This is a genomic window from Streptomyces gamaensis (assembly GCF_042656465.1).
Classification (GTDB): Bacteria; Actinomycetota; Actinomycetes; order Streptomycetales; family Streptomycetaceae; genus Streptomyces; species Streptomyces gamaensis.
The window spans coordinates 1-54,064 of sequence record NZ_JBHSPB010000004.1 but is presented as its reverse complement, the minus strand read 5'-3'; the positions used below and the strand labels follow the sequence as shown (position 1 = coordinate 54,064).

Sequence of the window (54,064 nt, the reverse complement as noted above, 5' to 3'; positions counted from 1 at the left end):
GCCTTGTAACCGGTCCAGGCCACGACCGCGACGCGGGCCCCGGGCCGGGTCCGCAGACACTGCTTGTACAAGTCACGTGCCTGACCGGTCAGTTCGCCGAGCGACTCCAGCGAACTGCCCATGCCGGGAACGAGTACCGCGACGTACTCGGCCGTCTCCAACGGTCCCACGGCCACGGCCGCACGCCCGCGCCCCTCCTCGAACCCCGGCTCGTAGACCAGCAGCGAGCAGTCCTTGCGGCCCGCCAACGCCGCCTCCGTCACCAGGGCGGCGTTGCTCCGCGGCGTGCCGGTTTCCGACTCCAGGTCCTTCATGCACCGCAGGTAGTTCCGGTCGGAGTCGCCCTTGAACCGGTCCTCCAGGGAGACCGAGGCAGGGACGGTGGGGTCCAGCTCCAGCTTCTCGCGCTCACGGCTGACGATGTCCTCGTCGAGCTCCGCCACGAGCAGGTTCGCCGCGTGCACCAGCGCCGGGACCAGGGGGAGGCGCATGTCCGTCCGCTCCGACCACTTGTCCAGCGCGCGGCGGGCCGCGGCGTCGGCGCGCTCGGCGTACTCCTGGTTCTGGCGCAGCTCCTGCGGGTCGAGGGTGAGCTTCACCTTCTGGTTCCAGAAGTCCATGTCCGACAAGTATGTGTCCTTGCCGTCACCGGTCCGCCGGGGCCCGGCCTGAACTCGTCTCGTGCTGCTGCCGGGCTGGTTCTGCGACTGCGGCGCAGGAACGTACTTACCGTTGGGCATGTCGTTGTTCACGTCCTGTGGCTCGAACGTCGGGTTCCTCAATCGGCCCCCGCCCACGCGCACCTGGACTCTTGCTGCCAACGGCTCGCGACAACCGGAACGGAGATCACCGGACAACGGTAACGACGGGGCCTGGGCAAGTCCGTGTCCGATCGGGGACATTCACGTGCCAAAGGTCCACACTTCGTGCGGCGGCCCGTGTGGGGGCTCGCGTCGGCCCGGGCGCTTCGGGGGCGGTACCCCTACGGGCGCCCTCGGGCGCCGGCCCCGGTGCCAGGAACCCGAGCGGCGGAGCCGAGCTCACGCCCGTGGAATTCCGGCGTACGGTAAGGCCGAGAACACCCCACTCCTCCGGCAGGGCAGGCGGGACATGGAGACGACGCTCGGGGACCGGATCGGCGAGCTGCGCGTACGGCGCGGGCTGACTCAGGAAAGGCTCGCCGAGAAGGCGCGGCTGTGCGTGGACACGATCCGGAAGCTGGAGCAGAACCAGCGCCTCACCGCCCGGATGGCCACGCTCAACAGTCTGGCGCGGGCGTTGGACGTCGAGACATCCGTACTGCTCGGTGCGCCCACCGTACTGGGGCCTGCCAACGGCTCGGAACCGGCCAGCATCCTCGCGCTGCGACAGGCGGTCACCCCAGTGTGGGAATTCCCGGGTCTCGGGGAACCCGAGGACGTACCGCCACCGTCCGTGGCGGAGCTGCGCAACAGCATCCGCAGTACGGAGGACGTCCGGCGACGTGGCGAACTCACCAAAATCACCGCACTGTTGCCGACACTCCTGGCTGATGCCCGCGCCGCCGTTCACACGTATTCAGGCACTGACCGCGCCGCCGCTTGCGCCGTACTCGCCGAGGCGTACCAGGTCGCCGCGACCACACTGACCGCTTTCGGGAAGGAGGACGCCGCCTTCACCGCGCTCGAACGGTCCATGAAAGCCGCCGAGCAGTCCGACGACCCGAACTTGCAGACCATCGGCGTCTCGACCCTGTCGTGGATCTTCGCCAAACAGGGCCGGCTGGCGGACGCGGAACAGGTCGCCGTACGCATGGCGGAGCGCATCGAACCGGGATTCCGGTCGGCCCCGATCGAGCTGTCCCTGTGGGGAATTCTGCTGTTGCGCGGCACCACCGCTGCCGTCCGCGCCCAACGCGACGACGTAGCGGAGGACTTGCTCGCGATGGCGACGGCAGCCGCCGCCCGGATCGGGATCGACCGCCTGGACTACGCGACACCCTTCGGCCCGACGAACGCCGGTGTCGCGGCGGTCAACGCCTACGTGGACATGGGCAAGCCCGACAAGGCCCTCCAGCACGCCCAGCGCATCCCCGGCCTCGGCCACCTGCCCCCGACATGGCTCGCCCGCCACCACCTCGACCGCGCGCTCGCCCACGCGGAGATGCGCCGCGACGCCGCCGCGACGCGGGCCCTGCTCACCGCCGAGCAGACCGCCCCGGAGTGGATGCGCTACCACTCCACCTCCCGCCACCTGGTCGCCGAACTACGCGGCCGCGAGCTGCGCCGCAGCTCCCCGATCCGCGACCTGGCGGTCCGCCTGGAGATCGAGGACGACTGACCAGGACGCGCTGTCCTACCCCGTACGGGCACTGGGACGCCCCGCCCCTGGGCCCGCCCCGCACCGGGCCTCATCGTGTCCCCGGAACGACCGAAGCCTTCGGGCGAGAGATCGACAAGGGGCACTGCCGATGAGGGAACCCAGAGGAACGCTCGTGCTGGACTCGCAGACCGGAAAGGTCGGTGAGGTCATGGACCACCAAGGCCCACGGCTCCAGCTGCGCCCACCCGGCGGCGGACGGGAATGGGAGGCCGATCCCGGTGCGGTACGCCCGCTGACCGACGCGGAGCAGCTGAGCATCAAGGTTTCGGTGGCCAATTCGCGGGCCCGGTGGGGGAAATGAGCGTGCGCACCGTAGTGCGTGCGGTCTGAGACTCGTCCTTCGTGCTGCCTGCCGCGGTTCCTGCCGACTGCGGCAGGCAGCGACAGCCTTGTGGGCCGTGAGCCGTGGGCACCACCATGGCTGACGACGGGGTGGGGACGACGGGAGCGAGCTGCGGTGGATGCTGTCCGGGACGGCGACAAGGTCCGGGTCAAGGCGAGCGGTTCAGGATGGGTCGACGGCGCTGAAGGCGTGGTCGCCGGGACCTGGGAAGGCCGTGTCCGCGTGAAGATCACCGAGTACGCGCCACCGGGCGTGAGCGCGGTCCTCCTGGAGGAGGACGCTGTGTACGAGCGGATCGGGGTGACCGCGCTCATGCCTCTGTGCTCGTCGTGCGAGGGGAGCGGAAAGATCGAGTGGGAGGACGAGGACGGGTGGCAGCACGAGGCGCCGTGCGCCACGTGCGACGGCGAGGGGGAAGCGAACTCCTGATCGCCAGTGGGTCAGTGGCCCCCGGAGGGGACGTCGCAGCCGGAGTGGTCGGGATAGCCGCCAAAGGCTTCCGCCTGGACGGAGATATCGTTCAGCGTGCCTTCCAGGCACAGTGAAGGGTTTTCGCTGTCGATGAGGAAGCCGACACCGTCCGGGCCGCTCTGGTGCGTCCGCACCTTCCCGGCGGGGTAGCCGAGGCCGGTGAGCGTACTGCGGGTGCTTTCCGGCGCGAAGTCGCCGCGCCTGCGCAGTGGTTCGAGCACTTCCTTGACACGTGCGACGGCCGCGAGTCCGTCGCAGCGGCTCTGCCCGTGAAGAGAGAAGGGAACCCTGAAGCCGTGGTTCTCGGCGTAGTGGTCGGTGGGCGGCTCGGCCGCGTCCTGCGTGTGCGCGGTCGTCGGCGGCGGAGTCGGCGTGGGGCTCTCGCCGGGACACGGGAAGTCCACGGGAGTGCTGGGCGTCGATATGCCGCTCGGTGTGGGATGTGAACGGTGGTACGCGTCGGCGGTGTCCCCCGGCCGCTGCGTTCCGCACCCTGCCGCCAGTACGGCCAGCGCTGCCATCGGAAGTATCCCGAGCCGGGCCTTGGACGTCCTGATCATCACCATGTTCCGATCCTCTCCCACGTCTCGGCAGGTGTCATGAGTTCCTGCTGGGGGAGAGGCGGGCGTTTTCCGTGCCTACCGGTCGATGAGCCGGCTGTCGAAACCGGCACGCAAGAGACGCTCGTACGCTTCGTGTACGTCACCCGGTACTTCCTGCTCGATGGCGAATCCGAGCGTCGGGTACTCGATCACCGAATTCCTCCGAGGAGGCCCCGGCGTTCACGCCGGGGAGGAATCGGACTCCTGCGGAGCAGGGCAGCGGTTGCGGTTTCGCCGCCGGCGCGATACGGCGTCCGCCGTCCTAGCAGGTGAGGGACACCAAAAAGATCGATCAGGACTCAACTGTCCGTCTTCCCCGGTAGGTTGGTGTGCATGGCTGCGGGAGCGAAGGCGGAGGATGCCGGGCACGTCCGGTACACCTACCGTCTTCGCCTGTCCGCTTCGGCGCGCCGTGATCTTGAGGGTGAGTGGGGCCGCTGCCGCTGGCTGTGGAACGAATGCGTCGCGAAGTCCAGGCAGGTGCACGCACGGGGCGAGGCTACCGGCGAGAAGCTGACGTGCGGTCCGGCGCAGCTCGACAGGATGCTGACCGGGGCGCGCAGGAGCATCCCGTGGCTTGCGGAGGGCTCCAGTGTTCCCCAGCAGCAGGTGATACGGGACTTCGCGAAGTCGCGGACGAAGGCGCTCAAAGACATCAAGAACCGCTTGCCGGTACAGCAGCGGGCCGGGATGCCCCGCTGGAAGAAGAGACGCGGCTCGCTCCCGTCGCTGAACTACACCACACGCGGGTTCCGGCTGAAGGACGGCCGTCTGCATCTGGCGGGCGGGATCGTCGTACGTCCGGTGTGGTCGCGCCAGCTGCCCAAGCCGCCCTCGTCGGTGCGTGTGTACCGGGACAGCGTGGGGCACTGGTGGGCGTCGTTCGTCGTCCCTGCCGTGACCGAAACCCTGCCGGAAACAGGCCGTGTGATCGGCATCGACTGGGGCGTACGCGAGATCGCGACCACTACCAGCGACGGCCACGACCTTCCCCACCCGCAGCACGGCAAGTCCGCCGCGCAGAAGCTCGCCCGCTATCAGCGGATGATGGCGCGCAGGAGGCCGAAGAAGGGACAGGCCGCTTCGAAGGGCTACCGGCAGGCGAAGCGGCAGGCGGCGAAGCTGCACCGGAAGGTGGCAGCCCAGCGGCAGGACACCGCCCGCAAGTGGGCCAGGAAGGTCGTCCGCGACCACGACGCCCTTGCGGTGGAGGACTTCAGGCCGAAGTTCCTCGCCAGGACCACCATGGCCCGCAAGGCCGTCGACGCCGCGATCGGCGCCACCAAGAAGGCCCTGATCGAGACAGCCAGGAAACACGGACGGACCGTGCACCTGGTACACCCCGCGCACACCACGATGGACTGTGCGCAGTGCGGAGCGAGAACCAAGCACGCACTCCCCCTCTCCGAACGAACGTATACCTGCACCGCGTGCGGAACCGTGTCCCCCCGGGACAAGAACTCCGCCCGCGTCATGCTGGTCCGGGCTGGTCTCTGTCCCGGCTAGTGCTGATCGTGCAAGACCTGCACCCCCGCCGGGGGTCAGGCGACGTGAGCTAGGAATCCCCCTCGTTTACGAGGGGGAGGAGTCAACACGCGGGAAACGGGCCGCGGTGGTCGGACTGTTGCCGCCGCTGAAGACGACCACGGGGAAGAGACCGGAACGGTACAACTCGGCTGTGGTCGTCGCGACGCCGAGGTCGTGGCTGCCGAGGCCGATGGCTGCGGAGCAGGGGGTCGGTGCGTGATGCATCTGGTGGTACTGCCAGATCACGTGGGCATCGTTCCGCTGCGCATCGGTGATCGTGCGCTGTTCGCGGTCCGGCACAGGGGCTCCCTGTTGTCGTTACTGGTCGAACTCGCCTCTGTGGAGTGCGGAGAGGAAGCCGGACCACGAGGTGGCGGGGAAGGCCAGAATCGGGTGGTGGGGGGTCTTGCTGTCGCGTATGGGGATCAAGCCCGGTATGCCGTGGGCTATTTCGACGCATTCCCCTCCGTTCCCGCCGCAGTGGCTGGACTTGGCCCACCTGGCGCCCACCTCGACGCACTCGCCCTCATTCCCGCCGCAGTAGCTGGATTTGGTCCAGCGTATGCCGGAAGCGTTGTCAGTGTTCATGGGGACCATTCCTCCCTCACTCGGTGGATCAGTGACAGTGAAGCTTCAGGAGACAGCGCGTCGGCCCTGAGCCGGTCGTAGGTGGCTTCCGCGTTGGCCACTGTCGACGGGGAGTCGATCACCTGGCCCGAGACCGGGTTCTCCACGTAGAGCACTCCCGGTTCGTCCGCGCCGAATCGCAGGACGACGAACGACATGTGTGAGGCAGGCGCTCCCGACGAGAAAGGGAGCACCTGCAGGGTGATGTGCGGGGACTCCGCCTCCTGAATCAGGTGACCCAGCTGCTCGTGCATGACAGCCGGGCCGCCGACCAGTTGCCGAAGACACGCTTCGCCGAGGACAACCCACAACAGTGGCGGGTTCTCGCCCTCCATGACTCGGTGGCGACGGAGACGCCGGGCCACCCTCTCGTCCGTCACTTTCAGCTCGTCGCGTGGACGAGCCTTCCGGAAGACCGCGTGCGCGTACGCCTCCGTCTGCAGCATCCCCATGACGAGGTTCGCGCTGTAGGCGAGAATTTCCGCTGCCCGCTGTTCCAGCCTCACATACGGCTCGAACCAGTCCGGGTACCCCCGCCGCGCCGCCCGCTCCCGCAAGCGCGCAAACGTTCCGGGCGTGCCGAAGACCTGGTCGCAGGTCGCCGCGAATTCGGGGCTCGCGAGGCGTTCGCCCGCCTCGACCTTGGCCACGTACTGCTGCCCGTACATCGCTTTCTCGCCGAGCTCCCGCTGGCTCATCCCGTTGCCCGTGCGCCAGGCCCGTACCTCGACACCGAGATAGCCCGCTCCGTTGTGCGGTGCCGCCTCGTCCGGGTCGTCGGTCATCGCAACCCCCTTTTACGCCAGCCCCGTTGGGGTGGCTCGAACCCTGTTCAGCGTAGGAGCGGAGCGAAACGCTTGGAGCACCGTCAGTAAACATCGCCCGTGTGGGCGAACGAACGCGCGAGGTTGCCGAATGGCCCCTACCCACGAACAAGCCGACGAAGCCACCGTCCCCGTACCGGCGGTGGGTGATCTCGTCCGGGACGGCACGACAGGCCGGGTGGGCGAGATCGTCGACCATCGGCGTTCCCGGTGCCGGCTCCGCCCGTTGGGCGGCGGGATCGAGTGGGACGCGGCAGCGGGGGACATTCGCCCGGCGACCCGCGCGGAGGTGCTCAGCGCGCGGGTGGCGGCGGCCAACGCCGGAAGCCGACAGGGGCGTGTGGGGTGGTGAACGTGTGGGCGGACGGGATTCCGGAGCAGCAGGAGCTGCGGTCGTGCGACGAATGTCGGCGGATCTACGACGGCTACTGCGAGGCCGCACGGCAAGGCGACGGCGAGGCGGGTTGGAAGTGGACGGTCGAACGGTTCCGGCACTACTGGAGGGCGCACGCATGACAGCGCGATGCACCGGGCGACTGGTCAACCACTGTCTCCACGATTCGGGTTGGCGACTCGCCCAAGGCGTCGAGAGGTGCGCGAGCGGATGCGGGACGGAACGCTTCACGGGCTACGAGGCGCTTCTGCTGCCGCATCCGCCGCCGCGCGAGGGGGTGCCGGAACCGGGTTCCACTCTCCCCGTGGCGCCCGTTTCCACGGTGAAGCCGCCGGGGCGGGGCGCGCTCCTCGCGCGGTAGTCGCCCCGGCCGAGCCCGTGCGCGCCTTTCGCCTCTCGTGCCGACAGGCGTGCCGGGCCGTCACCCGGGACGCGGATCAGCGCAGGGGCCACGTGTGTGCCCACCGCTACGATGGATCCAGGTCCCCGGGAGGAGGTGCGTGATCATGGCGGCGACGCGGGAGCGGCCGCAGATGCGGGTGGAGGACTTCGAGGAAGTGTCCCGCCACGCGCCCGACACGGTCACTCTTGAGTTCCTGTACGGAAGGATCGGTGCCAAGCCCATGCCGGACGGTGACCACGGGCAGATCATCATGTGGCTCATCCGGCAGTGCATCCAGCAGCGCCCTGACCTCAACCTTTTCCCCGAGCAGGGGCTGGAAGTGGGGACGTACCGCAACGGCAGGGTGAAGCCGGACGGCGTGCTGGCTCCCGAGGAGCACTTCACCGGGCAGAGTGAGTACGGGACTCCGGACGGCGTCCTGATGACCGTCGAGATCACGTCCTGGGACCGGGACACCGATCAGCGCGACCGCGTCGAAAAGCCCCGTGCCTACGCCGAGTCGGGCATCCCGGTCTATCTCCTGGTGGATCGGGAGCACTGCACCCTGGTCCTGTACGCCACTCCGCGCAACGGCCGCTACAGCGACGTCCACACGGCTGACTTCGGCGACACTGTCGAGTTGCCGGGACTTGGCATCACCCTCAACACCGAGCGTCTCAAGAACTACGTTCGCTAGATAGGACGTCGGCGCCGACGCAGCTGCGTTGGACGCGCTGCAACTCCCGCGCCTGGCCGTGAGCGAGACGCTCACCGCGCTGTACGCCGAGGTACGGGACGCAACCGTTGAAGGGACACGCAGGCGCTCTGAAGATTGATCTTTAGTCCATCACAGGAATATTCCCGAGGTCGCATGGACAGTCCGTGCTGGTCCTCCCTACGGTCGTTGGCAGACGGCCCAACCAGGGCCAGACTCCGAGGGAGTTGGCAGATGGCGCTTACGCGGCTCACGGGCAGCGGACAGGGCGACTGCGGCAAGAAGGACTGCCCCAACGTGTACCGCGACGAGTCGGACGGCGGCTTCGTCGTCCAGGGCGAGTCCTCCCACGCGTTCGAGCCCCCGGCCGGTGAAGTACTGGTCAAGATCCCCGAAAGCGTGCTGAGGGAGGCGTTCCGTGCTCTTGGCTGGTGACGCCTGGGACGCGCAGTTCCGGGACTTCACGAAGGAAGCCTGGCGGCTCGAAACGCTGCCGCAGTACCTCGTCCCGCAGGAAGCCGAGGAGTTCTCCCGATTCCTCTCCGGTCAGCCGGTGGCAATTCCCGAAGGCGACGACGAGTGGTTCGAACTGATCCGCAAGCATCAGGAAACCGGCGGCAGTATCGGGCGAGTGCACATCGTCACGCGGCCGCTCTCGGACTACCTCCGGTTCGAGTTCGCGCAGTACTATGCCCCGCAGTTCGAAGCGGGCGAAGACATCCGCATCCTGGACGTGACAGACCGGCCCAACCCGCTGGCGGGCGTTCAGGACTTCTGGATGTTCGACAGGTCCACGGTCGTGCTCATGAACTATGAGTCGGACGGAACGCAGATCAATCGGGAGCTGTTCGAGGGCGACCCCGCGCCATTCGTGGAGTTCCAGCGAATCGCCCTCGCTGAGGCTGTGCCGTTCTCGGAGTATGTGAAATAGCTTGACGCTTGAACCCGCAGAGCTGGTTGCTCTGGCAGGCGTGTGGACGTGGAGGCGGCAGAACTGTGCTTGCTCTCGGCCTACTGGTACTGGTCGAACTCGCCTCTGTGGAGTGCGGAGAGGAACCCGGACCACGAGATGGAGGGGACGGTCAGGATCGGGTGTTGGGGGGTCTTGCTGTCACGTACGGGGATCAATCCCGGTATGGCGCGAGCTACGCCTCACCCGCTACGAACACGGCTACCAGGCCGAGGACTTCGGGCCAGGGATGCCGGCCACGCACTCGCCGACGGATGGTTCTCCCGTACTCCGTGACGCCGTGCTGCGGGCGGCCGCACTGCCGGGGAATACTGCTGTCCTCCCGGAACTGCTTGCCCTCACCGAATACCTCGGCCGCGCATTGACCACCGACCTCATCCAAGGCCCGCTGCTGGCCCTATCCGTAACGGGCAGGGAACGGGCCCCCTCGGCACCGCGCAGCCCGCCGATACCCGCCAGGGGCTCAGGCGAAGGCAGAGCGCGGGACCCTTCACCTACTCCGGCCCCGAAGTGTCCTAATTACTGTAAATTGGGCTGCTTCCAGCAAAGTCACAGGTTCACAGGTCGTCGAACTCGCCCTTGCTCATGCCGTCGGAGAAAGCCGCCCATTCACTTGGGGTGAAGAAGAGTATCGGTCCGTCGGGGTCCTTGCTGTCCCGTATGGCTCGGCCGCCGTCGGCGGTTCCGGCCACTTCCACGCAGTCTTGGTAGCCTCCCTGCGAAGCACTGGCTTTGCGGAACTCGGTAACAACCTCACGGGTCTTCAACACTGGTCTTCCTTGCTCTCCGGAATACTGTTGGCTGCGTCCTGGATGAACTCGATACTGCGATCTGGGGTTAGGGCGGCCGAGCGAAGCGCTTCAAAGATCCGGACATGCTTGACCACGTCGTCGGGGTCTTCCTGGATCACGGTGCTGGTCGCACTGTCGAAGGCGACGGCTTCCGGGGCGAGCTCGGGCCCGAAGCTGAACACCACAAAATGACTTGCAAGGTGGGCGGCTTTCCACTCGGCCAATGGGAGCACCTGGATGGTCACGTTCGACTGCTGTGCGACTTTGGCGATGTGCTCCAACTGTTCACGATGGACACGGGCCGAGGGCATGGGAGCTGTAAGCACCGGCTCCCAGATGACTGCCGCAAAGTGAGCACCGTTCCGGTTGACTGCCCTCCTGCGTTCCTCCTTGACCTTCACGAAGGCGTCCTCCGCTTGCGGCGTGTACGTCGTGACACTGGCGTGCCGAGTCAACGTCCGCAAATAGTCCGGAGTTTGCAGAAGCCCAGGAATGAAGAGGTTCTGCCACGTGCGGATATAGGATGCGTCGGACTCAAGGGAGACGAAGTCGGCGAACTCCCCCGGAAGCTGCGCATCATCCATCCACCACCCACGCTTGTTACTGTCCCGCGCCAGCTGCTCCAGATGCTTGGCCACCGCCAGGTCCGTCACCCCGTACAGCTCAAGCATCAGCCGAACGTCGCCCGGTTTCACGGTAACTTGGCCCGACTCGATGCGGCTGATCTTGGACTTGGATGCGGCGATCACCTCCGCCGCGTGGTCCTGGTCCAGCCGCGCCGCCTCTCGGTAGCGGCGCAACGTTGCCCCAAGTCGCCTGCTGCGCACCGTAGGTCGCCCACCAGCGGGCATGGCCCCCTCCTCACCGGACGTGTCCAGTCTCCTGCGCTGGTGACGCAACAGGCTAGCGGGTAAGCCCCAGGAAGCAAGATGCAACTTTGCATAGCCAAGCGTGTTGCATCGAAGTCCAGTTGAGGTCTAGCGTGAGTTGCGCCACACGGCGCCGTCACAGGTCGCGCAAGTGGCCATCGTTCCGTCTGCCTGCCCTGGGGGCCGTATGTCCGGACGCACGGCACAGCGCACGTTCCGATCCACCAGGTCCTCGATTTCCGGAGCGCGAAAACACACCGAGTCGATATGCCGCGCTTGGAAGGTCGGCACCGAGCTGACCGAGTCGGCGGTTCTGGTCGTCAGCGAGTTGGCGACGAACGCTGTTCTGCACGCCAAGGGAATCGGGGAGTTCTTCGAACTCCGCATTCGCCGCAGGCGCGGAGTCCTGGTTCTCGAAGTCACCGACTCGTCCTCTCAGGGCCCTCCTCAGCCGGGATACCCCTGCCCGGAGTTCGCGGACGAGTCCGCGTTCCCGCAGTACGACGCCGGGTTCGATGCCACCGATGCCAGCCGGTCCGGCCGAGGACTCCGCATCGTGGAGTACTTCGCGGACACGTGGGGGGTCAGGCAACGCGCGAACGGCCCCGGTAAGACCGTATGGGCTCACCTCGACACCACAAGGAGAAGGCCTTGAAGGAACGAGACGCATCCGCGACCGCATCACGTCTGCGCACCGTCGTGTCCGTACCGCACACGTCCGGATCCGACGGTGTCACAGTCCGGGGCTCCGCCGCCGACTGCCCTGCCTGCATCCGGTTCGCGGAAGCCGCGCGCGAAGCGCGTACGCGCGGCAACCGGCAGGTGGAGGCCCGTATCCGCGAGCAGTTCACGACGCACTGGACGACGTACCACCGCGTGAGGCAGTCATGACCCGCCCGCAGCCGGCCGCGCCGGAGTCCCACGGGCGGAGCCGGGTCCCGTGATCGTCGCTCCATACGGCAGGAAGGGGGCGGCGGTGCCGGGTGAGCTGTGTTGCTCACCCGGCACCGCCGGCCCTGCCCCGGCCCACCGGCAGCAATCTAGCAGGGCATCTCCTATTCAAGCGCTACAGCTGTGATCGCTTCCACCAGTGAAACCGCCATAGCCGCTGCGTTCTCCCGGAAGAACCCCAGACGAATGTAGAAGTCTTCTTCCGACACGAAGAGGTTTCCGATCGTGCTCAGCGCAGCATGAACTACATGGAGGGCCTCAATCGACCAACCACGCTGCTCATTTCCGTCGACCCGCCGATAGACCTCCTCCAGAAACTCTCTGGAGCAGCCAAGTCGCAGAGCCAGGGCATCGGATCCACCGCGGTCACCCATGAACAGCAGCACGGATCCGATGGCCGACCGCTGACGCTCTGTCAGCCTGACCGTATATGTACCGTCCTCACGGGAGACGGACAGCCTGGTCCTTATCGAAGGACATACCTCCCGCCTTTGATGAATGTGTCTCCTGAGATACGCGTCCTGAAGCGCCCTCCACACCCGTTACCCCGATAACGTGACGGCGCCGTCAGGTGTCGGATCGCTCAGTGGTAGCGGGCGGCCTGGCGGCGCCGGGAGGGCTCTGTCACGTCGGGTACCACCCCGGCCCCCGAGCCCGGAGTCTCGTTCCAGGTCCGGATCTTGGCCGCGACCCGCGCCAGACGTGTATCGCCAGGACGCACGGTGAGGTAGAACAGACCCTCGTAGGGGCGGCGGTCGTCGCCACCCCAGCGGACGACGCCTTCGGCGTCGGCGACGATGTCACGGATGCTCAGCTGCTGTGCCGTGGTGAAACCGCCCCGTACGCCAGGCGGGTAGAAGTCCGGACGGACGACGACGGCAGTGCCGGAAGCCTGGTTCGACTCCGGGAGCCGGCTGTCGCGGACGGCCGACGGTGCAACCCAGCCCTGGACCGGGTTCGGCTCGTCGTGCAGGCCGAGAGTGTCGACCTCGTAGTGGAAGCGGCGGATCACATGAACCAGGACCGTCGCGGGATATCCCATGCGCACGGAGACGTTCAGGCCGGTGCCCGCCACGTGACGGGTCACGATGTCACCGCCGTCGTCGGCGGCCTTCTGCATCTCCCATCCATTGGCGGACGGTCGGCCGGTGAGAAGCCGACGGCGCCGGGCCTCGACGCGGCGCAGTGCCTCCTTCAGTTCGTCGTCCCTGAGGGGCTGCGATGCGGCGACGGCCGGGGTGGACAGGAGTCCGGTGGAGGCGAGGCTTGCGGCGGCGACAACACCGGCCGCGGCGGTGAGAACGTGTCTGCGGGTTATGCCGGTGGGGCTCAACGGGTCAGCCTTTCTTCCGTGTTGTCGTGCGCTGTTTGTAATGGAAAACGACGGAGGTGACGGCGCAGAAGAACGCGAGCAGCAGCAGGAGAGCGACGGTTGGGTTGATGTAGCCGGGGATGGCGATGGAGTAGTCGTGGCTGTTCGATGTCTCGCACACGACACGCAGTGGGATGAAATCGCCTCTGATGCCGACCAGGGCCAGTGCTCCCGCAGGTTTCTGCCGCTCGCATCTGTGGGCCAGCTCCTGGTCCGCGAGGAAAAGGCTATGGAGGCACCCCCATAGGTAGACAGCGAGCGCGGCGGCGGCTGACAGCAGGGACAGGTCCCGGCATAGGCGGAAGGCTGTGTATTCCCGACGGGCCTCGCGGGTGAGCCGTGAGCACAGGTACCCGGCCAGGCTCAGCAGAGTTGCCGCCCCCGCGACCAGGACGGCGAGCATGGTGGCGAAGTCGTGCCCTCGCCACGGGTTGGATGCCGTGATCATGATCTGTCAGGACTCGCGAATGATGCGGTTGTACTTCTCGAAGATGGCGTAAAGAGGCATCCGCAGGTGCGCGTCAGCGACTGCTACTTCACCGAAGCCCTGGTAGCGGCGGAGGATCTCGAAGGTCTCGGTGTCGGTGTAGTCGAGTGCGGGGCGGCGTATGGGGGTCTCGGCATGGTCGCCCGCCTTGCCGTCGGCTGCCCAGATGTGCAGGTGCGGGACGGTGCTCAGATTGAACAGGTTGTCCTGGTTGAGCTTCTGCCACATCGCCCATCTGTCGCTGTCGGAGGTGGCATCGAGGATCTCGCCCTCCAGGAGCCCTGAATGGATCGAGTTGTTCCGCGACAGGATGCAAGTACGCCCCGACACCTTGGCGACACCGGTGCTGCTGTCGACCAACTTGGTAACGCCCGGCAGGTCCTTGCCCCAGTCGGGGATTTTGCCCGTGTGGTACATCACCACCCCCGCGTCCTCGACTACATCCTTGTAGCTGTAGTGGCAGAACTCCCAGAACGCCGACGTCTGGATGAGAGCTTTACGCATGCGGTATCTACGGGATGCCGAGGAGATGGCTGCGTCGGCGGTCATGATTGTTTCGAGGCACTGCTGTCGGGTGTAGACGTAGCCTATACCTCCGGGCCTGCCGATCGATGCCATGTACTCGTCGGCCTCCTTGAGCAGGGCGGCCCAGTAGTTCATGTTGAAGCCGATGTCGAGTTTCTGGGACGGCGCGGGGTAGAAGTCGCCCTGTCCTGTGTCTCGTTCAGAGGCAATATTGTTGTCGATCTCGATCTTGCTGTCACCGGAGCCGATCGTCTTGGTGACGATCTGGTCGAAGGCCCAGTTCTCCGGCATCGTGTAGCCGAGATTGCCGGAGAAGCCTGACGACATGTCGGAGACGAAACTGGTGTCTGCGTAACCTTCCGCGGAGATCCGGGAGCACGCGTTGCGCGGGCCATAGACCCCGATCTTGTAGGGGCTGCCCAGTTTGGTCATCTCGTCCCTGATACTCCGGAAGTACGGCAGGATATACGAGGTCACCTCGTCGTCCACCGCGTCGTAGTCAACCGCGAAGTAGATGCGCGAGCCTGGCTTGAAGCCGTGCTCCTCTGCCTTGAATGCCGCGTTCATACAGTCCGCGACACCTTGCGCGACACTGTAGTAGTCCACCGAGCGGGCCCACGTCTGATAGATCGGGAAGCAGCGCAGTCCGTACTGCTGGATGGTCTCAAGCTCTCCCGGCTGGATCTCCTTCTCCGGCAGGCTGGTGGTGGAGGGGTTGTACAGGTAGCGGCCGATGTACTTGTAGCCGGCGTCCTTGAGTGCCTGTGCGCGGGCGGGAGTTATTTTGGTGATGCCGTCACACGCCGCGCCTTGCCGGGTTTGGTCACCGTAGGAGACCAGCAGGGAAGACCATGTCGGGAAGTCGGCCTGCCCGTTGACGGTGAGGTTCATGAACGCCTGGAACGCAGTGACGCTGTCGGCCAGCGAGGGGGTGAACGATGCTGAGAAGGAAGCCGGTCGCTTATTGAGCACCATGGCTGCGGTGAACAGTTGCACCCACACCCCGGAGGAGCCGGTAGACAGTGTGTGACTCTTCAGGCCGGCCTGCGTTCCGGGGCCGAAAGCTCCGTTCGCGACGCCGTCGGCCATGCCCAGTTCGTACTGGATGGCAAAGAGCATCGACTTCGCGACGTCACGGGAGTGGTGGCCGTCGCAGGGGATGACGTAGTAGTCCTTGCGGAGGACGTACCGGCCGTTCAGCCACTGCTGGATGGAGCGGATCGTCTCCGAGCCGTTGTTGACGGAGACATAAGCGTCCATGTTGAACAGGCCCTTGACCACCTTGGGCCACAGGGAACTTCCGGGATAGGTACCGTCGACGCCCATGTTCTGGTTCAGCTTCGCCACCGCAGCCTTGACACGGGAGTTGTACGTCCCGTTGATGTCGCCGCCGTCGTAACCCTTGCAGTACAGGGCAGACTGGATGATCCGGCAGAAGTCCGCCGACGGGATGGTGGTCTCGTCGAGCTTTCCGTATTTCTCCGCGATCTTGGAAAGGGTAGTCGGACCGAAGCTGTTGGAGAGCTCTGGTATGCCCAGCTCGTACTGAAGGGCGCGGGTGAGGGTGTACATGGTGTTCCAGCTCGTCCTCCCATCTTCGGTCACTCTCATCCCGATCCGTGTCCCATAAACGGAGTTCACGAACTTCTGTGCACGTAGCACCATTTCGTCAGCCATAGCAATCCCCTGGTCATCGTCAGCTTGGGGTGGGCCTGTGAGGCGATCTTCGGAGTTTTCGTTTTCGGGGAGGACCTGCCCTTGGAGTCCGTGTCGCCGTCATATCAGGGGTTCCGTCGGATCGGGCAACCCAGAGCCGCCTTCACCAAAGCAGCGTGAAGGCGGCTCCTTCTGGATCCCGGATGAGCGAGAGAATGCTAGCGAGCCGCTTTTTCTGCTGCGAGAGCGCGATCGGCATTGGTCAGCAGGCTCTGCAAATCCTCCTGAACCATTTTGAGGTCGGGGCGATGAGCAGAGATCGCCTTTTTCTGGTAGTCGGCTTCAACAGAAGACCAGACACCGATGACGTTGTTCTGCTTCTTGCACTGCGCGTCCGCGACCGCGACCGACCTTTCGTCTTTTCCGGCAGCGCCATTGCTGGCTGCAAGGCCGCTCATGGCATCGATGGGAGTCTTGTAAGAGAATCCCTTGCCCTTCATGCAGCCGCTCCAGTCGGCAAAGACCTCTCGCACCCGGTCGTCGCGCCGGGCTTGGTCGCTGGCCTGGAAGATCAACCCGTCAGCCAGACCGCGCAGGCTAGCGTGCTGCCCGCGATAAATCTGACGACCGGCCTCCCCCACGCAACCACCGCTGGGGACAGCTTTGTTGTTGTATGTGCTCACGGCGCCAGTCCGTACCGCCGCATGCTGGGGCGCCTCAACCGCAGCTTGCGGCGTCACCCTCTGAACAGCAACCGGCGAGCGGTACCCAAAGGACTTGGCTTGGGCTTCGTCGGTGACGCCGTAGATCCTGCTATGCGTGTCCGCAAAATCGCTGCGGGGGTTCGGGCTGTAAGTTATGGCGAAACCCTGCAGGCAGCGGGCAGTCAGGGCGTCGACAGCATTGTTCACCTTTCTCTGGTCGGCGTCAGACAGCCGGTAATTTTCTAAAGGAAAGGTGAATCCATTCAGGGTTGCCCGGTAGGGCATACCAGCCTGGTCGGATTTGCTCGCAGCTGCCGACGATGACTGCGCGATGGAGTACCCGGAGGCTCCGAGCGCTATCGCCGCAATGGCACCACCGATAACCACATACTTAACCGTCTTCACCGGACACCTCGTCTCTTAGTAGTACCACTCGTGGGAGCTGAGAGCGTTCTTGATCCCTGGCGGAAGTTCAGACCACCTGTCGAAGTGGTCGCAACCTTCACCGCACTGGCCGCGCTTGTTGATATCGAAATGCCAGCCCGAGTTGCCCTTGTACTGCCATCCCCGCCAGTACATGCTGCTGTTATTGTTGATGACGGAGGCTACGTTGTTATCGATAGGATCCCCGGTGCCGGCGAACGTGTAGCCGGCATAGTCCTGCAGCCACCCATTGTCGTCGAACAGGCCTCCCTGCCAGGATCTGTTCTCGTACAGGCACACCTCCCCAGACTCACATCTGCCGTCCTTGTCGCTGGCATGCGCCGGAATCTGGAATGCCGTAAACAAGGCAACGGCCGCCGCGCCGACTGCCGCCGTCCTGACTGCACGATTCATTCGCGTGAATACCATCTCGGTCCCCTTTCCCCTTATCTGTAGTCGTCGGGATGACGACTCATGAATGCCTGAAGCCGGGATACGGTGGATTCAATAAGAGGCCTATTCTTCTCCAGCTGAGGTGCGGACCTCTGCGGAATCTTCTTTTGGAGATCTTCGAGCAGCGCTATGGGTTCTTTGAAATGGTCCGCCCCCTTGGAGCTGGCCTTCATAGCCAGGAGGAAGGCGTCAAAGGCCCCTAAGGTGTCCGTCAGATACTGGGCGCAGTGGCTGGGGGTGCAGCCGCCCACGCTTTGCGCTTGGACCCGGGCCCATGCATCGCGGACCTTCATGGCGCTGGCCGAAGGCGCTGCATCGTTGCCTTCCGGCTGCGAGTGGCACGCCGCCAGGGCTGCGGCCAGAATCACGGCAAGCGCGGTACAGCGAAACCGTGCGACACCTAAGCCCGTCATGATCCCTCGATGCCCATGTGCAAGTACACCAACTTGGTTGATGTGTGGGAAAGTTGATGCTTGACGGCATGGACGGTAGCCCTGGAGTGGCAGTGCCGCAAGTGCTTTCGTTGGCCACGGATACGCAAGATCCAGCCAGTGAGGGTTTTCAGGGTGACCCCCGGCGAGTGATGGCGGGACCGTAGGCAACGCACAGGGCTCCCGTGCCGTTAAGGGAAGTGTCTGGGTCTCAACTCTCCCTCGTAGGGGCCCTGTTGGTCCCGTATCCTGCCGCACTCGACCTGCCGCACGCACCCGTGAGGGTGGTCGCCGCTGCAAACTCCGGCCGTCGGAGCGTGCGGTGATCGCTTTGGCATGCCTGCGTCGGCACGATCCCATGGCTCAACTCGCCGCGGGTTTCCGTATCTCCGTCGGCACCGCCCACGCGTACGTCACCACCGTCGTCGAGCACCTGGCCGACAAGGCACCGGGTCTGCTGAAGGTCCTATGCGAGACAGACCCTGAGTACGTTCTCGTGGACGGCACGCTCGCGGAGTGCGACCGGGTCGACGACGGGCACGCGGACTATTCGACGAAGCACAAGCGGCACGGCGTGAACGTGCAGGTCGTCACGGATCCGGCCGGTCGCACGCTGTGGCTCTCACCCGCCCTGCCCGGTCGAACGCACGGCCTGACCGCCGCCCGCACCCACAAGATCATCAGGATCTGCGAGCGCCAGGGCGTCCCCATCCTCGCCGACATGGCCTACACCGGCGCGGGCGAGTGGGTCACCACCCCCAAACGCCGGCCGCCCCAGGGCAAACTCACCCAAGGCGTCGAGAGGTGCGCGAGCGGATGCGGGACGGAACGCTTCGCGGGCTACGAGGCGCTTCTGGTGCCGCATCCGCCGCCGGGGTGCGGCCCCGGTACCGTGCCCCCATGCAAACCCACCTCCCCCAACTCCTCGACTTCCTCTCCTTCAGCGCCCGCCTCCGCGACGTCACCCGCCACAACAACGCCACCCCCGACCGCAAGGAGAGCGTCGCCGAGCACTCCTGGCACCTGGCTCTCACCGTCTGGGTCCTGCACCGGGAGTTCGAGCGTGAATGCGGGCACGTGCTCGATCTGGAGCGGATGGTGAAGATGTGTCTCGTGCACGATCTCGCGGAGATCGAGGCCGGCGACCCCTCGGCGTGGGTCACGCGGAACGACGCGGGCCGGAGCGAGGAGAAGGCCCGTAAGGAGCAGGAGATCGCCGAGCGTCGCTTCGGGGCGCTGCCCGGTCCGCTCGGGGATGAACTCCTCGCCGTGTGGCGGGAGTACGAGGACGGGGTCACCCCCGAAGCCCGCCTCGTGCGCGGTGTCGACCGGCTCAATCCCGCGCTCATGCGGTATCTCACCGGCCAGGGCTGGCAGGACGTCGGCGCCGACGCCGCCGCGCTGGACGCGCTGCAACTCCCGCGCCTGGCCGTGAGCGAGACGCTCACCGCGCTGTACACCGAGGTACGGGACGCCGCCGTACGGCAAGGGCTGCTCCCCGCCGCCCCCTGAGCGGTACCCCCGAAAGGCGGGTCACGCTGCCGTCAGCAGGCGGCACACCGTCTCGATGTCCACCCGCACTTGCGCGATCGACGCCCTCCCGGACAGCCAGGTGATCAGTGCCGAGTGCCAGGTGTGCTCGATGACGCGGATCGCGGAGAGCTGTTCGGGGGTGGGGCGGGTGGGGAGGCGCATGGCGTCGAGGATGATGGCTGTCGTCAGTCTCGACACCGCGTCGACCTCCGAGCTCACCGAGCGGTCGGCGAAGGTGAGGGCGCGGACCATCGCGTCGGCGAGGTGCGGTTCGCGCTGCATCGCGCGAAAGGCCCGCATCAGGGTCTGGGAGACCCGCGCGGCGGGATCGGCCTCGGTGGGCGGGCGTTTGCGCAGGGTGTCGTGGAGGTGCTGGAGCTGGTCGTGCATGGTGGCGACCAGCAGGTGCACTTTGGAGGGGAAGTAGCGGTAGAGCGTGCCGAGGGCCACCTCGGCCGATTCCGCGACCTCGCGCATCTGTACCGCGTCGAAGCCGCCCCGGCTCGCGAGCCGGGCCGTGGCGTGCAGGATGCGGCTGCGGCGCGCGGCCTGACGCTCGGTCAAGGGCTGTGGTGCCGCCTTCGGTTCTGCGGTCATTCGTCCCACTTCGGTGCGTTGCGTCGACTGGTGTCCCAGGGACGGCGGGGGTCCCGGGGGTGGCAGGTGTCCCAGGGGCTGCGGGAGTCCCCCGGGAGCGGCAGGTACGGGTCCCGGGGACGGCGGGAGTCCCGGGAGGCAGGGCGGGAGGTACGTACGTCCGGCAGCGCTCACCGTGCATCATGGCAGGGCACGGCACCCCCGCGCATCCGGTGAAACCTGTTTCAACTTCATCGGTCGGCCCGTGGCCCCGTCCACCCCGGTATCTTCGGGACTTGTCGGGCGTCCCCGAGCAAGTCACCGGCCGATCCCCTGTGGAACTTGTTCCAGCTGAACGCGAGGGTTACGCTCCCGCTGAACTTCAGGGAGAAGGGGGCCGTGAGTGACCGCTGAGACCGCCGAGATCGTCGGGCCCGGTCCGTACCGAGCGGCGGCACCCCGCCCCGACACCGGCCCGGACACCGGCCCCGACGCCGACAGCCTCCGCGCCGGCCCCGACGCCGACCGCCCCCTGCGCATCGCGCTCCTGACGTACAAGGGCAATCCGTTCTGCGGCGGGCAGGGCGTGTACGTACGCCACCTCGCCCGCGAACTCGCCGCGCTCGGGCACTCCGTGGAGGTCATCGGCGCCCAGCCGTACCCCGTCCTGGACGACCCCGACCCCGCCGCGCCCGGCGGCGTCCGGCTCACCGAGCTGCCCAGCCTCGACCTGTACCGGCAGCCCGACCCCTTCCGCACCCCCCGCCGCGAGGAGTTCCGCGACTGGATCGACGCGCTGGAGGTGTCCACGATGTGGACCGGCGGCTTCCCCGAGCCGCTGACCTTCTCGCTGCGCGCCCGCCGGCATCTCGCCGCCCGCCGGGGGGAGTTCGACGTCGTCCACGACAACCAGACCCTCGGCTACGGCCTCCTCGGCGGCCCCGAGGCGCTCGGCGCGCCCCTGGTCACCACGATCCACCACCCCGTCACCGTCGACCGCAAGCTCGACCTCGACGCGGCCGCCGACTGGAAACGCCGGGCCTCCGTGCGCCGTTGGTACGGCTTCACCCGCATGCAGAAACGTGTCGCCCGGCGGCTGCCGAGCGTCCTCACGGTCTCCGGCTCCTCCCGTCAGGAGATCGTCACGCACCTCGGGGTCGACCCGCGGCGCGTGCACGTGGTGCCGATAGGCGCCGACACCGAACTGTTCTCCCCCGACCCCGCCGTCGCGGAGGTCCCCGGCCGTATCGTCACCACCTCCAGCGCGGACGTCCCCCTCAAGGGGCTCGTGCACCTCGTGGAGGCCCTGGCCGTCGTCCGCGCCCGGCACCCCCACGCGCACCTGGTCGTCGTCGGCAAACGGCCCGGCTCCGGGCCCGTCGCCACCGCGATCCGCCGCTGCGGGCTCGACGGCGCCGTCGAGTTCGTCAAGGGCATCAGCGACGCCGAACTCGCCGGCCTGGTGCGCTCCGCGCAGATCGCCTGCGTGCCCTCGCTGTACGAGGGCTTCTCGCTGCCCGCCGCCGAGGCCATGGCCACCGGGACCCCGCTGCTGGCCACCACCGGCGGCGCCATCCCCGAGGTCGCCGGACCCGACGGCGAGACCTGCCTGGCCGTACCGCCCGGCGACCCCGGAGCGCTCGCCTCCGGGCTCGAACGGCTCCTGGCCAACGAGCACTTGCGGCAGCGGCTCGGCGCGGCGGGCCGCGAACGCGTTCTCGCCCGCTTCACCTGGCGCCGGGCGGCCATCGGCACGGCCGAGCACTACCGCGCGGCCATCACCGCGGCGCGCCGCGCGCCCACCCGCGTCTGACGCCCGCCCAGCCGCACGAACGAAAGCCCGCCCCGCCCGCCCCGCCAAGCGAAAGCAGAGCCCGTGCTGACCGTCGACTTCTCCCGCTTCCCGCTCGCCGCAGGCGACCGCGTCCTCGACCTGGGCTGCGGCGCGGGCCGGCACGCCTTCGAGTGCTACCGGCGCGGCGCGAAGGTCGTGGCCCTGGACCGCGACGGCGAGGAGATCCGCGAGGTCGCCAAGTGGTTCGCCGCCATGAAGGAGGCCGGGGAGGCCCCCGAGGGCGCGAGCGCCGTCGCCATGGAGGGCGACGCCCTCGCGCTGCCGTTCCCCGACGACAGCTTCGACGTCGTCATCATCTCCGAGGTCATGGAGCACATACCCGACGACAAGGGCGTACTCGCCGAAATGGTGCGCGTGCTGCGGCCCGGCGGCCGGATCGCCGTGACCGTGCCCCGCTACGGCCCCGAGAAGGTGTGCTGGGCCCTGTCGGACGCCTACCACGAGGTCGAGGGCGGCCACATCCGCATCTACCGGGGCGAGGAACTCCTGGAGCGGATGCGCGAGGCCGGCCTGCGCCCGTACGGCACCCACCACGCGCACGCCCTGCACAGCCCCTACTGGTGGCTCAAGTGCGCCTTCGGCGTCGACAACGACAAGGCGCTCCCCGTCCGCGCCTACCACAAGCTGCTGGTCTGGGACATCATGCGCAAGCCCCGGGCCACCCGCCTCGCCGAACAGGCGCTCAACCCGCTGATCGGCAAAAGCTTCGTCGCCTACGCCACCAAGCCGCACCCGCGCGAGGAGCCGCGCCCGGCCGCCCCCGCGAAGCGCGCCCGCGCCCCCCGGAAGGCCCGGGCGTGACGCCTCCCCCCTGCGGCCCCCACAGCCGCATCGAACGCCTCGCGCTGCCCGGAGTCCTCACCACCGCCCAGGTGACCCGTACGGTCGCCGGGATCGCCGCACTCCAGCGCCCCGACGGCGCCATACCCTGGTTCCGGGGCCACCACCTCGACCCCTGGGACCACGTCGAGGCCGCCATGGCCCTGGACACCGCCGGCGAGCACGCCCGCGCCGAGGCCGCCTACCGCTGGCTCGCCGAGCACCAGAACCCCGACGGCTCCTGGTACGCCGCCTACGCCGACGGCGACGCGCACGCCCCCACCGACCGGGGCCGGGAGACCAACTTCACCGCCTACGTCGCCGTCGGCGTCTGGCACCACTACCTCTCCACCGGCGACGACGCCTTCCTCGACCGCATGTGGCCCACCGTGCGCGCCGCGATCGAGTTCGTCCTGCGACTCCAGCGGCCCGGCGGGCAGATCGGCTGGAAACGAGAGGCCGAGGAGGACGGCGGGGCCGCCGTGGCCGACGCGCTGCTCACCGGCTGCTCCTCGATCCACCAGGCGCTGCGCTGCGGACTGGCGATCGCCGAGCACCGCGAGGAGCCGCAGCCCGGCTGGGAACTGGCCACCGGCCGGCTCGCGCACGCCATACGCCACCACCCCGAGCGGTTCCTCGACAAGAGCCGCTACTCCATGGACTGGTACTACCCGGTGCTCGGCGGCGCCCTCACCGGCGCCGCAGCCAAGGAACGCATCGAGGAGGGCTGGGACGCCTTCGTCGTCCCCGGCCTCGGCGTGCGCTGCGTCCTGCCCAACCCCTGGGTCACCGGCGGCGAGAGCTGCGAACTCGCCCTCGCGCTGTGGGTGATGGGCGAGTCCGACCGGGCCGTCGCGATCCTGCGCTGGATCCAGCGCCTGCGCGCCGAGGACGGGCTGTACTGGACCGGCTACGTCTTCGACGACGACGCGCTGTGGCCGGAGGAGCGCACCAGCTGGACCGCCGGCTCGCTGCTGCTCGCGGCCGCCGCCCTCGGCGGCGACGAGGCCACCACCACCGTCTTCGGCGGTGAACTCCTGCCCGCCGGGCTGGAACCCGGGCCGTCGGACGCGTCCGCCTGCTGTCACGGGCTGCCCGTGGACGGGCTGCGCTGACGGACTGAGCTGACGGGCAGTGCTGACGGGTGGTGCTGAGGGTCGGCGGGTACGGACGCGGGCGCGCCGCGTGCCGTCTCCGTGTGCCGGGCGCGCGACCCGGCACGTACGCGCGCGCCACGCGACCATCCGTACGGGCGAATCCGGATGCGGACGGGCCCGCCAGCGGTGACCCTGGCGGGGAGCCCGCGTTCCGCGCCCGGGCTGTGGAGCCCGACCGGCCCTTGGAGGTCACCGTGTCCCAGCGCGCCCGAGTGCGTCAGCACAGCCGCAGCCGTTCCGCCGCCCGCGTCCGCCGTGCCGCCGTGGCCCTGCCGCTGGTGTGCGGGCTGCTGCTGACCGGTACGGCCTGCGGCGGCAAGGAGAAGAAGAACAACGCGGGCGCGGGCGCCGAGGCGACGCCCACGAACTCGGCGGAGCGGCAGAAGTTCGCCAAGACCCGGTTCGTGGCCAACGCCGGGCTCGCGTCGGGCGCCGCCTACCAGTGGATCATCAAGCCGTACCGCAACGGCGCGTTCAAGAAGGGCGCCAACGGCCGTACCAGCGCGCTGATCAAGGCGGGGCTCGCCGGCACGTTCTCGTACAACCGCTTCAAGGCGGCCATCAACAACGCCAAGGGCGACCCCACCCTCGCCAAGGCCGTCGCCCCCCTCACCTCCGGCGTCGACTCGCTCAAGGGGCTGACCACCAAGTTCCGCAAGGGCGAGGCGGGCGACAGCGACGCCAACTCCTTCGACAAGGTCATCGGCAGTGTGAAGGACGCCGGCAAGAGCGCGGGCGCGCCCGTCACGGACCAGGTGCCCTCCTACTCCGACATCCAGAAGGGCTGACGGGCCGTCCAGAAGGGCTGACGGGCGGAAGGGCCGAATCCGCCCACCCGGCAAGGGTGTTGTCGGTGCCCGCGCCTACAGTGGGGCCATGACCGCCTTTACGCATGAGCGTTACTGTTCGGAGATCGTCGCCCAGACCGCCCTGGTGCGGGAGGCGCTGCGCGGCGCGGATCTCTCCGCCGCCGTGCCCACGTGCCCCGAGTGGACCCTCGCGGAGCTGCTGAACCACATCGGCCAGGCCCACCGGGGCGCCGAGGAGATCGTGCGGACGCGTGCCGCCGAGTACGACATCGCCAAGATCCGCGAGTCGGTCGAGATGCCCGAGGGGGACGACCTCGCCGCCTACGACGCGTGGCTCGCGGAGGGCGCCGAGACGCTGGCCCGCACCCTGCGCGAGGCGGGGCCGGACACCCCCGTGTGGACCTTCGCCGGGCCGGGCGACGCCGCGTTCTGGGCCCGCCGCATGGCCCACGAGACGGTGATCCACCGCGCGGACGTCGCGCTGGCCACGGGCGCCGCGTTCGGCATCGACGACCCCGCGCTGGCCGTCGACTGCTTCGACGAGTGGCTGGCGATCGTCTCCAGCCCCGTGGCCCTGGCGTTCAAGCCGCAGCTCAAGGAGGTGCTGGGGCAGGGGCACACGATCCATGTCCACGCCACGGACGCCGCCCCCGAACTGGAGGCGGAGTGGGTCATCGACCTCACCGGAGAGACGATCGCCTGGCGTCGGGCCCACGAGAAGTCCTCGGTGGCGGTACGGGGGCCCCTCACGGATGTGCTTCTGGTCCTCTACCGGCGCCGTTCGCCGTCCGGCGAGGGCATCGAGGTGACCGGCGACCGTGCGGTGCTGGAGGGGTGGCTGGAGCGGGCGAGCTTCTGAGCGAGCTTCTGAGCGGGCGCGGGCCGTTGCCGGGTGCGGGTGGGAGTTGCCTGCCATCGGTCGCGGCTGCGCCGCTCGTCCTCAATCGCCGGACGGGCTTGATTGTGCGGCCGAGCCGCGAATTCAAGCCCGCTGGGGGCACCCCCTCTGGGGGAGTTTGAGGACCGGGGGTCTGGGGGCGGAGCCCCCAGTTTCGGGAAGGGGCGGGTAGGGGAAAAACCCGCCGGGCGGCCGCACTCCCCGATGCCCACCCCCACCGCAGGTGAGAGCATTTCCGGTATGGCCGACATAACCGCCCGGCGCCACCCGCACCGCCTCGCCCACCTCCTCGCCCCCGCCCTGCTCGTACTCGTCACCGCCTGCGGCGGCACAGGCGGCACAGGCGGCGGCGGCCACGCCAGTGGTAAGCCCCGGGCCACCGGAGTCGGCGACCCCCTGTTCCCGAAGCTGGGCGACGCCGGGTATCACGTCCGGCACTACGGCCTCACCCTCGACTACGAGCCCGAGGGCAACCACCTGCGCGGTACCGCCGCGATCAGCGCCCGCGCCGCGCAGGATCTCGGCTCGGTCACGTTCGACTTCAAGGGGCTGAAGGTGCGCAGCGCCACCGTCGACGGACAGCCCGCCCGTACTTCCCGTGCCGGCGACAAGCTGACGGTGACGCCGCGCTCGTCCGTCGGCAAGGGGAGCGACTTCGAGACGGTCGTCGTCTACGACGGCGTTCCCAAGGACGTCACCGACGCGGACGGCGAGTCGACCGAGGGCTGGGTCGAGACCGACGACGGCGCGGTCGCGCTCGGCGAGCCCACCGGCTCGATGACCTGGTTCCCCGGCAACCACCACCCGTCCGACAAGGCCACCTACGACGTCACGGTGACCGTGCCCGCCGACTACACGGCCGTGGCCAACGGGGAGCTCAAGCGCAAGGACGTCCACGGCGGGAGGGCCACGTTCGCCTGGCACAACCCGGAGCCGATGGCCAGCTATCTGGCGTCCGTCGCGATCTCCCCGTTCAAGGTGACCGAGACCAGGGCCGACGGTCTGCCCGTGTATCTGGCGGTGCACCCCGAGGAGACCGAGGCCGGTGCCCGGCTGGAGAAGCTGCTGCCCGAGGTCCTCGCGTGGGAGAGCGGGATGTTCGGCCCGTACCCCTTCTCCTCCGCCGGGGCCGTGCTGGACCACAACGCCTATATCGACTACGCGCTGGAGACCCAGACCAAGCCGTACTTCGACTCGGCGCCGTCCGACAAGCTCGTGGTGCACGAGCTGGCGCACCAGTGGTTCGGTGACTCGGTCACGCCGCGCACCTGGAAGGACATGTGGCTCAACGAGAGCTTCGCGCAGTACGCGGAGTGGATGTGGGAGGAGGCCCACGGCGGCCGCGGTGTGCAGCAGATCTTCGACGACCATTACGACGGCAAGGACCCCGAGAGCAAGGGCATTTGGGACTTCCCGCCCGGTGATCCGACCCCGGTGACGATCTCCGACTCGCCGGTGTACGGGCGCGGCGCGATGGTGCTGCACAAGGTGCGGCAGACCGTCGGTGACGCGACGTTCTTCGACATCGTGCGGACCTGGACGTCCGAGCACCGCTACGGCAACGTCGACACCGCCGAGTTCGTCGCGCTGTGCGAGAAGAAGTCCGGCAAGGACCTCGGCGAGCTCTTCCGGACCTGGCTGTACACGCAGGGCAGGCCCGCCGCACCCTGAACGGCCCGCTCAGGCGGGCGCGTTGAGCTCGGCGAGTGCCCGCAGGGTCGCCGGGTCCGGGGCGGTGACCAGCAGATCGGTGACGGGGCCCGCGCGCCACAGCGCGAGTCGGCGGGCGAGCCGGGCCCGGGGGCCGACGAGGGAGATCTCGTCGGCGAACTCCTCCGGTACCGCCGCGACGGCCTCGTCCCGCCGCCCGGCGGCGAACAACTCCCGCACCCGCTCCGCCGCTTCGGGAAACCCCATGCGGGCCATGAGGCGGGCGTGGAAGTCGGCCTTCGGGTGGCCCATGCCGCCGACGTAGAAGCCGAGCATCGCCCGGACCGGGCGCAGGCCCGCGGCGACGTCCTCGCACAGCCGCGCCTGAGCGAGCGGCGCCACCAGGAAGCCCTCGCGGGCCCCGGCGAGCGCGGGCGCGTACAGGTCCGTACGGGTCGGCGACCAGTACAACGGCAGCCAGCCGTCGGCGATCCGGACGGTCTGCGCGATGTTGCGCGGGCCCTCGGCGCCGAGCAGGACGGGGATGTCCGCGCGCAGCGGGTGGGTGATGGGCTTGAGCGCTCTGCCCAGTCCCCGTGCCCCGGGGCCCCGGTAGGGCAGCGGGCAGTAGCGGCCGTCGAGCCGTACCGGGCCCTCGCGGCGCAGCACTTGGCGGACGACGGCCACGTACTCGCGGGTCGCGGTCAGCGGGCTGTCGGGGAAGGGGCGCCCGTACCAGCCCTCCACGACCTGCGGCCCCGACAGGCCCAGGCCCAGCAGCAGCCGGCCGCCGCTGAGGTGGTCGAGGGTCAGCGCGTGCATGGCCGTCGCGGTGGGGGTGCGGGCGGCCATCTGCGCGACCGCCGTGCCGAGGCGGATCCGCTCGGTGTGCGCGGCGATCCACGTCAGCGTCGTGAACGCGTCGGAGCCCCAGGACTCGGCCGTCCACACCGAGTCGTAGCCCAGCCGCTCCGCGGCGCGGACGAGGGGCAGGTGCCGGGGGTCGGGGCCGCGCCCCCAGTAGCCGAGCGCGAGGCCGAGTCGCATGACACCCTCCTCTGACGAGGCGTCAGATTCGAGGGGGTGACTCTACGGGCGCCGGGTGCCCCGCACAAGGCCGCCCGCCGGCACCAAAGACGACGACGGCCCGCCGGGGAGTACCCCGGCGGCCCGTCACCGACGAACCGCGCGCCTCAGCCGCGCTGAATGCCCGTCGTGTCGTGCAGCACACCGCGCCGCCCGTCCTGCGTCTGCGCGACGAGCGCCTGACCGCGCTGGTCCACCGCCAGGTACCAGGTGCCCGGCGTCAGCTCGGCGACCTGCGCCTGCGAGCCGTCCTCCGCGTAGATCGGGCGGGTCACCGGCACCGCGAACCAGAACGGCGCGAAGGCCGCCTGCGCGCCCGGTCCCGGCTGCGCCGCCTGGGCCGGCTGCTGCGGCTCCTGCTGCTGCGCGCCGGTGGCCGGGCCCGCGTCCGGCTGCGCCTGGTAGGGCTGCTGCGCGCCGTACGGGGCGGCGGCACCCGGGTTCGGGTAGCCGTAGCCCTGCATCTGGCCCGTGCCCCCGTACGCGGGCGCCGGCTGCGCCGGGGCGCCCAGCAGCGGGGCCTTGAGGGCCGGGGTGCGCGGGGCGAGCAGCGCCGTCGCCGCGATCACCAGGTTCGCGAGGAGCCCCAGGATCTGGCCCAGGCCCGGGGAGACGCCCTCCGAGCCGCCCGCGATCGTCCACAGCGAGGACCAGGCCGCGAACACGCCGAGCGCGGTGCCCCACTGGTCCAGGCTCAGGCCCACGAGCTTGCGGCCCTCCGGCTGGAAGCGCGACGCGACGATCAGCGCGGCCGCGATGATCCCGGCCAGGAAGATCGACGGCAGGACCGGGAAGAGACCGGACTTCCAGCCGTTGGGCTCCGCCGGGCAGATCGAGAGCGAGGAGCGCCCGTTGCACTCGTAGGAGTAGAAATTGAGCAGCGAGGCGATGAACAGCAACACCGCTGCTCCGATCACCACGCCGTCGCCTCTCGTGAGGGAGCGGATGTTCACCTGAAGTCCTTCGTCAGTCTCGATCGACAACCGGTCGGTGACCCTATCGCCTGAGCCGCCGGGGCGTCTTCTTCGTGTCGTCCCCGTGACAGCGCCGTGGCCTGCTGTTACTCCGGGGACCTCCATCGAGGGGGCGGATGTCAGTCGAGGAGGAAAGCGGCGATGCCGTCGGCGATCCCCTGCGCCGCCTTCTGCCGCCATGCCGGATCGGTCAGCAACGCCGCGTCCCGCGCGTCGCGCATATTGCCGCACTCCAGGAAAACCTTGGGAACGGCCGAGAGATTCAGGCCGCCGAGATCACCGCGCACGTCCAGGCCCGTGCCCGCGCCGATGTAGTTCGACGGGGACGTGCCCGTCGCCGCCGCGAAGCCGCTCACCAGACGCGTCCCCAGCTCCCGCGAGGGGCCGACGATCGACGCGGTGTCCGCCTTCCCGGCCCTGACCGGTGCGGGCAGGATCACATGGAAGCCCCGGTCCCCGGCCGCCGCCCCGTCCGCGTGCACCGAGACCGCCGCGTCCGCGTGCGCCCGGTTGCCGATCTCCGCCCGCTCGTCCACGCACGGCCCGTACGGGCGCTCCCCGTCGTGGGTCAGCGTCACCGTCGCGCCCATGCCCTCCAGCAGCGCCCGCGCGCGATGTGCCACGTCGAGACTGAACGCGGCCTCCGCGTAGCCCGCGTTCGTGGACGTGCCCGTCGTGTCGCACTCCTTGCGGCCGTTGCCCACGTCGACCTGGCGGTCGATCTCGGCGGGGTGCTCCTGGTTGTGGATGTTGTGGCCGGGGTCGAGGACGACGACCTTGCCCCTGAGCCGCTCCCCGGCCGCCGGGCCCTTGCCCGTGTCGGTGGACGAGGCGGCGGGCGCGGGGCTGGACGCGGGGGCGCCCGCCCGCGTTTCGGCCGGCGGCGGCGGATCCGTGGGGTGCGCGGGCTGCGGGGCGAGCGAGGCGCGCGGCCCCGGCGCGGGGGAGTCCGCGACCGGGGCCGCCGCCACCGGGCGGCCGCTGCCGTGCCGGTTGCTCGCGTCCCACAGCAGCCAGCCCGCGAAACCCGCCGCCAGCAGGGCCGCCACGACGACGAGAGCGGTGCTCGCGGAACGGGGTATGCGCGGCAGGCCGCCGCGGGAGAAGCTGCCTCGGTCCATCCGGCGATGCTAACGCCGCGCACGCCGCCGCCTGCAGGGCGCGAGGAAGTAGCGGTGTGCGTGGGGCACTTGGGGTCTACGCGGCGCGCTGCAGTACGCGCAGCGAGCGCGTGACCGAGCGCTCCGTGAACACCCCGGACGCCAGTGCCGTGCGGTACATCCGGTACGGGGCCTGCCCGCCGTCCGCCGGGTCGGGGAACACGTCGTGGATCACCAGCAGTCCGCCCGGCGCGAGGTGCGGGGCCCAGCCCTCGTAGTCCGCGGCCGCGTGCTCGTCCGTGTGGCCGCCGTCGACGAACACCAGGCCCAGCGGCTTCCCCCACACCGCCGCCACCCGCGGCGAGCGGCCCACGACGGCGATGACGTGGTCCTCCAGACCCGCCGCGTGCAGGGTGCGGCGGAACGTGGGGAGGGTGTCCATCCGGCCCACCGCGCCGTCCACGAGCGAGGCGTCGTGGTACTCCCAGCCCGGCTGCTGCTCCTCGCTGCCCCGGTGGTGGTCCACGGTCACCGCCACCGTGCCCGCCTCCCGCGCGGCGGCGGCCAGCAGGATCGTCGACCGCCCGCAGTACGTGCCGACTTCGAGCAGCGGCAGGCCGAGCGCGGCCGCCTCCTCGGCGGCGGAGTACAGGGCGAGCCCTTCGTCGACGGGCATGAAGCCTTTCGCCGCTTCGAAGGCGGCGAGGATCTCGGGTTTGGGAGGCACTGGATTCCTTTCGGGAGAGGCAGGGGCTCGACCCCTGGTGACACAAGCCGTCCGGCTACAGCCAGCCGTTCTGCCGCGCGGCGCGCACCGCTTCCATGCGGTTGCGGGTCTGTGTCTTGCCTATGGCCGCCGACAGGTAGTTGCGGACCGTCGCCGGGGAGAGGTGGACGCGGGCCGCGATGTCGGCGACGGTCGTGCCGTCCGACGCCGCCGTCAGGACGTCGCGTTCGCGCGGGGTCAGCGGATTGGGGCCCGCGCTCAGGGCGGCCGCCGCGAGGGCCGGGTCGATGACGCGCTCCCCGGCCAGTACGCGCCGTACCGCCGCCGCGAGCTCCTCCACCGGGCCGTCCTTGACCAGGAAACCGGACGCGCCCGCCTCCATCGCCCGGCGCAGATAGCCGGGCCGGCCGAAGGTCGTCAGGATCAGCACCCGGCACTCCGGCAGCCGCTCCCGCAGCTCGGCGGCCGCGTCGAGCCCGCTGCGGCCCGGCAGTTCGATGTCGAGCAGGGCCACGTCGGGCCGGGCCGCGAGCGCGGCCGGCACGATCTCCTCGCCGGTGCCGACCTGCGCCACGATCTCGATGTCCTCCTCCAGGCCCAGCAGCAGCGCGAGCGCGCCCCGCATCATGCCCTGGTCCTCGGCGAGGAGGATCCTGATGACCTCGGTCACGCGGCCCCGCCCTTCCCGGTTCCGCTCGCCACGAGCGTCCTGCCCGCCGCCGCGCCGGAGCCCTCGCGGCCCGGCTCCTCCGGCCCGTCCACCGGGAGTTCGGCCAGGAGCCGGAAGCCGCGCCGCCCGTCGGGCCCGTGGCGCAGGGAGCCGCCGGCCGCCGCGAGCCGCTCGGTGAGCCCCTTCAGACCGTTGCCGCCCGCGCCGCCCCGGTCGCCGCCGTCCGCGGTGGCCGGGCCCCGCCCGTCGTCGGTGATCTCCAGCCGCACCGTGTCCGGTGTGCCGCGCACGTCGATGGCGCAGCGCGCCGCCCCGCTGTGCCGCACCACATTGGTGACGCCCTCGCGCACCACCCAGCCCAGCAGGGCGGCGGTCTGCGGGGGCAGCGGAGGGCCGGAGCGCCGGATGTCGGCGGTGATGCCGGAGGCGTCCAACAGGGAGCGGGCGCCGTCGAGTTCGGCGCCGAGGCTGCCCTCGCGGTAGCTGGTGACCGTCTCGCGTATCTCGGTGAGGGCCTGGCGGCCCACCGCCTCGATGTCGGCCGCGTGCCCGGCGGCCGCCTCCGCGTCACGCGGGGCGAGCCGGCGCACCGCCTCCGCCTTCACCACGATCAGGGACATGGTGTGGCCCAGCAGGTCGTGCAGATCGCGGGAGAAACGCAGCCGCTCCCGCTCGACCGCGGTGCGCGCCAACTCCTCGCGGGTGGCCCGCAGTTCGGCCACGGTCTCGGTGAGCCGCAGGATCGCGGCGGTGACCATGCCGGACATCAGCGTCCCGTAGCCGATGGAGGTGGCGCTCTCGATCCCGTGCCCGGTCTGCGCGCTGACGAAGCCCGCCGCGCCCGAGAGGGCGAGCACCGCGAAGCCCAGGGGCCGCTGGCCGCGCAGCACGATGCCGGTGGCGAGCGAGAGCACGGGGAAGCACAGGATCCAGTCGCCGCTGTAGCCGATGTTCAGCGCGAACGTGACCGCCGCCAGGCACCCCACCAGGACGCGCGGCAGCGCGGTGCCCAGCCGGGCCCTGTCCAGCCCGGCCAGCAGCGTCGCCCCGTACAGCCCGGCGAAGGCGACGGCGCCCAGCCAGCCCAGCCACGGCAGCGGCATCCTGCCCTCGGCCAGGTCCTGCACATCGCCGGACAGCATGAACAAGAAGGGCAGGAAAGCGAGTTTGCCGGGCGGTTTGTCCAGTTGCGCCCGTCCGGAATCCTGTGTCCGCCCGGCGTCGTGTGCCCGTCCGGCGTCCCCCTCGGCTTCTTTCATGCCTCGATCCTAAGGACGCCCCGGCGGCCGGGGCAGTCGCGGATGTCAGCAGTGGTCCGTGACATTTGTCCCGAACGCCATGAGCCGTCGCCCTGGACCGACGCGGCCTTCCCACCCCCGCACCGATCGGCTATACAGGTACGGGCCAGCGGCTGGAACGTGTTCTACCGATACCGAAGCCCACGCCGAAGGAGCCCCGATGCCCATCGACGCCGCCCAGGCCCTCTCCGCCGCGCCCCGCACCACCACGATCGCCTGGGGGCCCAAGGACGTTCAGCTCTATCACCTCGGCATCGGCGCGGGCACCCCGGCCACCGACCCCGGCGAGCTGCGCTACGTCCTGGAGGACCGGCTGCGCGTCCTGCCCGGCTTCGCGACCGTCGCCGGCGGCACCATGGCCCTCGCGGGCGGGCTGTCCGCCCCCGGCATCGACGTCGACCTGGCCGCCGTACTGCACGGCAGCCAGCGCGTCGAGGCGCACCGGCCGCTGCCCGTCCAGGGCTCCGCCACCCAGACCTCCCGCGTCACCGCCGTCCACGACAAGGGCAAGGCCGCGCTGATCGTGCTGCGCTCCGACGTCGCGGACGCCGACGGGCCGCTGTGGACGAGCGAGAGCGGCATCTACGTCAGGGGCGAGGGCGGATTCGGCGGCCCCCGGGGCGACTCCGCCCGCATCCAACTCCCCGACGAGAAACCCGACATCGACGTCGAGCGGCCCGTCCGCGAGGACCAGGCACTGCTCTACCGCCTCAACGGCGACTACAACCCCCTGCACTGCGACCCCGAGTTCGCGCGCCGCGCCGGCTTCGAGCGGCCCATCCTGCACGGGCTGTGCTCGTACGGCATCACCCTCAAGGCCGTCGTCGACACCGCGCTCGACGGCGACGTCACCCGCGTCCGCTCGTACAGCGCCCGCTTCGCCGGAGTCGTCCACCCCGGCGAGACCCTGCGGGTGAGGATCTGGCGCGAGCGCCCGGAACCGGGCAGTCTGCAAGTGTCCGTCACCGCCGTGGAGCGCGGGGACGCGCCCGTCCTGACGGACACGGCCGTCGCGCTCGCCTGACGCGCGGCAGCGGCCGTGCGCCCGCGGACCGTACCCGCCCCGCGCCCCCGCCGCGCCCAGGACCGCCGGCCCGGCGCCGGCCGGTGGAAAGAGTCCGTGGAAAGGGCCCGTGGAAAGAGCCCGTGGAAAGAGTGGAAAGAACCGCCGCCCGCGAGCAGGAACCGCGAAGGGAGCCGCACCATGCGCGCCGCCGTACTGCGCGAGACCGGCCGGGACGAGCTCGACGTCCTCGACGACGTGGAAGCGGTCGGCTTCGGCCCCGGCCGGGTCCGGATCCGCATGCGGGCCGCCGGGCTGTGCCACTCCGACCTGTCCGCCATGACGGGCGTCCTGCCGCAGCCCGCGCCCTTCGTCCCCGGCCACGAGGGCGCCGGTGACGTCGTGGCGGCCGGCGACGGCGTCACCCACGTCACCCCCGGCGAACGGGCGCTGGTGTGCTGGCTGCCCTCCTGCGGCAGCTGCCCGGCCTGCCGGCGCGGCCAGGGCCGGCTGTGCCTGTCGGGCTGGGCGAACATCGGCACCCCCAACTTCCGCAACGGCACCGGCGAGTTGTTCGGCTTCGCCGGCACCGGCACCTTCGCCGAGGAACTCGTCGTCCCCGCCGCCTGCGTCGTGCCCGTCCCCGACGACGTGCCCTACGACATCGCCGCCCTCATCGGCTGCGGCGTGACCACCGGCCTCGGCGCGGCCCTCAACACCGCCCGCGTGCCCGCGGGTTCGACCGTCGCCGTCATCGGCTGCGGCGGCGTCGGCGTCAGCGCCGTCCAGGGCGCCCGGATCGCGGGCGCCGCGACGATCGTCGCCGTCGACCCCGTGGAGCGCCGCCGCGAGGGAGCACTGCGCCTCGGCGCCACGGAAGCCGTCCACCCCGACGCGCTGGCCGACGCCCGGCGCCGGATCACCGGCGGCGAGGGCTTCGACTGCGTCTTCGAGGCCGTCGGCACCTCCGGCACCGCCCGCGCCGCCTACGAGGCGACCCGGCGCGGCGGCACCCTGTGCGTCATCGGCGCCGGCTCCGCCGACGACCACTTCCGTATCAACATGTTCGAGCTGTTCCTCGACGAGAAACGGATCCTGCCCTCGCTGTACGGCGGCGGCGACGTCCGGCGCACCTACGACCTCGCCGTCTCCCTGTGGCGCGCGGGCCGCATCGACATCGCGGGCCTGGTCACCCACCGCGTCCCGCTCGCCGGCGTCAACGACGCGCTGGCACAGATGCGTTCGGGAGAGGCGCTGCGCACCTGTATCGAGATCTGAACGGCCGGCCGGCGGGGCCGGAGCGGACGGGAGGAGTGGGGAACGCCATGTCAGCACCGTTGCCCCTGCAGGGCAGGACCGCGATCGTCACCGGCGCCGGGCGCGGACTCGGCCGCGCCGAGGCCCTCGAACTGGCCCGGCTGGGCGCGCACGTCGTCGTCAACGACCACGGGCGGCCCGGCCGCGACGGCACCGGCGAGGCGTCCGCCGCCCCCGCCGAGGACACCGCCGCCGCGATCCGCGCGGCCGGCGGCGGGGCCACCGCGCACGCCGGGGACGTCGGCAGCTTCGAGCAGGCCCGCGAACTCGTCGAACTGGCCCTGGACGTGGGCGGCTCGCTCGACATCCTCGTCAACAACGCGGGCATCCTGCGCGACCGGATGCTCTTCTCCATGACCGAGGACGAGTGGGACTCCGTCGTCCGCGTCCACCTCAAGGGCCACTTCAACACTTTGCGGTTCGCGGCCGCGTACTGGCGCGACAAGGCGAAGGCGACGGGCCGGCCGGTGTACGGGCGCGTCGTCAACACCTCCTCCGAGGCGTTCCTCGTCGGCTCCGCCGGACAGCCCAACTACGCCGCCGCCAAAGGCGGCATCGTCGGACTGACGACGTCGACGGCCGCCGCCCTGCGCAAGTACGGCGTCACCGTCAACGCGATCTGCCCCCGGGCGCGCACCCGGATGACCGAGGACCTCTTCGGCGAGGCGAAACCGGCCGCGTCCGGGCGGGCGGAGGAGACCGGGACGCTGGACCCGCTCGCCCCCGAGCACGTCTCACCGCTCGTCGGCTACCTCGCGTCACCGGCCGCGGCCGGGGTGAGCGGACAGCTGTTCATCGTGCACGGCGGTACGGTCGCGGTCGTCGAACGGCCCCGGATCGCGGCCCGGTTCACGACCGCGAAGGATGCCTTCGGCATCGAGGAACTGGACGAGCTGCTCACGCCGTACTTCGCGGAGCGGCCTCTGGACGAGACGTACGCGGCGACGGGGGTGTGGGAGGCGCCGGGGGAGCGGGGGTGAGGGCTTGAGCCCTGCCGGTGCCGGTGCCGGTGCCGGGTGCGGGAGCGGGAGCCGTGCGCGGCGGGATCGGGCGATGGGGTGGTGCGGCGGGGTGGTGCGCCGGACAGCGGACCGGGCGCCGCCCCGGCCGGTACCGGCCGGAACGACGCCCGGGAAGCGGAGCGTTGCCGCTCCGTTCACTCCGCCGTGCGGCGGTGCTTGCCGTGGGAGGAGGGGCCGGACTCGTCGTTCGGCGAGAGCGGACCGCGGTGCCTGCCGGAGCCGGCGGCTGCGGCCTGGGCGGACGCCTCCACGGGGCGCGCCTCGGTCGTGTCGGTTCGGGCTTCGGGCATGGGGAAAAGTCACTCCGTCGGATGGGGATCGCCTGGCGCCTCGGGGGCCACAGCCGTGGCACACTCCGCGCCGACGCCGTCGGACGGCACCGGCGGGGCGTCAACACGCATTCCGCGCGCGACCGTTCGGCTCACCGTGGGTGTCCGTACGGTACGGCTGCGCGACCCCCGCCCGATTCTAACGGGACCTTGATCGCCCGGCCACCCGGGGAGGGCGCCGTCCGCGCGGGACGGCGCGCGCTCAGTGCGGGGTGTCCCGCGCGATGGGTGCCTGCTGCAACGGAACCGGCCGGGCCCCCGGCCCTTCCACCTGCCCTCCGGCTTCCGGCTCGCGCCAGTACCCGCTCGTGGAACTGCTCCACGCCCCCGGCATGGCCGCCGGTCCGCCGGGGGGCGCGGCCGGGTGCACGGCCGTCCACACGCCCGCGCTGAGCGTCGGCGTGCGCGCGGGTACGCCCGGGGGCGCGGGCGGGAACCCCGGCGGCGGTCCGTCCGGGGGCGGCGGGCCCTGGGCCGGTACGGTCACGAAGCCGGCCGGGGCCGTGACCGTCGGTGCCGTGACCGTCGGCGCGTGGTCGGCGAGGTCGTCGTCGGGCTCGTCGTCGGGTGCGTCGTCGGGTGCGTCGTCGATGAAGAACCCCTGCATCCGGCCGCCGGGCCGGAATCCGCCGCCGTTGCCGCTGTCGGCGGAGGCCGTGGCAGTGTGAACGGCCATGCCGGAGGCGGCACTTGCCGCCGTGTCCGCGACCGTCCCGGCCGGTGCCGTTGCCGTCGCCGGGGCGGGGTCGCCGAGGAACCCCTGCATCCGCCCACCCGGCCGGGCCGGGGCCGCGGGATGCCGGGCACCGCCGGGGGAGGCCGTCGAGGCCCCCCCGGAGAACCGCCCGGCGACAGGGACCACGACCTGACTGCCGGCAGTCCCGGGCGTCAGCCCACCCGGCAGGACCGGGTGTCCGGGTGGCGGCGTGGGTGCCGCTTGCGCGGGACGGTTGTCCCCGAAGGGCGGGGTCCCGGACGGGCACGGCGCCGGAGCGTGGCCGAGGGGGGATGCCGTGGGGGGCGCCTGGCCGGCGCGGGGCGCCTGCGGGTATCCGGGGGTGCGGCCGGTGGGGGGAGCGCCGTTTCCGGGGGGCTGGGTCCCGGGCGAGTGCGGCACCGGAGTGCGGGCGGGGGCTGGGGCTGCGGGGGGTGCCGGCGTGGGTGCGGGGGTTCCGGGCGGCGCCTGGTCGGGGGAGGGTGCCGCTGGGTTGCTGTACCCGGGGGGCGGGTTGTGCGGTGCCGGTAGGGGGCCGGGGGAGGGCGTGGGGTCGGCCGGGAGCGTTGATGCGGGGGCGCTGCCGTGCGGTGCCGGGTTTGTGGGCGGGTGTGCTGTGTGTGCGTGGCCGGAGGGAGGGGCCGTGGCGCCGTCGGGTGTCGTTGCGGGGCTGCCACCCCCGGGTGCGGGGCCGTTGTTGCCCGGTGTGGGGGTTCCGGGCGGGTGGACTGCCAGTGCTTGGTCGGGGGAGGGTGCCGCTGGGTTGCTGTACCCGGGGGGTGGGTTGCTGCCGGGTGGCTGCGGTGCCGGGTGCGTGGGCGGGTGTGCCGTCGGCGCGTGGCCGGAGGGAGGGGCTGTGGCGGCGGGCGTGGTTGCGGGGCTGCCGCCCCCGGGTGCGGGGGTGTTCGGGGTCTGCGCGGGGCCGTTGTTCCCTGGCGTGGGGGTTCCGGGTGAGTGGGCTGTCGGTGCTTGGTCGGGGGAGGGTGCCGCTGGGTTGCTGTACCCGGGGGGCGGGTTGCTGCCGGGTGGCTGCGGTGCCGGGTGCGTGGGCGGGTGTGCCGTCGGCGCGTGGCCGGAGGGAGGGGGCGTGGCGGCCGGCGTCGTTGCGGGGCTGCCGCCCGTGGGCGCGGGGCCGCTGTGCCCCGGTGCGGGGGTTCCGGGCGGCGCCTGGTCGGGGGAGGGTGCCGCTGGGTTGCTGTACCCGGGGGGCGGGTTGCTGCCGGGGGAGGGCGTGGGGTCGGCCGGGAGAGGCGGTGCGGCGGCGGGTGTCGGTACGGGGCTGCCGCCTCCGGGCGCCGGGGTGTTCGGGGGCGGGGCTGTCGCGGGAGCGGGCGCCGATTGGGCGGTCGCGTGGGCCGTGATGGTCAACGGGCGGGTGACGGACAGGGGTTGCCGGGTGTTTTCGGCGGATTCCGGGGAAGCCTGATCGGGGCGGGTCCGGTGTGCGGGATCCGGAGGAGACGAGGGGGAGAAGCCGGCCGTCGGCATGGGGGCGGCCCCTGCCTGGACCGGCGGGAGCAAGGGTTCGCGTGCGGAAGGGAGTTGTGGTGCGGGGCCGTCCGCGCTCGGCGCGGCGGTCGCGGTGGTGGACGTGCTGTCCTCCGCCGGACGGGGCGGCGGAACGGGGCCGGTGCCGGGGCGCGGGAGCCCCGGCGGGCAGTCTCCGGTGCTCACGGGCGCCGGCGGCATCGCGATGGGGGAGCCCCCGGTACCGCTGGCGGCTGCTGGCGCGGGTTCGGGAGGGCGCCCTTGCCCGGCCGGCGGCATGGGGATGGGCCCCGCCACGCCGGGGGCGCGCAACGGCTCGCGCTCCGGGGGGAGTTGACACGGTTCCAGCAGGGGCGTGTCCGCGCTGCCGGGTGTCGCGGTCGCGTACGGGGGTTGGGGTGACTGTGCCCGTACGGGCGTGTCCGGGTGCGTGTCGCCGTTCGCGTGCCGGTCCGTGGGCGACAGGGGTGGTTCGGGGTGGTGTTGTCGCGTGGCCGATCCGCTTCCGCCCGGGGGTGTGTCCGTGGTGCCGGGTGGCACGGTCGCGTACGGGGGTTGGGGTGACTGTGCCCGTACGGGCGTGTCCGGGTGTGTGTCGCCGTTCGCGTGCCGGTCCGTGGGTGACAGGGGTGGTTCGGGGTGGTGCTGTCGCGTGGCCGATCCGCTTCCGCCCGGGGGTGTGTCCGTGGTGCCGGGTGGCACGCTCGCGTACGGGGGTTGGGGTGGTTGTGCCCGTACGGGCGTGCCCGGGTGCGTATCGCCGTTCGCCTGCGCGGGCGCGCCCGGCCCCGGGGGCATGTCGGCGCTCGTCTGCCCGTCCGTCGGCAACAGGGGCTGCCCGGGCCGGAGTTGCGGCGCCGCTCCCTGGTCCGTGCTCTCCTCCCGGAGTCCTTCCGTCGGCGCCGCCTGCTGCCCCGGAAGCGTGACCCCGCCTGATTCCGGCGGCAACGGGGCGCGGTCGGCCAGGAGTTGCCGGCCGATCGGGGGCAGCGGATCGCGGGCCGGAGGCGTGGAGGGAGGGGGAGGGGCTCCCGGGGCGCGCCCGGCGTCCGGCAGCCGCAGCCGTGCCAGCCCGCAGCGCACGTACGGTGTCACGTACGGCAGCCGTAGCTCGCCGGAGGCGGTCCACACGCCCGTGCCCACCAGCCACCCGGCCGGGCCCGGGAACTGCTGCAACTGCCGCCCGGCGGGCCGCCATACGCCCACCCAGCTGCCCGAGGGGCCCACGATCCGGAAGGCCACCGCGCTCGCCTCCGGCGTCAGGTCCTGCCCGGGCTGGGCGGCGAACGGGGTGAGGGCCGCGCCCGGCGGGCACAGGCACTCCGGGAAGCGCACGGGGCGCGCCGAGCCGAGCACCCCCCAGCCGAGCCGCTCGTGGCCGGGTGCGTCGGAGCGCACCAGCAGCAGCCCGCTGTCCGGGTCGGCCAGCAGCAGCCGGTCGTTGCTCTCCTCCGTGATCTGTAGCAGCGGGCTGGTCTCGGCGCCGCGCCCCAGGTCGACGACGACGGCCTTGGTGCGGCCGTCGAGTTCGCGGTCGAGCGCCAGCAGCCGGCCCGAGCGGTCCAGCCAGGCGCCGCCGGAGCAGCGGCCGGGCACCTCCACCACCCGTTCCGGGCCGAAGCGGCCGCCGTGCAGCAGCCACAGCGCTGTCGACCGCTCGCCGTGGGCGAGCCCGAACGCGCGGATCCCGCAGGGGGACGGAGGCAGCAGTGACAGATGCCGGCACTCGACGGCCCCCAGCGGCAGCTCGCCCGTGCTCGGACCCGTCGGGTAGAGCAGGGCGAGCGTGTGCCGCTCGGCGACGCGGCGGCGGATCAGTACCCGGCCGTCGGCCAGCGGCAGCACCTCGCTGTCGGGCTCCTCCGGCTGGCCGCCGGGCAGCGGCACCGCGTACGGCTCGGGGCCGTCGAGGGTCCAGCGCTCCGGGAACCAGCCGCCCGTCCCGGCGTCGAGGGCGAGCCGCGCCGCGTACGAACCGTCGGCCGTGACCGTGAACGTCGCGCGTCTCATGTCCATCGGCGCACTCCGCGGGGTGCTCTGTGGAGTGCTCTGGGGGGCACAGACCGTCATGAGAAACGTCACCTCCGGCACTGAACGTAGTTATCGCACTACCTGCCGAACAATGCGTGTGGGAGCGCTTCACGCGTAAGGGTGGCCGTTGTCCGATTCGCCTGAGCGATGCGGGGAGGGTGTGCTTCGCCGGGTCCGCCCGATAAGGTAAGGCGATCCTAAGTCGCTTTCAGTGGTCTTCCGTGGTCTTCGACCGTCGCTGTTCAGGAGTCCGTATGTCCCCCCGCCGCCGCGGCACCGCCGCCATCGCCCTCTCCGCCGTCGCCGCGCTCGCCCTCGCCGCCTGTGGATCCGCCGACAGCGGGAAGGACTCCGCGGGCAAGGACGGCGGCAACGGCTCCAAGGCCGTCGCCCAAGGCGGCAAGGACTTCGGCAAGGCCGGCACCGAGACCGCGAAGCTCGGCACCGACGCGGCACCCGGACAGTTCCCGCGCACGGTCCGGCACGCGCTGGGCACCACCGAGCTCAAGCAGCGGCCCCAGCGCGTCGTCGTCCTCGACGTCGGCGAGCTCGACAACGTCGTCTCGCTCGGCATCAAGCCCGTCGGCTACGCCCCCACCGAGGGCAGCCAGGGCATCCCCGACTACCTGAAGAAGGACGCCGGGGACCCCAAGAACGTCGGCACCGTCAACAACCTCAACCTGGAAGCCATCAACGAGCTCCACCCCGACCTGATCCTCGGCAGCAAACTGCGCGCCGAGAAGGTCTACAAGGAGCTCTCGAAGATCGCCCCGACCGTCTTCTCCATCCGCCCCGGCTTCACGTGGAAGGAGAACTACCTCCTCAACGCCGCCGCCGTCGACAAGCAGGCAGAGGCCCGGCAGAAGCTGGCCGCCTACGAGGACAAGGCGAAGAAGCTCGGCCAGGACATCGGCCCCGACAAGCCGACCGTCTCGATGCTGCGCTACATGCCGCAGTTCACGCGCCTGTACGCGCAGCAGTCCTTCATCGGCACCGTCCTGAAGGACGTCGGCCTGCCCCGCCCGAAGAACCAGCAGGCCGACGAACTCGCCGTGCAGATCAGCCCCGAGAACATCGACAAGGCCGACGCCGACTGGATCTTCACCGGCGTCTACGGAGCGCCGGACAAGACCAAGCGCGACAGCGCGCAGGACAACCCGCTGTGGAAGAACCTCAAGGCGGTCAAGGACGGCCACGCCAAGGACGTCACCGACGAGACCTGGTACCTCGGCCTCGGCGTCACCGCCGCCGACAGCGTCCTCGACGACCTGCGCGGCTTCCTCGTGAAGTGAGCCTGGAGCGAACCGTGGAACGAACCGTGGAGCGAGCCGTTCAGCGAGTCGCGAAGTGCACCGTGAAGTGAGCGGCGAAGTGAGCGGCGAAGCGAGCCGCGCCCGCGGCGGGGAAGCCCCCCGCACCAGGCGGTAGCCTTGCCCCGTGCCCGCACTGTCTGAAGTCATCGCCGCCCTCGACGCCCTGTGGCCCCCGGAGCGGGCCGAGCAGTGGGACGCCGTCGGCACCGTCTGCGGCGACCCCGACGCCCCCGTGCGCCGGGTCCTGTTCGCCGTCGACCCCGTCCAGGAAGTGGCCGACGAGGCCGTCGCGCTCGGCGCCGACCTGCTCGTCACCCACCACCCCCTGTACCTGCGCGGCACGACCACGGTCTCGGCGGGCACCTTCAAGGGCCGTGTCGTGCACAGCCTCATCAAGCACGACATCGCCCTGCACGTCGCGCACACCAACGCCGACCGCGCCGACCCCGGCGTCTCCGACGCCCTCGCCGGCGCCCTCGACCTGCGCATCACCGGGCCGCTCGTGCCCGACCCCGACGACCCGGCGGGCCGCCGCGGCCTCGGCCGGATCTGCGAGGTCGACCCCCCGGAGACCCTCGCCGCGTTCGCCGAACGCGCCGCCGGACGGCTGCCCGCCACCGCGCAGGGCATCCGCGTCGCCGGGGACCGCGAGGCCCTGGTGCGCACCGTGGCCGTCTGCGGCGGCTCCGGGGACTCCCTCTTCGACGAGGTACGGGCAGCGGGCGTGGACGCGTACGTCACCGCCGACCTGCGCCACCACCCCGCCTCCGAGGCCCAGCAGCACAGCCCGCTCGCCCTCGTCGACGCCGCCCACTGGGCCACCGAGTGGCCGTGGACCGAACTGGCCGCCGCCCAGCTCGACGAGGTCTCCGACCGCCACGGCTGGGGGCTGCGCACCCACGTCTCCCGCCTCGTCACCGATCCGTGGACCGCGCACGCGCCGTCCCCGTCGGCGCCCGCCGCCGCCACCTTCGCCGCCGTCCCCAACGACTGACCAGGAGCTTCCCCTGAACGCCGCGCCCGCCGACCAGATCCGCCTCCTCGACCTCCAGGCGCTCGACACCCGCCTCGGCCAGCTCGCGCACAAGCGCAAGAGCCTGCCCGAGCACGCCGAACTGCAGGCCCTCGAAGCCGACCTCACCCAGCACCGCGACCTCCTCGTCGCCGCGCAGACCGAGGAGAGCGACACCGCCCGCGAGCAGACCAAGGCCGAGCAGGACGTCGACCAGGTGCGCCAGCGCGCCGTCCGCGACCAGCAGCGCCTGGACTCCGGCGCCGGCATGTCCCCCAAGGACCTGGAGAACCTGCAGCACGAGGTGGCCTCCCTCGCCAAGCGCCAGGGCGACCTCGAAGACGTCGTCCTGGAGATCATGGAGCGCCGCGAGTCCGCCCAGGAGCGCGTGACCGAACTGACCGGCCGCGTCGCCTCCGTCCAGGCCAAGGTCGACGACGCCACCGCCCGCCGCGACGCCGCCCTCGGCGAGATCGACGCCGAGGCCGCCTCCGTCGCCAAGGAGCGCGAGCTCGTCGCCGGCTCCGTCCCCGCCGACCTGCTGGGCCTCTACGACAAGCTGCGCGTCAAGGAGGGCGGCGTCGGCGCGGCCCGCCTCTTCCAGCGCCGCTGCGAGGGCTGCCGCCAGGAGCTGGCCATCACCGAGCTCAACGAGGTGCGGGCCGCCGCCGCCGACAAGGTCGTGCGCTGCGAGAACTGCAGCCGCATCCTGGTGCGCACCTCCGAGTCCGGGCTGTAGTCCCATGGCACAGCGCTTCGTCGTCGAGGCGGACGGCGGGTCCCGGGGCAACCCGGGACCCGCCGGCTACGGCGCCGTCGTGTGCGACGCGGCCAGCGGCGAGACCCTCGCCGAGGTCGCCGAGTACATCGGCACCGCCACCAACAACGTCGCCGAGTACAAGGGGCTGATCGCCGGACTGCGGGCCGCGCGCGAGCTCGACCCCGAGGCCACGGTCGAGGTCCGCATGGACTCCAAGCTCGTCGTGGAGCAGATGTCCGGCCGCTGGAAGATCAAGCACCCGGACATGAAGCCGCTGGCCGCCGAGGCCCGCGCGGTGCTGCCCTTCGGGCAGGTCAGCTACCGGTGGATCCCGCGCGAGAAGAACAAGCACGCCGACCGGCTCGCCAACGAGGCCATGGACGCCGGCCGCTCCGGCCGCCAGTGGCAGCCCGGTACGTCCACGGCCGCCCTGGCCGCGCCCGCGGCCCGCGAGCCGCGCACCGCGGAACCCGCGATAGCCGCACCCGCGCCCGAGCCGCTGCCCGGGCCGAAGGCCAAGCCGGTCGGCTGGGCCGCCGACCTCGGCACCCCCACCACCTTCGTCCTGCTCCGCCACGGCGAGACCGCCCTCACCCCCGAGAAGCGCTTCTCCGGCAGCGGCGGCAGCGACCCGGGCCTCTCGGCCGCCGGGCGGCGCCAGGCCGAGCAGACCGCCGCCGCCCTCGCCGCGCGCGGCACGATCCAGGCGATCGTCTCCTCGCCGATGCGCCGCTGCCGCGAGACCGCCGCCGCCGTCGCCGACCGCCTCGGCCTGGAGGTACGCGTCGACGAGGGCCTGCGCGAGGCCGACTTCGGGGCCTGGGAAGGGCTCACCTTCGCCGAGGTCCGCGAACGCTGGCCCGAGGACCTCGACGCCTGGCTCGCCTCCTCCAAGGCCGCCCCCACCGGCGGCGGCGAGAGCTTCGCGACGGTCGCCCGCCGTATCGCGGTCACCCGCGACAAGCTCCTCACCCGCTACGCCGGCCGCACCGTCCTGCTGGTCACCCACGTGACCCCGGTCAAGACCCTCGTCCGGCTCGCGCTCGGCGCGCCCCCCGAGTCGCTGTTCCGGATGGAACTGTCGGCGGCGTCCCTGTCCGCCGTGGCCTACTACGCGGACGGCAACACGTCACTGCGGCTGCTCAACGACACCTCGCACCAGCGGGCGTGAGTGCGCGAAGGCCCCTGCCGCCGCAGGGGCCTTCGCCTTTCGCCATCCTTCAGCCACCGGTGGTCGTCCCTCAGCGGGGCTCCGCACGGGCCCGGTCCGCCAGCCGCTGCCGCTCGCGTTCCTCGATCTCCCGCGGGCCCTCGCCCGTCGCCGCGACACGCGGGCACGACGGACACCGCCAGCGGTCGGGGGCACCCAGCGGCGGCGGCTCCATGGGCACGTCGCAGTGCGGACACTGGATCGTCACCCCCTCCACATGACCGCACGACCCGCACACCCACAGCGGCCCCTCGGAGTCCTGCTGCCGCCACGCCGTCCCCAGACAGCGCGTGCAGCCCTTCGTGACGATCCCGGCGCTGCTCATCACCGGCGGTTCCGGCGTGGTGTCCGCGTACTCGATGAGGCGGGCCCGTATCCGGTCGTCCGTCGTATTGGCCATACGGAGCAGGTGAGCGGCGCGCGAGCGGGCTTCGTCGACGAAATCGTTCATGACGGGCAGCAGGCTAGGGCACAGGCCGGGCGGCCAGTCAACTCGTCCGGCGCGGCGGGGGTACGGACGCCCGCCGCCCCTACGCGCTCGGTACCGTGTTCGGGAACCCGCCGCGCAACGCGGCCGCCTCACGGGCCAGTTGGGTCACCCGGGACCAGTCCCGCCGGGCGAGCGCCTCCGGCGGCAGCATCCACGTCCCGCCCACGCAGCCCACGTTCGGCAGGGCCAGATAGCGCGGCGCCGTGTCCGGGCCGATGCCGCCCGTCGGACAGAAACGGGCCGCCGGCAGCGGAGCCGCCAGCGACCGCAGATACGCCGTGCCGCCCGCCGCCTCCGCCGGGAAGAACTTCATCTCCCGCACACCCAGCTCCAGCAGGCCCATGACCTCCGAGGCCGTCGACACACCGGGCAGGAACGGCACCCCCGACTCCCGCAGCGCGGGCAGCAGTTGCCCCGTCGAACCCGGGCTGACCAGGAAACGCGCCCCCGCCGCGACCGCCGCCCCCGCCTGCCGGGACGACAGCACGGTCCCCGCGCCCACCACGGCCCCCGGCACCTCCGCCGCGATCGCGCGGACCGCCTCCAGCGCGGCGTCCGTCCGCAACGTCACCTCGATCGCCGGCAGCCCGCCCGCGACGAGCGCCCGCGCGAGCGGCACCGCGTCGGCCGCCTCGGCCAGGACGACGACGGGCAGGACGGGGGCGAGGCCGAGCACGGAGGGGAAGGTCACCCGGGCATCGTCCCCCTGGGGGGTGGGGTGTGCAACGGGCGTTGCAGCATGTGCAATTGAGGAGGTTCTCTGGAGCTCGGTCCTCTAGAGCTCGGTCACCACCACGTCGAGCGCCCACGGCGTCCCCGCCTTCGCGGGCGGCGTGCTCTCGACGGTGTGGCCCAGCGCGCGCAGCGTCTCCACCAGGCCGGCCGGGTCCGCCGGGGCCGCACCCGAGGTCAGCAGGTCGCGGACGATCCGGCCCTTCGTCGCCTTGTTGAAATGGCTGACGACGGACCGCTTCTCGACGCCGCCGACGATCCGCGACTGCAGCACCCGCACGGTCGCCGTACGCGCGGCCACCTCGCCCTTCGGCTTCCACGCGGCCGCGTACGCCGCCGACCGCAGGTCCAGCACCAGACCCTCGCCCGCCGCGCGCGGCAGCTCCTCGGCCGCGGCCCGCCGCCAGTGCGCGGCCGGCGAACCCAGGCCCGGCAGCTTCACGCCCATCGAGCAGCGGTAGGAGGGGATCGCGTCGGTCACGCGCACCGCGCCCCACAGCCCCGAGAACACCAGCAGCGACTCCCCGGCCCGCTCCCTGGCCGCCGCGTCCAGGGAGGCCAGGTCCAGCGCGTCGTAGAGGACGCCGGTGTAGATCTCGCCGGCGGGCCGGGTCGGGGCGGTGCGCAGCTCCGCGTTCTTCGCGACCTCGCCGCGCAGGCCCGCCGACAGGCCGAGCACCTCCGCCGCCTTGTCCTCGTCGCCCGAGCACAGCTCCACCAGCTCCGTCAGTACGGCCTCGCGCGCCGCCGTCAGCCCGGGCAGCGACAGCGAACCGAGCTCCAGCGCGGGCCCGGTCCCCCCGGTGGCCTTCCCTTCGGACGGCGGCAACAGCACGAGCACGGTGGTTCTTCTCCTTCTGCGGCGGTTCATCTGCGGTTGTTCATCTGCGGTGGTTCGTCGGCCATGGCTTGGGTGCCGGGCTCTGGGGCAGCGTAATGGGTACGGGGCGGGGAGACCGGGGCCGGGCTCGCCCGGTACGGCTGCCCGGCGGGCGACGGCTCACGCGGCGTCGGCGGTGCGGGCCGCCGCCCGTACGCCCTCGATCGCCGCGACCGCGCCCGCCGCGTCGTCGGCGTGCACCCGTACCGTACGGACCTCCTCCCGCCGCCCGCCCAGCCGCACCACCGGCACGGGCTCGGCCAGCTCCACGGTCAGCGAGGTCTGCGCGGCGACCGGCACGTCCAGCACGCCCTCCTCGGCCTTGCCGTGCGGGAAGGCCAGTTCCCTGCGCACCGACACGATCAGGTGGGCCGGAATCGTCACGTCCAGCCGCGCCCCCTGCCGTATCCGCAGCCCCTCCGGCCCGACCGTGTGCGGGCGGACGACACAGGCGGCGTGCATCCCCAGAAGCAGCAACAGGGTGTAGAGATCGGCGGCGAGCATCACCCAGTGCAGGGCCGGGTACGGCGCGGTGAAGAAGGACATCCCCACGGTCTCCACGACGAGCACGAACAGCACCCCGTACCAGGTGGAGGCCTGGGCCCGCGCGTACCCGAACCCGCGCACGTCACCCCCCACCCCGTCCCGCCGCCGCAGCAGCCACATCCGCAGCGCCCGCCACACACGCGCCTCGTGCACGGCCCAGGCCCTGAGCAGTCTCATCGGCTCCCCTTCCCCTTCCTCTCCCCGTCCGCCAGCACCAGGCCGACGGCCTGCCGCAGCGCCTCTGCCTGCGCGGGCGCCAAGTCCTTGTAGAGCGCGGCCAGTAGAGCGCTGTCCGCAGCCTGGGGCGGCGTACCGGCCGCGTCCCGCGCCAGCTCGGCCGCGATCTCCGGCTGCACGCACCCGGCGAGGGCGCGGGCGGTCTCCGCCACCCGCGGATCGTCCGGCGCGGCCTCCGCGAGGGCGTCCATCAGCGCGTACGCCTCGTACGCCCGCCGCATGGCCTCCGGCGCGGACGCGTTCGTCCGCAGCAGCCGCAGCATGCGCTCGCGGTCCTCGGGCCGTGCCGTCGACTCCAGCAGCGTGAGCACCTCCCGCTCCCACACGGCCGTGGACGGCTCGGGACCGGGAAGCCGCCGGGCCGTGCGGGCCATCTCCCCGAAGACCGCGGCGAGTTCACCGGACACCGGCCCCTCCGCGGGCAGCGTCCCCTCCCGGGCCCTGCGCAACAGCACGGCCAGCCGCGCCCGCCGCTCCCGGATCAGCCGCTCCTGCCGCGCCAGGTCCGCGTCCAGCTCGGCCAGGACGTCGGCCAGCGGGCGGCCGGTGTCCCCGGCGAGTACCTCCCGTACCTCCTCCAGGCCCAGGCCCAGCTCCGTCAGCCGCCTGATCCGCGTGAGCGCGACCGCGTCGCGCAGCCCGTACGACCGGTAGCCGTTCGCCAGCCGCGCAGGCTCCGGCAGCAGCCCCAGCTGGTGGTAGTGCCGTACGGCCCGCGCGCTCACCCCGGCCAGCGCGGCCAGCTCCCCGATCCTCATCCGCCCCCCCGCGACAGCCCGCGCCCCCAGGGCCCAGTACAAACCCTGCCGCTACGGCAAGGTCAAGCTGCCCGGCCCCCGGGGTTCGCCCCGCCCACCTCCAGGTAGCATGGACGACACGGCGGACGAGCCGGCCGGGCGGCCGCGTGGGATCCTTCACGGATCCCCCGAGGAACGTCCGGGCTCCACACGGCAGGGTGGTGGGTAACGCCCACCCGGGGTGACCCGCGGGACAGTGCCACAGAAAACAGACCGCCGGGGACCGCGAGGTCTCCGGTAAGGGTGAAACGGTGGTGTAAGAGACCACCAGCATCCGGGGTGACCCGGACGGCTAGGTAAACCCCACCCGGAGCAAGGTCAAGAGGGGCCGCTTCACGGCGACCCTGCGCGGATGCTTGAGGGCTGCCCGCCCGAGTCCGCGGGTAGACCGCACGAGCCTGTCGGCAACGGCAGGCCTAGATGGATGGCCGCCTCCCCGAGGGCCGCGAGGCCCTCGGGAGACAGAACCCGGCGTACAGGCCGACTCGTCCGCCCCTTACCCCTTTGACCTGCGGAAACACATTCCGGCAGGCGCTCTTCCGGGGTCGTGGGGAGAATCCGGGGAGAATCCTCCGGAGTGCTCGCAGCTCCGCCCTGCCCTCGCGCAACCCGGCCCACGCCACGAGCGAGCAGTGAACCGAGTACAGCCATGGCCCGGGCGCCCGACTTCGGAAGGAAGTGGACGTAGGTCCGCAGCGTGAACGCCGGGTCGCTGTGGCCGAGTGGCTGGCTTCGCCGGAGGCCTCAGCTGTGCCCGGGTAGCCTCAGGCGCATGATCCATGACGACAACAAGGTCTACTTTCAGGCCACCACGGAATCCAACCGGACAAGGCACAGCTCACCTGCCGGTTCGTACTGTGCTGGCACCTTGGAGCAGGCCCGCGCATTCGCGGGCCTGGCTCTCACGTGGGCTGGTGTTGACCAGGTGAGAATTCAACCGTGGTCTGTCCGGGCTGAGGTCCTTCCGATCATGGCTGAGCTGCACGAGCGGGATGGCGTGGTCAAGCACTATGTCGATGAGTGGGCGCCGGGGCCGTGGCCTGCTGAGGTCTTGGAGAAGTTGACTGACGCTGTCTTGAGCTGACGTCGCTCTCAGGTCCTCGTTGTTCCACGATGAGGGCTTCCGTCCCGGCCCAGACGGGGGCTCACCCCTTCGGGGACCGTTACGCTCGGCCATCACGGCCTTTGAAGTGGACGCGTCCTTGAAGACCAGCTGCCACGGGCCGGTGTTCACGTCGAAGTCCTTGCCGAAGCCAACCCACTTGCCGGTCATCTTGCGGCCGGTGGGCTCGACCAGGGGGGCGGTTTGGCGCTCTGGAACACCAGATCATCCGTCATGTTCCGGTGGTCACACGCTCTCCGGCAGGCCGGCCGCGTTCCCACAGTTCCTCGGTGTGTTCGGCGAAGCGGTCGAAGAGCCCGCCGTCCTGGAGCCTGCGCAGGTGCAGCATGGGTGAGTCGTGGCCGACCAGTCGGGCCAGGTGCGGTGTGACGAGGGCCTGTTCGTCGAACCGGAAGACGGACAGGCCAACGTGGTTGGTGGCGTCCTCCTCGGACGAGAAGCGCACTTCCAGGCCCGAGAGGTCGGAGAGCTTGGCCAGTTCATCCAGGCTGATCCGGATGCGCGTGGAGACCTTGAAGGCCACGTCTTCGATGGCTTCGCGCTGTCCGGTCACAGGACCGTCGGGGTCACCGAGCAGGAACCGCACACGGCACCCGGCGTTCACCTTCGCCCGCAGCGTCGCATGGAACGCGGGCTGCTCGATCCAGAAGAAGTAGTTGGTGTACCCGGCGAGGATGATCTCGCGTGTGCTGTCGGCGATGAGCTGTCGCCACACGGAGGATGGGCACGCCGAACGGTACGGGTAGGCCGAGATGATCTCCCGGTCCGGGCCGGTTTTCACGACCGCACCGACTGCCTTGGGCCAGAGCACTGCTTCATCAACTCCCAACACACCGGACGCATCCACGCGGTTTCGCGCGTGCGGGACGAGCTCCTGATCTGCAATCCATCGTTCCACGGTCTTGGTCGTCACACCTACGCGGGATGCCAGTTGACGCGCCGTCAGGCCCTTGCTGGCCATAGCGTTACGAAGGGATAAGTTCAAGGCCTCCCCCTGGGACGTTTGGGCTTTTCTGACGCTAGCTGCCGGAAGGCCCTCACGTCTGCGGAACGCCGGTACAAACGTCCATGAGGGCAGCCCATGCTCCAGGCATGGACGTGACCGAAGACACCACCCCGAGCACCGACCAGCGCGACGCAGCGCCCGACTCAAGAGGCGTCGACGCGAACACACCCCGCAGGGCGCGGAATACTCCGCCCTTGCGCTCGGTGATCAAATTGGTTGACTGGACGGTCGAGCCGGACCGCGAGCCGGACGCGAAGCCCTACACCTACGCGATGGAATGCGACGTGTGCTGCGAAGGATCACCCCGGAGCACCGACCCGCAAAGCGGCTGCGTGTGGATCTTGGGGCACGTCAAGACCAACCCGTCGCACCACTCCTACACGGAGATCATCAAGCGCGGGTGGCGCGCGTGGATGGAGCAGCCGTGATCCGACGCCTGATCCTCCGGTGGGCCGGACCGCTGTGGGCCTTGACCGTGGTGACCTCCGTCGCCCTGGTCATCCCGCTCGCGATCCTCGGCGACCCCTATCACCGATGAGAGCCCCCGCCCTCGGCCGGCATCGCCTCCCCACCGCAGTCCGCAGCTGCCCGGGGTCGGCCGAGGGCGGGCCCTGCGGCCCCGTCCGGGTGAAGGTGCCACGCCACCCCGCCGCACGCTGTCAGGATGCCGCCACGGACCAGACGGCCAGTACGAGCAAAGGAGCGCACATGGGCACCTCCAGCGTCACGCAAGCACTGATCCTGGCAGGCGGACAGGCCACCCGCATGCGGCCCTACACCGACGACGCCCCCAAGGCCATGGTGCCCGTCGCCGGGGCGCCGATCATCGGCTACCAGCTGCTGTGGCTGGCCGGGCACGGCGTGAAGACCGTCGTGGTCTCCGGCGGCTACAAGGCCGAAATGATCAGCGACTACGTCGGCAAGGGGGCGCGCTTCGGCATCACGGCCACGTACGCCATCGAGGACGAACCACTGGGCCGTGGCGGCGGTTTGAAGTACGCGGCCCGGCAACTCCCCGACAGCGACGCACCGTTCTTCGTCCTCAACGGAGACGTGATCAGCGCCTTCTCCCTCGCGGACCTGGCCGGATACCACGAGCGGCACGGCGCGGCCGTGACCGTCGCCCTGTCCCCGTACCGCTCCAACTGGGGCGTGGCCGACCTGGACGACCAGGACCGTATCAAGGGCTTCGTCCAGTCCCCCGAACTCCCCTACTGGATCAACGCGGGCATCTACGCCTTCAACCCGGACGTGGTCCCGCTGCTCCCCGACGTCGGCGACCACGAGGACAGCACCTTCCCCGAACTCGCACAGAACGGGCGGCTGCGGGGATACCGGATCTCCGGCTACTGGCGGGGGATCGACACCGTCAAGGACGTCATGGAGGCAACCAAGGAGGTCCGCAACGCTGGCAGCACTCTGCCCGAGGAGTTCCGCACTACCGACATCGACACCTGACGACCGGAAGGGGGAGGAAGCGTGATCAACGGCAACGAGGTCATACCGAGTCACCACGTCCTGTTCATCACGTTCGATTCGCTGCGCTACGACGTGGCACGGGCCGTACTCCACGGCGGGCGCAGCCCGAATCTCGAACGGGTCCTGCCCGACGGGCTGTGGGAGGAACGCCGGACACAGGGCACCTTCACCTTCCCCGCGCACATGTCGTTCTTCGCTGGCTTCCTCCCCGTTCCCTCGGGACCGGCGCGGCCCAGCAGGCTCCTTGCCTGCTACTCGCTGCGCGGGACCACGATCCGCAAGCGCACCTACGTCTTCAACGCGCCGGACATCGTCACCGGGTTCGCCGGTCTCGGTTACCGGACGGTGTGTGTCGGGGGCGTGGGCTTCTTCTCCAGCCGGACCAAGCTGGGCCGGGTTATGCCGAGCCTGTTCCAGGAAAGCCACTGGAGCCCGGACACCGGTACGGACGAGCCTGATTCCACACGACACCAAGTGGACATCGCCCTGACAGTACTGGCCCAACAGCCCACCGCCCAAAGGCTGTTCCTCTTCGTGAACGTCTCGGCGACCCACACACCGACCCACGTCTACCTCCCCGGCGAGATCGAGGACTCGTGGGAAAGCCAGTGCGCGGCCCTCAGCTACGCCGACGGACACCTCGGCCGCCTCTTGGACGCGCTGCCCGACCACGGCCCGTGGCTCGTCCTGCTGTGTGCCGATCACGGGGAAGCATTCGGCGAAGACGGCTACACCGGCCACGGCATCGCTCACCCCTCCGTATGGACCGTGCCCTACGCCGAAACCGTCATCACGGCCCGGACAGCAACAGGCTGAGCACACGTAGACAGCAAGCCCCTGCCGACCGAGGCGGGGGCTTGCTTTGTTTGAGCGACCGCTCAGAGCAGGGCGCGGAATGGGTTGCCAATCGGGGCAGGGGCAGGGGCGGGCGCGGGAGTGGTCGGCGGCTTGATTGGTTTGGGGGCGGGTGCGCGGTAGGTGTTCATCTGGACGACGGTGGCGCGCTTCACGTCACACTCCGCGCTGGCCGGCTGCGGCGCAGTGTCACCGGAACTGTCGTGCGCGAGTTGGAAGATGACTGTCGGAGGCTTTGAGTGGACTATGGCTCTAGTTTAGCGACTCTCGTTATATGGCGCACTCGATAACGCCTAGTGTCTCGTGATCCTGTTCGTATCACTTTGAGTTGTTTGCAACGAGTTTCTTGACGTTGGTCTGGACGAGGCGGACCTTCGCCAGGATCTCTTCGGCGGTTGCGGTCCAAGTGAACGGTTTGGCCTCGGAGTTCCAGGTGTCGATGTAGTTGCGGATCTGGGTGATCAGGACGTTGACTCTGGTGAAGGTGCCACGACGGATCGACTGACGAGTCAGGATTCCGAACCAGGTCTCGACCTGGTTGATCCATGAAGACCCGACGGGGGTGAAATGGAAGTGGACGTGCGGGTGACCGGCCAGCCATGCCTTCACCTCTGGCGTGGTGTGGGTGGAGAGGTTGTCCAGAACGACATGGATCTCCTTCCCGGTATGCGGCTTCACTGCCTTCTTCA

General features: G+C 70.6%; 58 protein-coding genes, 1 other RNA gene and 5 pseudogenes (1 of these 64 cut by a window edge). 31 read left to right on the top strand and 33 right to left on the bottom strand.

The features are described 5' to 3' along the window. Positions 1-620, bottom strand: partial view of an alpha/beta hydrolase gene (locus ACFP1Z_RS07540; protein WP_390315128.1) — the 5' portion only. It extends 2,950 nt beyond the left edge of the window; 620 of the gene's 3,570 nt are visible here — the first part of the coding sequence; its start codon is at positions 618-620; its stop codon lies beyond the left edge, outside the window. A 490-nt stretch (positions 621-1,110) separates the two neighbouring features. On the opposite strand from ACFP1Z_RS07540, the gene ACFP1Z_RS07535 reads away from it, so the two are divergent. The 3 genes from ACFP1Z_RS07535 (at position 1,111) to ACFP1Z_RS07525 (ending at position 3,133) form a co-directional block, all read left to right on the top strand. After that, complete coding sequence (locus ACFP1Z_RS07535) at positions 1,111-2,319, top strand: helix-turn-helix domain-containing protein (RefSeq protein ID WP_390315127.1); 1,209 nt, start codon at positions 1,111-1,113, stop codon at positions 2,317-2,319. Positions 2,320-2,449: 130 nt separating this feature from the next. Beyond that, positions 2,450-2,662, top strand: a complete 213-nt coding sequence (locus tag ACFP1Z_RS07530; protein ID WP_390315126.1) for a hypothetical protein — start codon at positions 2,450-2,452, stop codon at positions 2,660-2,662. 156 nt (positions 2,663-2,818) lie between these two features. Continuing rightward, positions 2,819-3,133, top strand: coding sequence for a hypothetical protein (locus ACFP1Z_RS07525; protein WP_390315125.1), 315 nt, complete (start codon positions 2,819-2,821; stop codon positions 3,131-3,133). An 11-nt stretch (positions 3,134-3,144) separates the two neighbouring features. Here the strand turns inward: ACFP1Z_RS07525 and ACFP1Z_RS07520 are convergent, their stop codons facing one another. Together ACFP1Z_RS07520 and ACFP1Z_RS07515 are read right to left on the bottom strand one after the other, a co-directional pair. Then, positions 3,145-3,741 carry a hypothetical protein gene (locus ACFP1Z_RS07520; RefSeq protein WP_390315124.1) on the bottom strand — a complete coding sequence of 199 codons (597 nt, stop codon included), beginning with the start codon at positions 3,739-3,741 and terminating at the stop codon, positions 3,145-3,147. 72 nt (positions 3,742-3,813) lie between these two features. Continuing rightward, positions 3,814-3,930: pseudogene (locus ACFP1Z_RS07515) on the bottom strand (YdcF family protein); the annotation flags it as partial. A gap of 180 nt (positions 3,931-4,110) precedes the next feature. Here ACFP1Z_RS07515 and ACFP1Z_RS07510 point away from each other — a divergent pair. Continuing rightward, positions 4,111-5,314: pseudogene (locus ACFP1Z_RS07510) on the top strand (RNA-guided endonuclease InsQ/TnpB family protein); the annotation flags it as partial. A gap of 56 nt (positions 5,315-5,370) precedes the next feature. Here the strand turns inward: ACFP1Z_RS07510 and ACFP1Z_RS07505 are convergent. The 3 genes and pseudogenes from ACFP1Z_RS07505 to ACFP1Z_RS07495 form a co-directional block, all read right to left on the bottom strand. Then, a pseudogene (locus tag ACFP1Z_RS07505) lies at positions 5,371-5,604 on the bottom strand (YdcF family protein); the annotation flags it as partial. Positions 5,605-5,622: 18 nt separating this feature from the next. Next, on the bottom strand, positions 5,623-5,892 hold the full coding sequence (locus tag ACFP1Z_RS07500; RefSeq protein ID WP_390315123.1) for a DUF397 domain-containing protein: 270 nt from the start codon (positions 5,890-5,892) through the stop codon (positions 5,623-5,625). Then, positions 5,889-6,716 (bottom strand): helix-turn-helix domain-containing protein, encoded by an 828-nt coding sequence (locus ACFP1Z_RS07495; RefSeq protein ID WP_390315122.1) that lies wholly within the window; start codon positions 6,714-6,716, stop codon positions 5,889-5,891. Before ACFP1Z_RS07495 ends, ACFP1Z_RS07500 begins: the two co-directional genes overlap by 4 nt. Positions 6,717-6,846: 130 nt before the next feature. Between ACFP1Z_RS07495 and ACFP1Z_RS07490 the strand changes: the two genes are divergently transcribed. From ACFP1Z_RS07490 to ACFP1Z_RS07465, 6 genes are all read left to right on the top strand, one after another. Beyond that, positions 6,847-7,107, top strand: a complete 261-nt coding sequence (locus tag ACFP1Z_RS07490; RefSeq protein ID WP_390315121.1) for a hypothetical protein — start codon at positions 6,847-6,849, stop codon at positions 7,105-7,107. Next, positions 7,101-7,271, top strand: a complete 171-nt coding sequence (locus tag ACFP1Z_RS07485) for a hypothetical protein (RefSeq protein ID WP_390315120.1) — start codon at positions 7,101-7,103, stop codon at positions 7,269-7,271. Before ACFP1Z_RS07490 ends, ACFP1Z_RS07485 begins: the two co-directional genes overlap by 7 nt. Beyond that, positions 7,268-7,510 carry a DUF6255 family natural product biosynthesis protein gene (locus tag ACFP1Z_RS07480; protein ID WP_390315119.1) on the top strand — a complete coding sequence of 81 codons (243 nt, stop codon included), beginning with the start codon at positions 7,268-7,270 and terminating at the stop codon, positions 7,508-7,510. Before ACFP1Z_RS07485 ends, ACFP1Z_RS07480 begins: the two co-directional genes overlap by 4 nt. 145 nt (positions 7,511-7,655) lie before the next feature. Then, entirely contained in the window at positions 7,656-8,228 is a 573-nt protein-coding gene (locus ACFP1Z_RS07475) for a Uma2 family endonuclease (protein WP_390315118.1), read from the top strand. 252 nt (positions 8,229-8,480) lie between these two features. Continuing rightward, complete coding sequence (locus ACFP1Z_RS07470) at positions 8,481-8,681, top strand: hypothetical protein (RefSeq protein WP_390315117.1); 201 nt, start codon at positions 8,481-8,483, stop codon at positions 8,679-8,681. After that, complete coding sequence (locus ACFP1Z_RS07465; RefSeq protein WP_390315116.1) at positions 8,665-9,177, top strand: DUF6879 family protein; 513 nt, start codon at positions 8,665-8,667, stop codon at positions 9,175-9,177. The genes ACFP1Z_RS07470 and ACFP1Z_RS07465 overlap by 17 nt, the downstream gene beginning before the upstream one ends. 80 nt (positions 9,178-9,257) lie before the next feature. Here ACFP1Z_RS07465 and ACFP1Z_RS07460 read toward each other — a convergent pair whose 3' ends face one another. The 3 genes from ACFP1Z_RS07460 to ACFP1Z_RS07450 all read right to left on the bottom strand — a co-directional run bounded on the left by ACFP1Z_RS07460 (position 9,258) and on the right by ACFP1Z_RS07450 (position 10,858). Beyond that, complete coding sequence (locus ACFP1Z_RS07460; RefSeq protein WP_390315115.1) at positions 9,258-9,374, bottom strand: DUF397 domain-containing protein; 117 nt, start codon at positions 9,372-9,374, stop codon at positions 9,258-9,260. Positions 9,375-9,773: 399 nt separating this feature from the next. After that, positions 9,774-9,983 (bottom strand): DUF397 domain-containing protein, encoded by a 210-nt coding sequence (locus ACFP1Z_RS07455; protein ID WP_390315114.1) that lies wholly within the window; start codon positions 9,981-9,983, stop codon positions 9,774-9,776. Further along, on the bottom strand, positions 9,980-10,858 hold the full coding sequence (locus ACFP1Z_RS07450) for a helix-turn-helix domain-containing protein (protein ID WP_390315113.1): 879 nt from the start codon (positions 10,856-10,858) through the stop codon (positions 9,980-9,982). The genes ACFP1Z_RS07455 and ACFP1Z_RS07450 overlap by 4 nt, the downstream gene beginning before the upstream one ends. Before the next feature lie 205 nt (positions 10,859-11,063). Between ACFP1Z_RS07450 and ACFP1Z_RS07445 the strand changes: the two genes are divergently transcribed. Further along, positions 11,064-11,531, top strand: a complete 468-nt coding sequence (locus ACFP1Z_RS07445; protein WP_390315112.1) for an ATP-binding protein — start codon at positions 11,064-11,066, stop codon at positions 11,529-11,531. A 400-nt stretch (positions 11,532-11,931) separates the two neighbouring features. Here the strand turns inward: ACFP1Z_RS07445 and ACFP1Z_RS07440 are convergent, their stop codons facing one another. The 7 genes from ACFP1Z_RS07440 to ACFP1Z_RS07410 form a co-directional block, all read right to left on the bottom strand. Then, positions 11,932-12,213: a hypothetical protein gene (locus tag ACFP1Z_RS07440; protein WP_390315111.1), complete on the bottom strand. Its 282-nt coding sequence runs from the start codon at positions 12,211-12,213 to the stop codon at positions 11,932-11,934. A gap of 197 nt (positions 12,214-12,410) precedes the next feature. Beyond that, positions 12,411-13,160: a hypothetical protein gene (locus tag ACFP1Z_RS07435; protein ID WP_390315110.1), complete on the bottom strand. Its 750-nt coding sequence runs from the start codon at positions 13,158-13,160 to the stop codon at positions 12,411-12,413. A 4-nt stretch (positions 13,161-13,164) separates the two neighbouring features. After that, positions 13,165-13,647 (bottom strand): hypothetical protein, encoded by a 483-nt coding sequence (locus ACFP1Z_RS07430; protein ID WP_390315109.1) that lies wholly within the window; start codon positions 13,645-13,647, stop codon positions 13,165-13,167. 6 nt (positions 13,648-13,653) lie between these two features. Beyond that, positions 13,654-15,888 (bottom strand): glycoside hydrolase domain-containing protein, encoded by a 2,235-nt coding sequence (locus ACFP1Z_RS07425; protein WP_390315108.1) that lies wholly within the window; start codon positions 15,886-15,888, stop codon positions 13,654-13,656. 197 nt (positions 15,889-16,085) lie between these two features. Next, positions 16,086-16,976 (bottom strand): hypothetical protein, encoded by an 891-nt coding sequence (locus ACFP1Z_RS07420; RefSeq protein WP_390315107.1) that lies wholly within the window; start codon positions 16,974-16,976, stop codon positions 16,086-16,088. Positions 16,977-16,991: 15 nt separating this feature from the next. After that, on the bottom strand, positions 16,992-17,423 hold the full coding sequence (locus ACFP1Z_RS07415; protein ID WP_390315106.1) for a peptidase inhibitor family I36 protein: 432 nt from the start codon (positions 17,421-17,423) through the stop codon (positions 16,992-16,994). A 17-nt stretch (positions 17,424-17,440) separates the two neighbouring features. After that, a complete protein-coding gene (locus tag ACFP1Z_RS07410) occupies positions 17,441-17,815 on the bottom strand; it encodes a hypothetical protein (RefSeq protein ID WP_390315105.1) in 375 nt (124 codons plus the stop codon). Positions 17,816-18,114: 299 nt separating this feature from the next. Between ACFP1Z_RS07410 and ACFP1Z_RS07405 the strand changes: the two are divergent. Continuing rightward, positions 18,115-18,668: pseudogene (locus tag ACFP1Z_RS07405) on the top strand (transposase); the annotation flags it as partial. Between the two features lie 110 nt (positions 18,669-18,778). Continuing rightward, positions 18,779-19,390, top strand: a complete 612-nt coding sequence (locus ACFP1Z_RS07400; RefSeq protein ID WP_390315104.1) for an HD domain-containing protein — start codon at positions 18,779-18,781, stop codon at positions 19,388-19,390. A gap of 21 nt (positions 19,391-19,411) precedes the next feature. Here ACFP1Z_RS07400 and ACFP1Z_RS07395 read toward each other — a convergent pair whose 3' ends face one another. Next, positions 19,412-20,008 carry a TetR family transcriptional regulator gene (locus tag ACFP1Z_RS07395; RefSeq protein ID WP_390315103.1) on the bottom strand — a complete coding sequence of 199 codons (597 nt, stop codon included), beginning with the start codon at positions 20,006-20,008 and terminating at the stop codon, positions 19,412-19,414. A 382-nt stretch (positions 20,009-20,390) separates the two neighbouring features. Here ACFP1Z_RS07395 and ACFP1Z_RS07390 point away from each other — a divergent pair, with 382 nt between their 5' ends. The 6 genes from ACFP1Z_RS07390 to ACFP1Z_RS07365 all read left to right on the top strand — a co-directional run bounded on the left by ACFP1Z_RS07390 (position 20,391) and on the right by ACFP1Z_RS07365 (position 27,196). After that, positions 20,391-21,800 carry a glycosyltransferase family 4 protein gene (locus ACFP1Z_RS07390; RefSeq protein WP_390315102.1) on the top strand — a complete coding sequence of 470 codons (1,410 nt, stop codon included), beginning with the start codon at positions 20,391-20,393 and terminating at the stop codon, positions 21,798-21,800. A gap of 63 nt (positions 21,801-21,863) precedes the next feature. Further along, positions 21,864-22,643 carry a class I SAM-dependent methyltransferase gene (locus ACFP1Z_RS07385; RefSeq protein ID WP_390315101.1) on the top strand — a complete coding sequence of 260 codons (780 nt, stop codon included), beginning with the start codon at positions 21,864-21,866 and terminating at the stop codon, positions 22,641-22,643. After that, the gene (locus ACFP1Z_RS07380; RefSeq protein WP_390315100.1) at positions 22,640-23,776 is read left to right on the top strand and encodes a prenyltransferase/squalene oxidase repeat-containing protein; all 1,137 of its coding nucleotides are present in this window, start codon (positions 22,640-22,642) and stop codon (positions 23,774-23,776) included. Before ACFP1Z_RS07385 ends, ACFP1Z_RS07380 begins: the two co-directional genes overlap by 4 nt. Positions 23,777-24,012: 236 nt before the next feature. After that, complete coding sequence (locus tag ACFP1Z_RS07375; RefSeq protein ID WP_390315099.1) at positions 24,013-24,606, top strand: hypothetical protein; 594 nt, start codon at positions 24,013-24,015, stop codon at positions 24,604-24,606. An 88-nt stretch (positions 24,607-24,694) separates the two neighbouring features. Further along, a complete protein-coding gene (locus ACFP1Z_RS07370; protein ID WP_390315098.1) occupies positions 24,695-25,486 on the top strand; it encodes a maleylpyruvate isomerase N-terminal domain-containing protein in 792 nt (263 codons plus the stop codon). 279 nt (positions 25,487-25,765) lie between these two features. Continuing rightward, positions 25,766-27,196 (top strand): M1 family metallopeptidase, encoded by a 1,431-nt coding sequence (locus tag ACFP1Z_RS07365; protein ID WP_390315097.1) that lies wholly within the window; start codon positions 25,766-25,768, stop codon positions 27,194-27,196. A 9-nt stretch (positions 27,197-27,205) separates the two neighbouring features. Here ACFP1Z_RS07365 and ACFP1Z_RS07360 read toward each other — a convergent pair whose 3' ends face one another. The 6 genes from ACFP1Z_RS07360 to ACFP1Z_RS07335 form a co-directional block, all read right to left on the bottom strand. Continuing rightward, the gene (locus tag ACFP1Z_RS07360; protein WP_390315096.1) at positions 27,206-28,222 is read right to left on the bottom strand and encodes an LLM class F420-dependent oxidoreductase; all 1,017 of its coding nucleotides are present in this window, start codon (positions 28,220-28,222) and stop codon (positions 27,206-27,208) included. 146 nt (positions 28,223-28,368) lie between these two features. Beyond that, the gene (locus ACFP1Z_RS07355) at positions 28,369-29,214 is read right to left on the bottom strand and encodes a hypothetical protein (protein ID WP_390315095.1); all 846 of its coding nucleotides are present in this window, start codon (positions 29,212-29,214) and stop codon (positions 28,369-28,371) included. 140 nt (positions 29,215-29,354) lie between these two features. Then, a complete protein-coding gene (locus tag ACFP1Z_RS07350; protein WP_390315094.1) occupies positions 29,355-30,356 on the bottom strand; it encodes an N-acetylmuramoyl-L-alanine amidase in 1,002 nt (333 codons plus the stop codon). A 76-nt stretch (positions 30,357-30,432) separates the two neighbouring features. Beyond that, complete coding sequence (locus ACFP1Z_RS07345; protein ID WP_390315523.1) at positions 30,433-31,011, bottom strand: class I SAM-dependent methyltransferase; 579 nt, start codon at positions 31,009-31,011, stop codon at positions 30,433-30,435. 106 nt (positions 31,012-31,117) lie between these two features. Beyond that, positions 31,118-31,732: a response regulator transcription factor gene (locus ACFP1Z_RS07340; protein WP_390315093.1), complete on the bottom strand. Its 615-nt coding sequence runs from the start codon at positions 31,730-31,732 to the stop codon at positions 31,118-31,120. Then, complete coding sequence (locus ACFP1Z_RS07335) at positions 31,729-32,991, bottom strand: sensor histidine kinase (RefSeq protein WP_390315092.1); 1,263 nt, start codon at positions 32,989-32,991, stop codon at positions 31,729-31,731. The genes ACFP1Z_RS07340 and ACFP1Z_RS07335 overlap by 4 nt, the downstream gene beginning before the upstream one ends. 199 nt (positions 32,992-33,190) lie before the next feature. On the opposite strand from ACFP1Z_RS07335, the gene ACFP1Z_RS07330 reads away from it, so the two are divergent. The 3 genes from ACFP1Z_RS07330 to ACFP1Z_RS07320 all read left to right on the top strand — a co-directional run bounded on the left by ACFP1Z_RS07330 (position 33,191) and on the right by ACFP1Z_RS07320 (position 36,330). Continuing rightward, positions 33,191-34,054, top strand: a complete 864-nt coding sequence (locus ACFP1Z_RS07330) for a MaoC/PaaZ C-terminal domain-containing protein (RefSeq protein ID WP_390315091.1) — start codon at positions 33,191-33,193, stop codon at positions 34,052-34,054. A gap of 180 nt (positions 34,055-34,234) precedes the next feature. Then, positions 34,235-35,311, top strand: coding sequence for an alcohol dehydrogenase catalytic domain-containing protein (locus ACFP1Z_RS07325; protein ID WP_390315090.1), 1,077 nt, complete (start codon positions 34,235-34,237; stop codon positions 35,309-35,311). 47 nt (positions 35,312-35,358) lie between these two features. Continuing rightward, positions 35,359-36,330, top strand: a complete 972-nt coding sequence (locus ACFP1Z_RS07320; protein ID WP_390315089.1) for a 3-oxoacyl-ACP reductase — start codon at positions 35,359-35,361, stop codon at positions 36,328-36,330. A gap of 176 nt (positions 36,331-36,506) precedes the next feature. Here the strand turns inward: ACFP1Z_RS07320 and ACFP1Z_RS07315 are convergent, their stop codons facing one another. Together ACFP1Z_RS07315 and ACFP1Z_RS07310 are read right to left on the bottom strand one after the other, a co-directional pair. Next, entirely contained in the window at positions 36,507-36,662 is a 156-nt protein-coding gene (locus ACFP1Z_RS07315) for a hypothetical protein (RefSeq protein WP_390315088.1), read from the bottom strand. 241 nt (positions 36,663-36,903) lie between these two features. Next, positions 36,904-40,920, bottom strand: a complete 4,017-nt coding sequence (locus ACFP1Z_RS07310; RefSeq protein WP_390315087.1) for a hypothetical protein — start codon at positions 40,918-40,920, stop codon at positions 36,904-36,906. 269 nt (positions 40,921-41,189) lie between these two features. Here ACFP1Z_RS07310 and ACFP1Z_RS07305 point away from each other — a divergent pair, with 269 nt between their 5' ends. The 4 genes from ACFP1Z_RS07305 to ACFP1Z_RS07290 all read left to right on the top strand — a co-directional run bounded on the left by ACFP1Z_RS07305 (position 41,190) and on the right by ACFP1Z_RS07290 (position 45,191). Next, positions 41,190-42,227, top strand: coding sequence for an ABC transporter substrate-binding protein (locus tag ACFP1Z_RS07305; RefSeq protein WP_390315086.1), 1,038 nt, complete (start codon positions 41,190-41,192; stop codon positions 42,225-42,227). Between the two features lie 145 nt (positions 42,228-42,372). Beyond that, complete coding sequence (locus ACFP1Z_RS07300; RefSeq protein ID WP_390315085.1) at positions 42,373-43,242, top strand: Nif3-like dinuclear metal center hexameric protein; 870 nt, start codon at positions 42,373-42,375, stop codon at positions 43,240-43,242. A gap of 13 nt (positions 43,243-43,255) precedes the next feature. Then, a complete protein-coding gene (locus ACFP1Z_RS07295) occupies positions 43,256-43,999 on the top strand; it encodes a zinc ribbon domain-containing protein (RefSeq protein ID WP_390315522.1) in 744 nt (247 codons plus the stop codon). Between the two features lie 4 nt (positions 44,000-44,003). Continuing rightward, on the top strand, positions 44,004-45,191 hold the full coding sequence (locus tag ACFP1Z_RS07290) for a bifunctional RNase H/acid phosphatase (protein WP_390315084.1): 1,188 nt from the start codon (positions 44,004-44,006) through the stop codon (positions 45,189-45,191). A gap of 70 nt (positions 45,192-45,261) precedes the next feature. On the opposite strand, the gene ACFP1Z_RS07285 is transcribed toward ACFP1Z_RS07290, so the two are convergent. The 5 genes from ACFP1Z_RS07285 to ACFP1Z_RS07265 form a co-directional block, all read right to left on the bottom strand. Next, positions 45,262-45,681 (bottom strand): hypothetical protein, encoded by a 420-nt coding sequence (locus ACFP1Z_RS07285; protein ID WP_390315083.1) that lies wholly within the window; start codon positions 45,679-45,681, stop codon positions 45,262-45,264. 79 nt (positions 45,682-45,760) lie between these two features. Continuing rightward, positions 45,761-46,411, bottom strand: coding sequence for a bifunctional 4-hydroxy-2-oxoglutarate aldolase/2-dehydro-3-deoxy-phosphogluconate aldolase (eda, locus tag ACFP1Z_RS07280; RefSeq protein ID WP_390315082.1), 651 nt, complete (start codon positions 46,409-46,411; stop codon positions 45,761-45,763). Positions 46,412-46,495: 84 nt separating this feature from the next. Then, positions 46,496-47,293 (bottom strand): peroxide stress protein YaaA, encoded by a 798-nt coding sequence (gene yaaA / locus ACFP1Z_RS07275; protein WP_390315081.1) that lies wholly within the window; start codon positions 47,291-47,293, stop codon positions 46,496-46,498. 159 nt (positions 47,294-47,452) lie between these two features. Further along, positions 47,453-48,055: a hypothetical protein gene (locus tag ACFP1Z_RS07270; protein WP_390315080.1), complete on the bottom strand. Its 603-nt coding sequence runs from the start codon at positions 48,053-48,055 to the stop codon at positions 47,453-47,455. Further along, positions 48,052-48,873: a MerR family transcriptional regulator gene (locus ACFP1Z_RS07265; RefSeq protein ID WP_390315079.1), complete on the bottom strand. Its 822-nt coding sequence runs from the start codon at positions 48,871-48,873 to the stop codon at positions 48,052-48,054. The genes ACFP1Z_RS07270 and ACFP1Z_RS07265 overlap by 4 nt, the downstream gene beginning before the upstream one ends. A 126-nt stretch (positions 48,874-48,999) precedes the next feature. Between ACFP1Z_RS07265 and rnpB the strand changes: the two genes are divergently transcribed. Next, an RNA gene (gene rnpB / locus ACFP1Z_RS07260) (RNase P RNA component class A) lies at positions 49,000-49,404 on the top strand. Positions 49,405-49,684: 280 nt separating this feature from the next. After that, positions 49,685-49,996, top strand: coding sequence for a hypothetical protein (locus ACFP1Z_RS07255; protein WP_390315078.1), 312 nt, complete (start codon positions 49,685-49,687; stop codon positions 49,994-49,996). Between the two features lie 78 nt (positions 49,997-50,074). Here the strand turns inward: ACFP1Z_RS07255 and ACFP1Z_RS07250 are convergent. Continuing rightward, positions 50,075-50,209: pseudogene (locus ACFP1Z_RS07250) on the bottom strand (XRE family transcriptional regulator); the annotation flags it as partial. A gap of 37 nt (positions 50,210-50,246) precedes the next feature. After that, positions 50,247-50,996 carry an XRE family transcriptional regulator gene (locus ACFP1Z_RS07245; protein ID WP_390315077.1) on the bottom strand — a complete coding sequence of 250 codons (750 nt, stop codon included), beginning with the start codon at positions 50,994-50,996 and terminating at the stop codon, positions 50,247-50,249. A 131-nt stretch (positions 50,997-51,127) separates the two neighbouring features. On the opposite strand from ACFP1Z_RS07245, the gene ACFP1Z_RS07240 reads away from it, so the two are divergent. From ACFP1Z_RS07240 to ACFP1Z_RS07230, 3 genes are all read left to right on the top strand, one after another. Next, complete coding sequence (locus ACFP1Z_RS07240; RefSeq protein ID WP_390315076.1) at positions 51,128-51,469, top strand: DUF7848 domain-containing protein; 342 nt, start codon at positions 51,128-51,130, stop codon at positions 51,467-51,469. Positions 51,470-51,749: 280 nt separating this feature from the next. After that, positions 51,750-52,499, top strand: a complete 750-nt coding sequence (locus tag ACFP1Z_RS07235) for a nucleotidyltransferase family protein (RefSeq protein WP_390315075.1) — start codon at positions 51,750-51,752, stop codon at positions 52,497-52,499. Positions 52,500-52,520: 21 nt separating this feature from the next. Beyond that, positions 52,521-53,336, top strand: a complete 816-nt coding sequence (locus ACFP1Z_RS07230; protein ID WP_390315074.1) for an STM4013/SEN3800 family hydrolase — start codon at positions 52,521-52,523, stop codon at positions 53,334-53,336. Positions 53,337-53,693: 357 nt separating this feature from the next. Here ACFP1Z_RS07230 and ACFP1Z_RS07225 read toward each other — a convergent pair. Further along, the coding region (locus ACFP1Z_RS07225) for a transposase (RefSeq protein ID WP_390315073.1) at positions 53,694-54,064 on the bottom strand (371 nt) is incomplete at its 5' end.

Bases quoted from the DNA above. Each gene is read 5' to 3' on its own strand.
- ACFP1Z_RS07535 (WP_390315127.1), top strand. From the start codon at position 1,111: ATGGAGACGACGCTCGGGGACCGGATCGGCGAGCTGCGCGTACGGCGC.
- ACFP1Z_RS07530 (WP_390315126.1), top strand. From the start codon at position 2,450: ATGAGGGAACCCAGAGGAACGCTCGTGCTGGACTCGCAGACCGGAAAG.
- ACFP1Z_RS07520 (WP_390315124.1), bottom strand. From the start codon at position 3,741: ATGGTGATGATCAGGACGTCCAAGGCCCGGCTCGGGATACTTCCGATG.
- ACFP1Z_RS07500 (WP_390315123.1), bottom strand. From the start codon at position 5,892: ATGAACACTGACAACGCTTCCGGCATACGCTGGACCAAATCCAGCTAC.
- ACFP1Z_RS07495 (WP_390315122.1), bottom strand. From the start codon at position 6,716: ATGACCGACGACCCGGACGAGGCGGCACCGCACAACGGAGCGGGCTAT.
- ACFP1Z_RS07490 (WP_390315121.1), top strand. From the start codon at position 6,847: ATGGCCCCTACCCACGAACAAGCCGACGAAGCCACCGTCCCCGTACCG.
- ACFP1Z_RS07480 (WP_390315119.1), top strand. From the start codon at position 7,268: ATGACAGCGCGATGCACCGGGCGACTGGTCAACCACTGTCTCCACGAT.
- ACFP1Z_RS07475 (WP_390315118.1), top strand. From the start codon at position 7,656: ATGGCGGCGACGCGGGAGCGGCCGCAGATGCGGGTGGAGGACTTCGAG.
- ACFP1Z_RS07470 (WP_390315117.1), top strand. From the start codon at position 8,481: ATGGCGCTTACGCGGCTCACGGGCAGCGGACAGGGCGACTGCGGCAAG.
- ACFP1Z_RS07450 (WP_390315113.1), bottom strand. From the start codon at position 10,858: ATGCCCGCTGGTGGGCGACCTACGGTGCGCAGCAGGCGACTTGGGGCA.
- ACFP1Z_RS07445 (WP_390315112.1), top strand. From the start codon at position 11,064: ATGTCCGGACGCACGGCACAGCGCACGTTCCGATCCACCAGGTCCTCG.
- ACFP1Z_RS07430 (WP_390315109.1), bottom strand. From the start codon at position 13,647: ATGATCACGGCATCCAACCCGTGGCGAGGGCACGACTTCGCCACCATG.
- ACFP1Z_RS07425 (WP_390315108.1), bottom strand. From the start codon at position 15,888: ATGGCTGACGAAATGGTGCTACGTGCACAGAAGTTCGTGAACTCCGTT.
- ACFP1Z_RS07415 (WP_390315106.1), bottom strand. From the start codon at position 17,423: ATGGTATTCACGCGAATGAATCGTGCAGTCAGGACGGCGGCAGTCGGC.
- ACFP1Z_RS07400 (WP_390315104.1), top strand. From the start codon at position 18,779: ATGCAAACCCACCTCCCCCAACTCCTCGACTTCCTCTCCTTCAGCGCC.
- ACFP1Z_RS07395 (WP_390315103.1), bottom strand. From the start codon at position 20,008: ATGACCGCAGAACCGAAGGCGGCACCACAGCCCTTGACCGAGCGTCAG.
- ACFP1Z_RS07370 (WP_390315098.1), top strand. From the start codon at position 24,695: ATGACCGCCTTTACGCATGAGCGTTACTGTTCGGAGATCGTCGCCCAG.
- ACFP1Z_RS07365 (WP_390315097.1), top strand. From the start codon at position 25,766: ATGGCCGACATAACCGCCCGGCGCCACCCGCACCGCCTCGCCCACCTC.
- ACFP1Z_RS07360 (WP_390315096.1), bottom strand. From the start codon at position 28,222: ATGCGACTCGGCCTCGCGCTCGGCTACTGGGGGCGCGGCCCCGACCCC.
- ACFP1Z_RS07350 (WP_390315094.1), bottom strand. From the start codon at position 30,356: ATGGACCGAGGCAGCTTCTCCCGCGGCGGCCTGCCGCGCATACCCCGT.
- ACFP1Z_RS07345 (WP_390315523.1), bottom strand. From the start codon at position 31,011: ATGCCCGTCGACGAAGGGCTCGCCCTGTACTCCGCCGCCGAGGAGGCG.
- ACFP1Z_RS07335 (WP_390315092.1), bottom strand. From the start codon at position 32,991: ATGAAAGAAGCCGAGGGGGACGCCGGACGGGCACACGACGCCGGGCGG.
- ACFP1Z_RS07330 (WP_390315091.1), top strand. From the start codon at position 33,191: ATGCCCATCGACGCCGCCCAGGCCCTCTCCGCCGCGCCCCGCACCACC.
- ACFP1Z_RS07325 (WP_390315090.1), top strand. From the start codon at position 34,235: ATGCGCGCCGCCGTACTGCGCGAGACCGGCCGGGACGAGCTCGACGTC.
- ACFP1Z_RS07320 (WP_390315089.1), top strand. From the start codon at position 35,359: ATGTCAGCACCGTTGCCCCTGCAGGGCAGGACCGCGATCGTCACCGGC.
- ACFP1Z_RS07315 (WP_390315088.1), bottom strand. From the start codon at position 36,662: ATGCCCGAAGCCCGAACCGACACGACCGAGGCGCGCCCCGTGGAGGCG.
- ACFP1Z_RS07310 (WP_390315087.1), bottom strand. From the start codon at position 40,920: ATGGACATGAGACGCGCGACGTTCACGGTCACGGCCGACGGTTCGTAC.
- ACFP1Z_RS07305 (WP_390315086.1), top strand. From the start codon at position 41,190: ATGTCCCCCCGCCGCCGCGGCACCGCCGCCATCGCCCTCTCCGCCGTC.
- ACFP1Z_RS07290 (WP_390315084.1), top strand. From the start codon at position 44,004: ATGGCACAGCGCTTCGTCGTCGAGGCGGACGGCGGGTCCCGGGGCAAC.
- ACFP1Z_RS07285 (WP_390315083.1), bottom strand. From the start codon at position 45,681: ATGAACGATTTCGTCGACGAAGCCCGCTCGCGCGCCGCTCACCTGCTC.
- ACFP1Z_RS07270 (WP_390315080.1), bottom strand. From the start codon at position 48,055: ATGAGACTGCTCAGGGCCTGGGCCGTGCACGAGGCGCGTGTGTGGCGG.
- ACFP1Z_RS07265 (WP_390315079.1), bottom strand. From the start codon at position 48,873: ATGAGGATCGGGGAGCTGGCCGCGCTGGCCGGGGTGAGCGCGCGGGCC.
- ACFP1Z_RS07255 (WP_390315078.1), top strand. From the start codon at position 49,685: ATGATCCATGACGACAACAAGGTCTACTTTCAGGCCACCACGGAATCC.
- ACFP1Z_RS07245 (WP_390315077.1), bottom strand. From the start codon at position 50,996: ATGGCCAGCAAGGGCCTGACGGCGCGTCAACTGGCATCCCGCGTAGGT.
- ACFP1Z_RS07240 (WP_390315076.1), top strand. From the start codon at position 51,128: ATGGACGTGACCGAAGACACCACCCCGAGCACCGACCAGCGCGACGCA.
- ACFP1Z_RS07235 (WP_390315075.1), top strand. From the start codon at position 51,750: ATGGGCACCTCCAGCGTCACGCAAGCACTGATCCTGGCAGGCGGACAG.